Raw genomic sequence first — 57,671 nt, forward strand, 5'->3', positions numbered from 1 at the left:
TCCAAGCTCTCGCTCGCCCTTGCTGCCGCCACGCTGCTGCCCGCGCTGCAGGCCGCTGGCTTCACCCCCGGCACCACCAACACCGCCGATGCGCTCTTTGCCCTGTCGCTGCTCTACGCCGCGCTGCCCTGTGCGCTCAAACTCCTTGCCATGGCGCTGCTCGCCACCACCGAAACCGGGGAAACCCCGGCATAGGCCTTGACCCAGCGCCGGACGAAGACGACCTTGAGAGGAACAGACGCGATCCATCTGACCAAGAACGGAACCATCGTCACCCGCCTTCCGTTTCCCAATGGTGGCAGGTCGAGTGGCAGACGACAGAAAACGACCGGGTTAAGGAGACGACCGAAATGAGAGAGTGGACAGGAAAACGCTATTGGCTGGTGGGCGCATCCGAAGGTCTGGGCCTCGCCCTCGCACAGATGCTGTCGCGCGCCGGGGCCGAGGTCATCCTGTCCGCCCGGTCGGAGGATCGTCTGACCGCCGCTGTGTCTACGTTGGCGGGCAAGGGCAGTGCCGTGGCCTGCGATGTGTCGGACCGCGCCTCGGTTCAGGCCGCCGCCGATCAGATCGGCCCGGTCGATGGCGTGGTTTATCTGGCGGGTGTCTACTGGCCGACCAAGGCGCAGGCGTGGAAGGCCGATGAGGTCGAGGCGATGTGCGATGTCAACTTCACCGGCTGCGCCCGTGTGATCGGCGCGGTGCTGCCCGGCATGGTGGCGCGTGGCGCGGGCCATGTGGTGATCACCGGCTCGCTGTCGGGGTTTCGCGGATTGCCGGGTTCAATCGGCTACACCGCGTCAAAGGCCGGGGTGATGTCGCTGGCCGAATGCCTTTATGCCGATCTGCGCGACAGCGGCGTTGATGTGCAGGTCGCCAACCCCGGTTTCATCCGCACCCGCCTGACCGACAAGAACGACTTCTCAATGCCCTTTCTGATGGAGCCGGATCAAGCGGCGCGCGAGATGTTTGAACATATGAACAGCGATGCCTTCAAGAAAAGCTTTCCGCTGATGTTCTCCTGGCTGTTCCGCGTGTCGCAATTCCTGCCCGACTGGGCCTATTACCGCCTGTTTGCCCCGCGTAAATAGTGGCTGTTTCGGCGGTCAGGGCGCGGTCAGTGTTGCGATGAAAAACCCGTCCATGCCGCCCCAATAATCCGGGCGCAGCCGCACGCCGCCCTGCGGCGTCACCCACTCGGGCGGCAGCCATGTCAGCGCAGGTGGCACCACAGCCAAGCCCGGATGCCGCAACAGCGCCGCCGCCAGTTGCTCCTCACCTTCCGCTGGCAGCAGCGAGCAGGTGCAATAGACCAGCCGCCCGCCGGGTTTGAGCCAGCCCAGCGCCCGGTCCAGCAGCGCGGCCTGCAACTCCACCAGCCCCGCAACCTCTGATCCGTCCTTGATGAACGGCAGATCGGGGTGCCGCCGCAGGGTGCCCGTCGCCGAACAGGGCGCATCCAGCAGGATCGCGTCAAACCGCTCCTCGGGCGACCAGTGCAGCGCGTCGGCCACAACCAGTCGGGCCGACAGGCCCGTGCGCGCCAGATTCTCCTCCACCCGCGCCATGCGCGGGGCCGAGATATCCAGCGCCGTCACCACCGCCCCGGCATCTGCCAGTTGCAGCGTCTTGCCCCCCGGGGCCGCGCAGACATCCAGCACCGTCTCGCCCGGCTGCACCGTCATCAGCCGCACCGCCATGGCCGCCGCCGCATCCTGCACCCACCAGTCGCCCGCGTCATAGCCCGGCAGCTGCGTGATCTGTCCCGGTGTGGCCAGACGGATGCTGCCCGATGGCAGGCGCTCGCCCTCGGGCACTGCAACCGCCGCCGCCTTGGGCGTGATATCCACCGCCGGAACCAGCGCCTGCACCGCCTCAATCGCGCTCACCGCCTCACGGCCATAGGCATGCACCATCGGCTGACGCAGCCAGCGCGGCATCTGCGGCGGGGGCAGGGCCGCCAGATCGACGACTTCGGGCAGGGCGCGCAAGACCGCATTCACCAGCCCCGACAGATGCGTGGTGCGCTTGCCGCGCCGCGCCAGCGACACCGCTTCATTCACCACGCCATGCGCCGCCGCCCCGTCGGCGCGCTCATAAACCGCCAGCCGCAGGATGTTCAGCACCGCAAGCGGCGGCGCCTTGCGCAACAGCGGCTTCAACACCCGGTCAATCCGGTCCAGCTGGCGCAGCACCTGTGTCGCCAGCCGCTCGGCCCGCGCCCGGTCCGGCCCGGACAGGGCATCGGGCAACACCACCTGCGACAGCATCTCGCCTTCGCCCAGTACCGCGTTCAATACGCCTACGGCGGCACTGCGTGCGGTGACGCTTTCGGTTACGGCCTTCATCCTGCGATGCCCCTGTCTCTTGTGTCGTGTGTCTTGTCTCGCTGGCCAAAGGCCGTATATCAATCCACACGCACAGGAAAGCCGCCATGACCGACACCGTCGACACACCCGATCTTCCCCCCGCCGCGCAACGTGCTCTCGCCGAAGCCGCAGAGCGTCGGCGCAATGCCGAAGCGTTGACGCTGCCGCCAGAGCTGGGAGGCAGAGAAGGCCCGGAACCTGTCCGCTATGGCGACTGGGAGAAAAAGGGGCTGGCGATCGACTTCTGACCTTCGTCCCTCACCGCAGCCGGAACGACGCGGCCTGACCTTGCCCCTTGTCCGAGGTAAAGCGCAGCTGGGTTGCAGTCACCGCTTCGACCAGCTGGCAGTTGTAGGGAATGGCATAGCCGCTCCAGTCGATGTCCCGGCAGAAATGCCCGTCCTGCCAGGACCATGTGCCACTGATCCCCCAACCAAGGGCTGATCCTGTGATCCGGCATGACGTTCAGAGACAGATTATACAGCCCGATCCGCAATTCCTTGCCGTTGACCAGCGCCAGAAACGCATCCTTGTCGCGGATCACCCCTGCGGGTTCGGCAAGCGTCAGCGTCGGGAGAGCAGACAGCAGCAGGGCAAGGATCAAACGGCGCATGGCGACCTCGGCAATCAATACCGACGGTATACGAGGCCCACACGCTTTTGGTTCACTTTGGCGGCTTACAGCCCCAGCACATCCATCATGTCATAATGCCCGGGCTTTTGCCCCTGGCCCCACAACGCTGCCTTCAATGCGCCGCGCGCGAAAATCGTCCGGTCGGTGGCCAGATGGCGCAGCACGATCCGCTCGCCATCGGCGGCAAAGATCACATCATGCTCGCCCACCACATCGCCACCGCGAATCGCGGAAAACCCGATTGTGCCGCGCTCGCGCGCGCCAGTGATCCCGTCACGGCCCGACACCATCGCCTGCTCCAGCGTCACCCCGCGCCCCTCGGCGGCGGCCTGCCCCAGCATCAGCGCGGTACCCGAGGGCGCATCCACCTTCATCCGGTGATGCGCCTCCACCACTTCGATATCCCAGTCGGCATCCAAAGCCTGTGCCACCTTTTGCGTCAGCCGCACCAGCAGGTTGACCCCAAGGCTCATGTTGCCCGCGCGCACGATCACCGCATGCCGCGCCGCCGCCTCGATCGCAGCGATGTGCTCCGGCTCCAACCCGGTGGTGCCGATCACATGCACCGCCCGCGCCTGCGCCGCCAGCGCGGCAAATGCCACGGTGGCCGCCGGTGCGGTAAAGTCGATCACCCCCTGCGCCTGAGCAAAGGCCTCCAGCGGGTCATCGGTGACCAGCACGCCCAACGGCCCGCCGCCCATGCATTCGCCCACATCGCGACCGACCCACGCGTGGCCCGGACGCTCCAGACAGCCCGCCAGCCGTGCCTTGTCCGACGCGGCAATCGTGCGGATCAGCATCTGCCCCATCCGGCCCGAAGCCCCGGTGACGACGAGTCCCGGCAAAGTCTGCATTGGCATGTCCCCCTGTTGCGCCTGCGCGGTGTAGCGCGCCTTTGCGCGCCGCAAAAGCCCGCCGTTGCGGGGCGGACAAAAACAGCTTACATGCCCCCCATGTCGAACAAACGCAATTCCCAGGGCGATGGCCCCAATCAACGCCAGCTCCGTGTCGGCGAACTCATCCGCCGCACGCTGGCCGATGTGCTGAACCGTGCCGAAATCCACGACCCCGAGCTGAACCGCATGTCGATCACCGTGGGCGAGGTGTCGTGCTCGACCGATCTCAAGGTGGCGACGGTCTATGTCATGCCGCTGATGGGCTCGGTCCCGGTCGAAGATGCCATTGCGGCCCTTGCCCGCAACAAGGCCGAACTGCGCCACCGCGTCGCCTCGCAGCTGACGCTGAAATACGCGCCCGACCTGCGCTTCCGGCCCGATGAAACCTTTGACCGTCTGGACGAAACCCGTCGCCTGTTTGCCGACCCCAAAGTTATCAAGGATCTGGCCGCGCCGGATGAAGAGCCCGAAGGCGACGCATCAGACGGCCGCGACGGGACTGCCTGAGATGCTGCGCCTCGCTGCCCTGTTCGCCGTCCTGTTGCCGCAGGTGGCGGCTGCAAACACCTGCGATACGGTCCGGTTTGAAAACACCTCGTTCACCACCTGCGAGGTCAGTGCGGGCGAAGACCTGCGCCTGTTCCACAGCGGCCCCTCCGGCCCGCTGGGCAGTTTTTCGGCGGTCAATGACCTGTTGGCGGCTGAGGGCAAGACGCTGGGCTTTGCGATGAATGCGGGCATGTATCATCCCGACCGCGCGCCGGTGGGCCTGTTCATTGATCAGGGCCGCACCGAATCAGACATCGTTACCGCCGAAGGGCCGGGCAATTTCGGCCTGCTGCCCAATGGCGTGTTCTGCATCGGCAAGCGGTTTTCGGTGGTCGAAAGCCGCACCTTTGCGGCCCGGCCCCCGGCCTGCACCTTTGCCACCCAATCCGGCCCGATGCTGGTGATGGATGGCGCGCTGCATCCGCGCCTGATCCCCGACAGTGACAGCACCTATATCCGCAATGGCGTCGGCGTCAGCGCCGATGGCCGCCGCGCGGTGTTTGCCATCTCCAACGACCGGGTGAACTTTCACCGCTTTGCCCGGTTTTTCCGTGATGTGCTGGGCCTGCGCGATGCACTGTATTTCGACGGCAAGATCTCGCGGCTCTATGCCCCTGCGATCCGCCGCAACGACCTTGGCTTTGCCATGGGGCCGATGGTCGGCACCGTCGTCAAAAAGGACTGAACTTATGGGCCGCGTGAAAAAGGGCCGGGCCGTTTCCGGCTGGGTCATTATCGACAAACCGGCAGGCGTCGGCTCTACCACCGTGGTCAACAAGGTGAAATGGGCGTTTCAGGCGCAAAAGGCCGGGCACGCCGGCACGCTGGACCCGGATGCCACCGGCGTTCTGGCAATTGCCTTGGGCGAGGCGACCAAAACCGTGCCCTTCGTGACCGACGGGCTGAAATGCTATCACTTCCGCGTGGCCTTCGGGGCCGCGACCAGCAGCGATGACGCCTCTGGCACCGTGCTGGAAACCAGCGCCACGCGCCCTTCGGATGCCGGGATCGAGGCGGCGCTGGCGGCGTTTCGCGGCGACATAATGCAGGTGCCGCCACAGGTCTCGGCGGTCAAGGTCGAAGGCGAGCGCGCCTATGATCTGGCCCGTGAGGGAATCGAGATGGATCTGGTCGCCCGGCCATTGTGGGTGGAGCGGCTGGCGGTGCTGGCACGCCCCGATGCGGACCATGTCGATCTGGAAATGATCTGTGGCAAAGGCGGCTATGTGCGCGCCATCGCCCGCGATCTGGGGCAGGCCCTTGGCTGCCTTGGTCATGTCGCCTGGCTTCGCCGCACCTGGTCCGGCCCGTTTGAGGCCGAGGGCGCGGCCACGATGGCAGAGATCGAGCGTCTGGCCCGGACAGAGGAGATCGACGCCCTGCTGCTCCCGCTGGAACTGGGCCTGACCGACCTGCCCGAACTGCCCGCCACACCCGAAGGTGCCGCGCGCCTGCGCAACGGCAATCCGGGCATGGTGCTGACCTCGTCCGTCGAATGGGGCGATGAGGCCTGGGCCAGCTATCAGGGCCGCGCTGTGGCGGTGGGCGTCTACAAGGCCGGAGAGCTGCACCCGAGCCGGGTGTTCAACCTGTAACCGGGGTGCCGCCGCGCGGGGCATCGAGCCCCGCCCGGCGGCGTTGCCACGGCTTTGTCCTTTGGGCGGCGGTTCTGGTGGGGATGTGGGAGCGCTCCGCGCGGGAGTATTTGGGAAGCAGCAAATGCAAGACGGTTCAGAACTGGTTGTGCGGCAGCATCTGAAGGGCGATGCGGCGTCGGAGGCGGTCTATTCGCCCTGCGAACGCTATCGCTATCTGTTGACGCGGGTCTGGGACGCGGCGGGAGAGCGGGCGTTGTTTGTCATGCTCAACCCCTCGACCGCGACCGAGGCGCAGAATGACCCGACGGTGGAGCGGTGTGAACGCCGCGCGCGGGCCTTGGGGTTTGGTGCGTTCCGGGTGGTGAATATCTTTGGGTATCGCGCTACCGATCCACGGGTGATGCGGGCTGCAGATGACCCGGTGGGGCCGGGCAATGATGCGGCGATACTGTCCTCTGTGGTGGACTGGCAACCCGACCGGGTGGTCTGCGCCTGGGGCGGGCATGGGCTGTATCTGGGGCGTGGTAACGCGGTGGCGGCCTTGTTGCGCGGCACCGGGGCGCCGTTGTGGCACCTTGGGCTGACCGCTGCGGGGCAGCCGAAGCATCCGTTGTACATCGGCTATGCGCAGCAGCCGGAGCGCTGGACCTGAGACGGGGCGTCAGGCCGCGCGCAGGCTGATCAACGACAGGTCCAGCCCTGCCGCATCACGGATCAGCGCCACGGCCACGCCGTCGAGCAAGAGGGTCACATCATCGGAACCGTCAACAGGTTCTGCTGTCAAGGTGGGGGCGCTGTGGATAGTGGCATCGTAGAGTACCACAAGCTCATCTTCGTCCGCATTGTAATCCACGATATCCGAAACCGGCAGGCCAGGGCCAAAATCCTGCAGCTGGAACAGATCGGCGCCGTCGCCGCCCATGGCGATATCACCGGGACCGACCCCGATGAAATCATCACCGGCGCCACCGTTCAGCACATCGGCTGCGGTGTCGCTGCGACCCACAAATCCCCCCCAGAGCGTGTCGTTTCCGGTACCGCCGTCCAGCGTATCCTGCCCGCCGCCACCCACCAGCACGTCGTTGCCTGCGCCGCCTGCCAGCCAGTCGCGACCCATGCCGCCATCCAGCGTATCCTGCCCCTCGCCACCCAGCAGCGTATCAGCCCCGCCGCCGCCGCTCAGCCGGTCATCATCAGCGCCCCCGGCCAGCTGATCCGCACCTTTGCCACCAGACAGCACATCATTGCCTGCGCCGCCGTTCAGCGTATCGTTGCCGCCCTGACCGAACAGACTGTCATCGCCGTCGCCTCCTTCAAGCCAGTCAGACCCCGGACCACCCGCCAGCCGGTCATCGCCGCCGCGCCCGGTCAACTGGTCCGCGCCCGCGCCGCCCGACAGCTGGTCGCCACCGCCGCCACCGTTCAGGATATTGTCGCCCGCATCGCCGGTCAGCGAGACCGCTGCGTCCACCGGATCGGGGATGTCATCTGACACCGGCATCCCGTCATCCACATAGCCAGCGGGGGTGCCGGAGGCCACCGGTTCTGCCGCGTCCGGGCTGTCATCGGCAAAGATCCAGCCGATCCCGGCCACCGCGTCCTCGTCACCCTCCGCCTCTTCCGGCGAATCGTCGTCATCGCCCGCGTCTGCATCATTGGCGGGCCGGATCAGGCTGTCGGCCACAATGCCCGCCCCGAACACACCCAGAATGGCCATGAATGCCAGCATCGCCCAAACCCCCTGAAGACGCGCCGTGCGCGTTAATCACCTTCGCCACAACCCCCCGATTGCAAACGAAAACCTTGCCCTCAAGCTTATCACGAATCGCGCCCTGCGCCCAGCATCCGGCGGCAGAATCTGCGCGCATCGTTAACGCCCCGCGCCAGCCGCCAGACCCGCCCGCCGCACAGCAGGGCTTTCCTTTGCCCGGATTTTCCCCTATACGCGCGCATCCCCCGGGTCTGGGGGGCCCATGGTCTTGCTGGACGACATCCCGGCTCGCACCTTCACCCTTCTGCACAAGGAGACATCCGATGTCGATCACCGTCGAAGAAAAAGCCCGCCTGATCAAGGAATACGCCACCAAAGAGAACGACACCGGCTCGCCGGAAGTTCAGGTGGCCATCCTGTCGTCGCGCATCGCGACCCTGACCGAGCATTTCAAGAGCCACAAGAAAGACAACCACTCGCGTCGTGGTCTTTTGATGATGGTTGCCCAGCGCCGCAAGCTGCTGGACTATCTGAAAGGCAAGGAAGAGGCCCGCTACACCGCCCTGATCGCCCGCCTCGGCCTGCGCCGCTGAGCGGTTTCAGCTAAGGTTGAGCCAGCGCCCGCCCCGAAAGGGGTGGGCGTTTTGCGTTTGGGGGTGAAATGCGGTGCGATGACAGCGGCTGTACTCATGTTAAGCGGTGATCAACATCGAACGAGATATCTTTGGACACTCGCGCTCCTTTAAGGCTAGGCTTTAAGGCTAGGCTTGTAGATGAGAAAACAGTTCGAGTTATGTATGCCCATTCCTGATTTTGCAGAGCATGGGGCATTGCCGCCCTTCATTTCAGGGCATGCGACTGATCCGAACGCACGTTCACCTTATCAAGCAACCATGTTCGAAGTGGTTGATCGTTTTTGTAACTCTCCAGCACGCGCCCAACTTCTCAAGGGCCTCAACGCGTATCGTAAGCATCTTCATGCTGGGGGCTTCACGTCGGGAACCCAATGGATAGATGGGAGTTTTGTAGAGAATGTTGAGGTCCTACGAAGACGAGCACCAAACGACATCGATGTCGTTACTCTATTCACCCGCCCGCTAAGGTATCAACTCGACGCTAGTGGCTGGGCGAGGGACTTTGAGAAACACATCTTCCCAACCTACTTCGACACCAAAATTATGAAGCCTAGATACAAATGCGACACCTACCCGATAGATCTTGATGCAGTGCCGCGAGCAGTGGTCAGGAATACAATCTATTGGCATGGACTGTTTAGCGACATGCGTGAAGCAAATACAAAAAAGGGAATAGTTGAAATCCCTCTCGCTACTGATGTGATGGAATTTTCCGCCATTGAGCAAAAAATAGGGGGTAAGTTCGATGTCTGACCTCCAAAGAATAGCCGATCTTGAGCTTCAACGGCAAGAGCTAACGGTTCTCATAGAGGAGTCGCGGAATGATGGCGACATTGTTGGACAGGTTAGCTTTTCGACACGTCTGCAAGCCGTAGAAGAGGAAATAGGTGCATTAAGAAAGGGCGACGCGAAGATTGCGGAAATTGCGCTCCTATTTGACGGTTCGCCAGTCGATGGGTGTCGATCTATTGATGCAGATTTTGCAACGAAAGCCCTTCATCATTTTCAATCTATCGTTACTCGCCTCTTTTCTGCGAACCTTCGTGGTGAGCTGGCTGCACGTGGAAAAATACGAGGAGGAGACCTTGCTGCGCTGAACATTCGCGGCGTCGCAACAGGATCATTTGGGTTTATTCTGGAAGAAAAAGATGCTTTGCAGTCCAGTGTAATAAAGACTCCGATAAGAGAGGCGCTTGAAGAGGCTGCATCCCTCTTTGATGAGTTTACGCAAGAAAGTGATTACGACTTCTTGATCGATGTTGGTGACATCAATCCAAGAGTATTTAAAGCGCTGGCTCAGTTTTTTGGACATCTAGAAAAGAACGATGCTTCGCTTAAAGCTAATCTTCCTGATCGACAGCTTTCTTTTGATCGTGCAGGAATAGAGAGAGCATATAGAAGAATATCAGATACTAATGTGAAGATTGATCCAGTCACATGGGTTGGGACGCTTGTTGGGCTTTCCCCAATCAAGAGAACTTTTGACTTCATGCAGGATGGTACCCAAGAAATAATTTCTGGAAAGTTCAGCCATCAAGTAAGTCAGGATTATCTGGAGCGCATTAAAGGAGACGAAGGTATAACTCTCGGAGGCAAGTTCTCCGCTAAAATCGAGATTGGCACAATTAAGAAGCCAGATGGATCAACAAGCGTCAGCTACACTGTCACAGATCTCGTTCAGAAGAAAAGCGAGTGAGTTTTTCGAATGATGCCTGCTCAACCCTTAACAACACCTTAACCCCCGCACCCTAACCCCTTGATAACCCTCACTCCACCCCCTTGTAACACAGTGGGCACCACGCCTGCCCCTTGCATCCGCGCCCCCTTACCGCTAACCCAAATCCGCACACTCCAGGGGGACGCGACATGGACCTGACCAATCTGCGGGGCAAGTATATCGAGGCCGTGGCCGGGGCGGCGTCCGAGGCGGCGCTGGAGGAGGTGCGGCTGGCGGCTCTGGGTAAGAAGGGCGAGATTTCTGCCCTGATGGCGACCCTCGGCAAGATGGACCCCGATCAGCGCAAGGCTGCCGGGGCCGCGATGAACCTGTTGCGCGACGAGATCGACGCCGCCCTGCGCGCCCGTAAAGTCGGCCTCGCCGACGCTGCCCTCGATGCGCGGCTGCGGTCTGAATGGCTCGACGTGACCCTGCCGGGCCGTCCGCGCCCGCGTGGCACCATCCACCCGGTCAGTCAGGTGATGGAAGAGCTGACCGCCATCTTTGCCGACATGGGCTTTGCCGTGGCCGAGGGGCCGCAGGTGGAAAGCGACTGGTACAACTTCGACGCCCTGAACATCCCGCCGGAACACCCGGCGCGGCAGGAGCATGACACCTTTTTCATGCACAGGGCCGAGGGTGACAATCGTCCGCCCCACGTGCTGCGCACCCATACCAGCCCGGTGCAGATCCGGGCGATGACCGAGCAGGGCGCGCCGATCCGGGTGATCGCGCCGGGCCGGGTTTACCGCATGGACATGGACCAGACCCATACCCCGATGTTCCATCAGGTCGAAGGTCTGGCGATTGACCGTGATATCTCGATGGCCAATCTGAAATGGACGCTGGAAGAATTCTGCCGCGCGTTTTTCGAGGTGGACCGGGTGGAGCTGCGGTTCCGCGCCAGCCACTTCCCCTTTACCGAACCGTCGGCCGAGGTCGATATCCGCTATTCGGTGGTGGGTGGCCAGCTGCGCATCGGTGAGGGCGACAAGTGGATGGAGATCCTGGGCTCCGGCATGGTGCACCCAAAGGTGCTGGCCGCCGCCGGGGTGAACCCCGATGAATGGCAGGGCTTTGCCTTTGGTCTGGGCATCGACCGGATTGCCATGCTGAAGTACGGCATCCCCGACCTGCGCGCATTCTTTGAGTCCGATCTACGCTGGCTGCGGCACTATGGCTTTGCGGCGCTGGATATGCCTGATCTGGCAGGCGGGCTCAGCCGCTGACCGCTTTCACAGCGGATGCAGACCCTCGGTCGCCGTTTGTATGCCCTGTGACGACAAGACAAGGCAGAGTGCGGCGATCCCGATCATCAGGATGAGGGGCCAGGGGTTCCTGACCGTGTGGTTCTTGGGTTTGGTGAGCATCGGGTCCATCATCTGACCGGGTCTACAGGACAGGCTCAGCAAGAATGTGGCGAACTGCCCCCCTGTGGCGCGACAGCCCGTTTCCAAACCGGAAACCCCTGCCGCCCCGCTTCCCCTTTGCCCGGCTTTGCGCTAAGGCCAAAGGCAATAAATCCAAGGGACGACCGCGATGAAATTCACCCTCTCCTGGCTCAAGGATCACCTCGACACCGAGGCTTCGCTTGATGACATTCTTTACGCCCTGACCGATCTGGGGCTGGAAGTGGAAGAGGTGGTGAACCCCGCCGCCAAACTCGCGCCGTTTACGATTGCAAAGGTGCTGGAGGCCACGCAGCACCCCGATGCCGACCGGCTGCGGGTCTGCCGGGTGCTGACCGATGAGGGCGAAAAGCAGATCGTCTGCGGTGCGCCGAACGCGCGGGCGGGCATCACGGTGGTCTTGTGCAAACCGGGTGATTACGTGCCGGGCATCGACACCACATTGGGCGTGGGCAAGATCCGGGGCGTTGAATCGCATGGCATGATGGCGTCTGAGCGTGAGCTGGAGCTGTCGGACGAGCATAACGGTATCATCGAGCTGGCCTCGGGTGAGGTGGGGGACAAGTTCATCGACTGGCTGGCCGTGAACCGGCCCGGCACGGTGGACCCGATGATCCATGTCAAGGTTACCCCGAACCGCCCCGATGCCTTGGGCGTGCGGGGCATTGCGCGCGATCTGGCGGCGCGGGGCTTGGGCACGCTGAAGCCGCTGACCGTTCCGCAGATCGACGGGCAGTTCGACTGCCCGGTGGTGGTGCAGATTGACCCGGCGTTGAAGGCAAAGGGCTGCCCGCATTTCGCCGGGCGGCTGATCCGGGGTGTCACCAACGGGCCTTCGCCCGACTGGCTGCAACAGCGATTGAAGGCGATCGGGCTGCGCCCGATCTCGGCGCTGGTGGATATTACCAATTATTTCACCTTTGGCCTGAACCGGCCTTTGCATGTGTTTGATGCTGCCAAGGTGCAGGGCACCTTGTGCATTCATCCGGTGGCTGGGGGGGAAGAGTTGCTGGCGCTGGATGGCAAGACCTATACCCTGCGCGCCGGGATGATGGCGATTTCCGACGGCGTGGGTGTGGAATCGCTGGCCGGGATAATGGGCGGTGAGGTGTCTGGCTGCACGCCGGAAACCACGGATGTGTTCCTTGAGTCGGCGTGGTGGGATCCGATCACCATTGCGGCCACGGGCCGTGCGCTGCGGATCAATTCCGATGCGCGCTACCGGTTCGAGCGTGGGGTGGACCCCGAATTTACCCTGCCGGGGCTGGATCTGGCCACGCAGATGGTGCTGGACCTGTGCGGCGGCACGCCAAGCCACCTTGCGCAGGATGGTGCGCCGATTGACACCGCCCGCAGCTATCGCCTGAACCCGGCGCGCGTGATCTCGCTGGTGGGGATGGATATTCCCGAGGCCGAACAGCGTGCCACGCTGGAGGCTTTGGGCTTTACGCTCAACGGCGATATGGCCACGCCGCCAAGCTGGCGGCCTGATGTGCTGGGCGATGCCGATCTGATCGAAGAGGTCGCGCGTGTGGCGTCCTTGACCAAGCTGGTCGGCAAGCCGCTGCCTCGGGTTAATACTGGCGTGCCAAGGCCAATCCTGACGCCGCTGCAACAGCGCGAGCGGACGGCGCGGCGCACGATTGCGGCTTTGGGCTATAATGAATGCGTGACCTACAGCTTCATTGATGAGGCTGCGGCGAAGCTGTTCGGCGGCGGCGATGATGCGGTGCGGGTCGACAACCCGATCTCGTCGGAGATGAGCCATTTGCGCCCCGATCTGTTGCCGGGCCTGTTGCGCGCAGCGGCACGCAATCAGGCGCGCGGGTTCATGGATCTGGCGCTTGCCGAGATCGGCCCGGCGTTTTCCGGCGGCGAGCCGGGGGAGCAGCATCTGCAGGCCGCCGGATTGCTGATCGGGCAAACCGTGCCACGCGACCCCTTTGGCAGCCGCCGCCCGGTGGATGTGTTTGACGCCAAGGCCGATGCCGAGGCGGTACTGGCCGCACTTGGCGCGCCCGCCCGGGTGCAGATCACCCGCAAGGTTGCGGGCTGGTGGCACCCTGGGCGGTCTGGCGTGATTGGCCTTGGCCCCAATATCATGGCGAGTTTCGGCGAGGTTCACCCCAAGGTGCTGGCCGAGATGGGCATCAAGGGCACCGCTGTCGCCTTTACCGTGCTGGTTGCCAACATCCCGTATCCAAAGACCAAAACCCCGACCCGCCCGGCGCTGAGCATCAGCGACCTGCAAGCGGTGGACCGCGATTTCGCCTTTGTGGTCGATAAGGGGGTTGAGGGGCTGACTGCGGTGAACGCGGCGCTGGGGGTTGACAAGGTGCTGATCGAGTCGGTGCGGATCTTTGACCAGTTCACCGGCGACAAGGCCGAAGCGCAGATGGGGGCGGGCAAGAAATCCATCGCTCTGACCGTGCGGCTGCAGCCGACGGACAAGACCCTGACCGAGGCCGAGATCGAGGCGGTGTCGGCCAAGGTGATCGAAAAGGTGACCAAGGCCACCGGCGGCACTCTGCGCAGCTGATCCTGAACACAGCAAAAAGCGCCGCGCAGCCCTTGCTGCGCGGCGCTTTTGTATCAGTGGCCCCCTATTTGCGCGACTTCGCCCGCCAGGTCGCCAGCCATGCGCTGATCCGGCCAAAGAAGCCCTTGGCCCGGTCGCGCGCGGCATCGGCGCGGGCATCAACGGACTCCCAGACCTCACCTGCGTCGGTCAGGGCCGGATCAATCGTGCGCTCGCGGAACTGGGCCCACATGCGCCACAACAGCAGCGTGACAAGCCCAAGGAACACAAAGAAAAAGATGTTGAACCATGGGATGATGGTCACGTCCGGCCCCTCGACCGGGCGCACGGCGACCGCGTTCGGAAAGATCGAGAGCAGCTCGTTGCGCCAGCCGTAATGCGTGACCACGGCCCATTTCGGAGCCTCGGCATTTGATTTCAGGTCATCGGCTTCGGTCTGCAGGCTGGCCGTGTCGAACTTGAAATAGGGCGGCCAGCGCCAGCCGGTGTCTTCGTTGCGGTAAACCATCGGCCGGCCATTTGTGCGGATGGACTGGATGAACTGCACATCGCGGTTCACCAGCGTTCCCGCCTGATCATCCGGCTGTGACCAGAAGATGCTGGTCCAGTCGTTCAGATCCTGCCGCTCCTGATAGGTGCCGACGATCCGCACCACATCATGTTGCGGAAGCGTGTAATGCAGCCATGACCCAAGGATCACAAAGATGACGGCCCAGAAGGCCCATTTGACATATCGCATCACATCCTCACGCGTAATTCACCAGATATAGGAGCAGGCCGATGGCAATGAAAGGCAGCACAATCACGCCCCACAGCAGTTTCCGGCGCAGACTGCCCTCATAGGCGTGCATGCCCTGTTCGATAAACGCCTTGCGCGTCTCCGGGCTGGCATCTTCGGGCGGGGCGGCATCCCATTGCTTTTCCAGCGTTTCGCGGCGCAAGGATCGGGAGTAGATCAGCAAGGCCCAATAGGCGACGGCGGCAAACACCGCCCAGAACACCATCAACCGCAAGAACCCAATCATCCGCGCCCCCTTGCCGCGCCCCATGGCCCGGTCACCGGGCCAAGGTCACGTGCGGGCTTGGGATCGGGCCTGTTGCGGTCCTCCATCCCCGGTTCCGGTCCGAACAGAGCAGTGCGCGCGCCCTGTTTGTCGACCACATATTCGCGTTCCAGAAAATCGGCCACATACTGGCGTTTGCGGTCTGACCAGCGGGCATAGCTGGCATAGAACAGCTCTTTGTGCACGATGAACATCTGCCGCACGTCCATCGGGGCCAGCTCCGACAGCAGCATGTTGACCAGATCGCGGTCTTTATGCGCCCGCGCGCGCAGGGTGTAGAAATAGGCCGGATGCTCGCTGGTGATGCGTGGCCAGGTGCCCCCGGCTTCGATCCAGCGCAACAAGGCGGCAAGGCCCTGAAACTCCATCGGCAGGCTGGTGCCAAGGCGGTGCGCGATGCTGCGCAGCTCGGTGCGCCGCGCGTCGCCGATCTCAAGACCCAGCGTATCGGCGGCTTCGACCAGAATGAAATCCATCTTCTGCCGGATCACTGCTGCCGCATCCATGCCGCGCGCCTGAACGATCGGCTCTGCCAGCTGGTTGCGTTCCAGCCAGTCGGCGATCTGGTTGCGGTTGGTCAGATCGAACACCGGCGCAATCGGCACCGGCCCCAGGCTTTCGCGGGGCAGGGTGGAGATCACGGCGGGAAAGCTCACGTCGCGGAAGACGTAAAGCCCGCCGAAATGGCTGGTCCAGAAATTCGGCTGCTCAAAGCTCATCTGCGGCAGATGGATCGGCACCCGCGTCACATCGCCGGTTTTCCGGGCCAGCGTGATCATCTCGGCGATCAGCAGATCGTCACGCCAGCCATCGGACTCCTGCCGGAACCGCTCGATCAGCTTTGCCAGCTTGCCCGCATCGGCCACATGCCCGCCGATGGTATCCGCCTCGACCGTGATGCGGCGGATCTCCAGCAGCTTGGCGGGGGTAGAGATCTCAAAGACCGAATTCTGCAACTCTCCGGCCACCGCATCCCGTGCGGTCAGGGCAAACAGCTGCGCTTCGTTGGTCTCGATGAACTGCCGGATGATGCCGCGACTGGTGGAGAACCGCGCGTTCAGCAGAGGGGCGTGCTTTTGCGCCGTGGTCAGCAGGATGAATTGACGGTTGGCCCCGTTGGGGTTGAGGTAAAGGTCATCCCCCAGCTCGGCCCCGATTTCCGGCGAATAGCCGGAAATGTCGATGTGGAAATCGGTGAGGCTGGTTTCCCGCCCGCACAGATGCTTCATCGCCCGCTTGTAGCGGTCAACAAGGGCGGGGGAGGTTACTTCGATCAGATTGCCGAACATCAGGCCTTTGGCGATGAGGCGTTTCATGGTGTGTTCCCTTCGGGCGGGGAGAGCGTGGCGGGTGACGCGCCACTCGCCCTGTCAGCCCTGCGCAGTCCTGATCGCTGAGCGCCTCCCTCCCCCCTTGTGGGGGAGGGCTGGGGTGGGGGGGCGTCGGGCACAGACGGAATGTGATCAAGGACCATCTGCATCACACCCTCTGCATTCCCGTCCACCTCAGTGTTCCAGACCCTCAGAACGGTGAACCCCTGCGCATTGAGCCATTGATCGCGCGCGAAATCCTTTGGACCGCCGTGACCACCGCCATCAATTTCGATCACCAACCGTCGGCCCAGATCAGAAAAATCCGCGATGAAAGGTCCGATCGGCGCTTGTCTGCGGAAGTGCAGCCCCAGCATCCGGTTCAACTCGCGCAGCTTGGCCCATAGCTTGCGTTCCTGCGGTGTCATATCCGCGCGCAACCGGCGGGCGTGTGTTCTTGTCTGCGGGTGAATTCCGCTCATGCGAAGCGCCCCTTGTCAAAGGCCCCCCACCCCAGCCCTCCCCACAAGGGGGAGGGAGGGCCAGGGCGTCCGACGCTGGCGCATACACAAACGGGGTCAGCGCCTCCCCTCCCCTTTGTGGGGAGGGGCTGGGGGGGTGGCAGGTTCATCACCCCTTCCCCTCCAGATACCGCCGCTTCGCCTCTTCCGTGCGCTGATAGTCCCGCACCATCGCCTCAATCGCCACTTCATCCGACTTGTCGGCATAGCGGAATTCGGAATCGGCGTAGCGGTTGACCTCCTGGATCACCATATCCACGGTGATCGGGGTCATCAGGTCGCGGATCATGGCCAGCTTGTCGTCGTAGGGTTTGAACAGGAACAGGTCGGGCGTTTCCATCCACGCGTCGGGCAGTTCAAAGTCCATCGCCCGCACCTTCACCGCGTCGGTGATGTTCTTGATGGCGCGGCCGGTGAAGCGCGGGTCGGCCTGTTGGATCGCTTTCAGGTAGCGGCCGATTTTGGCGATGGTATCCAGCGGGCCGATGTCGGTGGCAACCTTTTCCCAAACCCGGAGCAGCCCGTCTTCATGCGGATGGGCGTGGCCCGCAAAGCTGGCCGAAACCGCCTTTTTGATTTCCTGCGCGGCAAACAGATCGTGGTCGCCCACGGGGATGGCGTGGTTCTTGCCCAAGAGCAGCGACAGGATGTCGATGTAATCGTCCTGCGTCTGGGGGCCGTCGACCAGGAACCGCGCGCCTGCGCGCTGGCGCAGGGCGTCGTCGACATTTTCGGGGTAGTTCGAGAACATGCCAAAGGTACAGTTGCCGCGCACCACCGTGCCCGCCCCGGCAAAGGCCTGCATGAACACCGCCGTCACCTCTTGCTGACCCGCCGAGGATTGCCGGTCGCCGCGTTTGCCTGCGACCTGATCAATATCGTCAATGGTGCCAAAGCCGATCACCGACGGATCGAGCACGGTGTCGATGAAGGCTTTGGCGTTCTGGCCGGATTTGCCCTGATAGCTGTCGATCTGGTCAATCGAGAAGTTCTGATAGCGGAACGGATAACCCGCGACCGTGCAATAGTCGTTCAGCAGCCCGGCCATCATCTGAATCAGCGTGGTCTTGCCAGTGCCGGGTTTGCCATCGCCCATGAAGGTAAAGATGAAGCCGCCCAATTCGGCAAAGGGATTCAGCTTGCGGTCGAAATCATAGGCCATCAGCATCTTGGCCAGCCGCAGCGACTGGTACTTGGCGATATGGTTGCCGACCACCTCATGCGGTTTCTTGAACTGCATGGTGATCGCGCTGCCCTTGGTCGCGCGGGCGGGTTTGAACCCGGCGATGGTCAGGCCATCCGCCTCGACCTTCCAGCTGGCGCCGGTAAAGGCCTCCAGCCGGGCAGCAGTTTGCGCGCGCAGGGCCACCTTTTCCATCAGGGCTTCGGCAAAGCCGGCGACGGTGGCGGCAAGGCGCGGCTCATCGGTGGCAAAGGTGGCGATGTCCTGATCCAGCTCCCACAACACCCCTTGCAGGGCGAGCGGGGCGTTGTCGGTCAGGATTTCATCGACGGTGCCCACCTCGACCGTGGTGCTGCCCAGATGCGGCGCCAGCAGAAAGGCGGTGGCGTTGGCAAAGGTGTAGAGCACCAGCAGCGCCTCGGCCGCCAGCAGTTCGGTGAATTCCGCGCGTTTGAGGTCGGGCAGGCGGCCCTCCAGATTGGCTTTTTTCAGCTCTCCCAAAGGGGATTGCGCGGCAAAGGTCTCCCCCATGGCAAGCGAGATCGCAACGGCGCGGCGCAGCGCGTGCAGGACTGAGGCCTGCGCGGGGGAGACAAGGCCATCTGACCCCGACTCCACCCGTTCCACAAGGCGCACACCACCGGGGCGGGTCGTGGGGCGGGTCACCAGACCCGGCGTGGTGGAGCGAAACCGCGGGCGGCTGCCCAGGCCGGGGGAGCGTTCTTCGACCCGGTCGGGGGTCATCGCTTTGCCCAAGCGGGGCGCGTGATCAAACCCGGTCAGCAGGGCAAGCGCCGCGTCATACTGGGCGCGGATCGCGTCTTCTTTCAGTTCCATCGTGTCGCGTGTCGACATGGGGCCCCCTTACCGTGTTGCAATGATGCGCCCGCCTGCGCCCACCACGAATTTACGCACATCCCGAAAGCCGGGCGGATTCAGTTCGGCCAGAGCTTGAAACGGTTGTTCGGGCAATAGCACCATCCGCTCCATCCGCGTTGTGCCGGTTTCGGCGCCCTTGCCGGCAAACGGGTCGAGAGCAAAGATCTGCCGCTCGACTGTGCTGAACCAGCCCTCCTTGACCTGCTCTACCCGGTCCGCACGCAGGTCTTCGACCGTCCAGACCAGCGCCCAATCCTGCCCTTCGGGCGCGCGGGCGGTGGAGAGCACGTCGGAAATCGGCCCCGATTGCAGGGTAAAGCTGTGCGAATACATCGGGCCAAGGTGAATGCGGCGCAGACGTTTGGGGTGCAACGTGGAGAAATCTGTATCGAACCCCTGCGCGATGGTCAGCAGTTTCAGCCCTGCGGTGGACTGCGCCATCAGGTGATGTTGCGCCTGTGGCCAACGGCTGTCATCACTGGGCAGCGGGCGCTTGCCGCTGTCCTCTAGGTCCATCAGATAGATGACGGGCAGGTTGACCTGTGTGTCATAGACCGCCCAATGCACCAGATAGCGGCGGCGGCCGTTGCGATCTTCGATCCATTGCGCGTCAGGGTCGTTGCGGGCGAGAAACAGCCCGCCCTGCGCCAGAGCCTCATAGTACAGCCGCTGCGACAGCGCGAATTGCAGATCGGTCGGCAGGGCCAGATCGCCCACGATCCGGCGGATCATCCGGTCTTTCAACTCGTCGACCGAGGCGCTGCCGGACAGGTGCTTGTCGACCTGCGCGGCATCGACCGCCATCATCATCAGCTCCTGCGCCACCGGAAAGCCGCTTTCGTGGCGGTCAAAGGTCAGGCGCAAGGCCGAGTCGCTGCGGCCGGTCATCAGATACTTGAACGACAGCGCCCGGAATGTGGCGGCAACGGCGGTCAGATACCGCCCCAGCACGCGCGCCTCGGTCCGGGTCAACATGCCTTCGGCTTCCAGCTCGCCCGCGACCCGGCCCAGATGGCCGGAGATGCGGTCAAACTTGGCGAAATAGCGCCGCGCTACAGCCGTGTCATAGAGTTCCGCATGGTCCTGCGTCAGCTGTTCCTTGACCTCGTTTGCCACTTATTCCCCATATGCATTCTTGTCGTGTTTTTCGACAATCGCGGCAAAGCGGCGGTTGAAACGCTCATCCGCCTTGGCCTTTTGCTCCAGGATCTTGCGGGCAAAGACCATATGGCCTTCGTGCGCCTCCAGCATCCCGGCCATGCGGTCATTGGTGGCCGAGCCGATCGCGGCCATGGCGGCCTGCGCCTCTTGATCCGTCTTGACGCCGATTTCGTTGATCCGGTGCGCAACATCCTGCTGCTGCGCGGTTTTCAGACTGCTGGACAGGGCGTCATACAGGACCACGCGCTGTTTGGTGTCGGTCTGCAGCTTGTTGATCAGCACCAGCTGGGTTGCGGCCTGATTTTGCAGGCTGTCCATCCAGGTCTTGCCCTTTTCGATATAGCGCTCCAGCGTCTGGCTTTTGGCCAACTGCACCTGTTCGTCCTGCACCAACGTGTTGAATTTGGTGTTGATCTCGGCAAGCTGGGTTTCCAGTCTGGTGCGCATGGCGGCGTCCTGCTCGACGCTGATCCGGTTTTCCAGATCAATGATCATCGGGTCCATCCCGCCGATTTCGGCGCGCACAGCTTCCAGCGCGCCCACTGTCTGCTCGCGTTCGACCAGCGTTGCCGACAGGTTTGATTCCACGCGCTCTTTCTGGCCATTCAGCAGGTCAAGCTGGCCTTGCAGCAGTTTGACGATCACATCCGATTTGGCGATCAGATCCTGTAGCTTGTCGTCAATGCTGGCGGTGCGCATCCGTTCTTGCCGCATCGATTCCGATTTGGCGTTGCTGAAGATGCCGATAAAGCTCTCCATCCCGGTTTTCGACCGCATCTCGTCGAAATCCTTGGAGAATGCCTCGGTTACATCGTCCAGTCCCATGATCAGTTCGGCGATATTGGCGTTCATCAGGTCGGTGTGCTTGTGCACATCCTCCAGTGTCGCGTTTTCGATGTCGATGGCGGGCTCGTCCTGATCCAGCTTTTGCCGGGCCACCTCGATCCGGCTGGTTACCGCGCTGATCTTGGCTTGTGCTTCGGCCACTTGTTTCTGGCTTTCAAGAATTTGCGCATTGAAATCGGCCATGATGCCCTCCGCTGGACTGTGCCACAGTGTTCATATGGGGAATGTAAATTGTAATTACATTCCCCGCTACGGGGAAATTCGATCAAAGAATGACAGGACTCGCGCCACCTACCCCAGATGTCAGACATTGCCATTCTTGCCGCAGTCGATGCCGGACGCCAAGAGCTTATCACCGTGAGACACCTGCATATGGTTGCCGGGCAGACTGCGGGCAGCAATGCAAAGGTCCGGGGGGCAGCCCCCGGACCTTTCAGTCTTCACATTATCGGAACACCCGAAGCCTACTCTGCCGCGTCTTTCCCGGCGAAATCGTAGCCAGAGATTGATTTGGCTTCGAGAAACTCCTCCAACCCCCATATTCCGCCTTCACGGGCGCGACCTGATTGCTTGACGCCGCCAAAGAACGAGCCTGCGCCCCGCGACTCGCCGTTCATCTCGACCATGCCAGCCTTCAGCGCATGGCCCAGACGGTTTGTGCGAACGCGATCGCTGGACTGCACATAGTTGGTCAGGCCATAGGGCGTGTCATTGGCAATCCGGACCGCTTCTTCCTCGGTCTCGAACGGTATGATCGCCAGCACCGGGCCAAAGATTTCCTCGCGTTCGATGGTCATGCCGGGTTTGACATCGGCAAAGACCGTCGGTTTGACATAAAAGCCCCGGTTGAAGCCTTCGGGCAGGCCAGGGCCGCCCGCAACCAGCCGCGCGCCCTCATCAATACCCTTCTGGATATAGCCCTGAATCTGCTCCCACTGGCGCTTGTTGACCACCGGGCCGACATGCGGGCCAGTCTCATGCGCCGGGCCGACCGGGATGCTGCTGGCCACTTCCGCAGCCTTTGCAACGGTCTGGTCATAGACGCTACGCTCTACCAGCAGGCGCGACGGTGCGTTGCAGGACTGGCCGGTGTTTTCCATCATGCGCCGCACGGACCATTCGACGGCATCTGCGCGGGCATCGGCGAACAGCAGATTCGCGCCCTTGCCACCCAGTTCCAGCGTCACCCGCTTCAGCGTCTCAGCCGCGGCTTTGGAGATCGCCTTGCCCGCCCGTGTTGATCCGGTAAAGGAAATCATCTCGACATCGGGGTGGGTGGAAAGCTGGCTGCCGACGCCGGCCCCGTCGCCGTTCACCAGATTGAACACGCCCGGCGGAATGCCGGCATCATGGCAGAACTCGGCAAACAGCATCGCGTTCAGAGGGCTTTCCTCCGACGGTTTCAGCACACAGGTGCAGCCGGCCAGCATGGCGGGGATCGCCTTCAGTGCGATCTGGTTCACCGGCCAGTTCCATGGCGTGATCAGGCCGACCACACCGATCGGCTCCATCACCACGGCAGAGCCGGGGGCTTGCGGGCCAAGCGGGCGGACCCATTCGAGGTGCTCAAACGCCTTGAGGAAATTCTGTGTGTGCCATGGCAGGCAGGGCGCCTGTTCCTCCAGAGCAAAGTCGATTGGCGCGCCCATTTCCATCGAAATGGCTTCGGCAAATTCCTGCAGACGCGCGTTGTACTGATCGAGGATCGCGGCCACCAGACGGGCGCGCTCTTTCGGCGGGGTGGCGGACCAGCCCGGCAAAGCCGCCTTGGCCGCAGCTACCGCCGCATCTGTATCGGCCTGATCGCCGAGCGAGATCACGGCGCAAGGCTCTTCGTTCGAGGGGTTGATCACCTGATAGTCGCGGGGGGTAGCCGGGGCGACCCAATGACCGTTGATGTAAAAATCGCGCTTCGTCAGCATGGTGGTGCTCCCGTTGGAAATTTGATCATATGGTGGACCGAGGGGGAGGGGTCTGCAAGTAACTTTGCGACAAGGTGGGTCGTGAGGATGCCGTGATCAGATCATTCCTGCCGACGGCATGGTCAGTGCCGTGTTTTGTACGCCACTGCGCGGACAGAACAATTTTATCGTCAGACGGGGCAGCCGCAGTCTGTTGTTCCCATTTTGCGCAACATCTTCGCAGGGGGATGAAATGTCGTTCCGAAACGACTAACTTTACCCGGACAAACGAAGGAGTCGTCCATGTCGATCCGTATCAATGACATTGCCCCTGATTTCACCGCCGACTCGACCGCCGGCACCATCAATTTTCATGACTGGCTCGGTGGCAGCTATGCCATCATTTTCAGCCACCCGCGCGATTTCACGCCGGTTTGCACCACCGAATTCGGCGCAGTGGCCCAGCTTGCCGGTGAATTTGCCAAGCGCAAGACCAAGGTGATCGGTGTTTCGGTCGATTCGGTTGCAGATCATGGCAAATGGGTGCGCGACATTGCCGCCGTTGCCGGTGCGCCCGCCGATTTCCCGATCATCGACGATACCAGTCTGACCGTGGCCAAGGCCTATGACATGCTGCCGGCCGAGTTCTATCTGCCGCAAGAGGGCCGCACCCCGGCCAATACCGCGACCGTGCGCACGGTCTATATCATCGGGCCGGATAAAAAGGTGCGGCTGACCATGACCTATCCGATGTCGGTGGGGCGGAACTTTGCCGAGATCCTGCGCGCGCTCGATGCGGTTCAGGCCACCGATGGCGTGCCGATTGCCACCCCCGCCAACTGGGTGCCGGGGCAGGATGTAATTGTGGCCCTGTCGCTGAACGACGAGCAGGCCAAGGAAAAGTTCGGCGAACTGGACATCAAGCTGCCCTATCTGCGCTTTGCCAAACAGCCGGTCTGATCGCAGAGCTATCATGACAAAAGGCCCCGGATCACCTCCGGGGCCTTTTGCAATTCAAGGACTTGTCTGCTGCGGATAGTCAATGCCCCAGACCTGCGCCGCTTCGCGCCGGAGCGTCGCGCGTTCGGCGGCAGACAGTCGAGCAAGGGCGGCCTGCGGGCAGCCGCTTTCGCGCAGGGCGCGGGTCCATAACCTGCGCAGCGACGTTGCGCTCCATGGCAAAGCGGCCTGCGCCGCCCATTCCCGCACCGGCGCGGGCAACCCGTCATGGGCGGCCATCGCATTGCCAGAGCGCCAGCGGGCGCGGGGAGAGGTCAGATTGCGCATCATGCCGCCTGTTGCCGCCGCCAGGTCGGGAACGGATCGGGCAGATCCGCCCAAAGCTGCGGGTTGTAACCTGCCGCATCGACCAGAGCCGCATCCAGTGCCGCTGTCAGCGCCGCCTGATCCAGACCTGCCCCGATGAACACGATCTCTTGCCGCCGGTCGCCCCATGGCTCCTGCCAATGCCGCGCCACCTCGGCCAGTGCGTCCGGATGGGTCGGCCACCGCTCCCGCGGGACCGAGGCCCACCAGCCACCCAGAGGTGTGACCGAAGACACCGCCCCGGCCAATGAAAACTCGGCCACCCAGTTCGGCCGGGAGGCCAGCCAGAAGTGCCCCTTGGCGCGGATCACGCCGGGCAGATCGCCATTGAGCACCGCATGCACCTTGGCCGGGTCAAACGGGCGGCGGGCGCGGTAGACAAAGGAGCTGATTCCGTATTCTTCGGTTTCCGGCGTGTGATGCTCAAAGCCGTAGAGTTCCTTGGCCCAGAGCGGGTGTTCCTGCGCGCGCTCGAAATCGAAAAGCCCGGTGCCAAAGATCGCATCGGCATCCACCCGGCTGTGATCCGCCTCGATCAGCCGCGCGTCGGGATTCAGCGCGCGGATGATCTTGCGCGCGGCGTCCACCCGTTCCGGACCGGCATCGCTGCATTTGTTCAGGATGATGACATTGGCAAATTCGATCTGGTCGGTCAGCAGGTTGACCAGCGTGCGTTCGTCGCCTTCGCCCATCACCTCGCCCCGGTCGGCCAGAAAGTCATGGCTGGAAAAGTCGTGCAGCAGGTTGATGGCATCAACCACTGTCACCATCGTATCGAGGTCCGCGACATCGGACAGGCTGTTGCCCGCCTCATCCCTGAAATCAAAGGTGGCGGCAACGGGCATGGGTTCGGCAATGCCGGTGGATTCGATCAGCAGATAGTCAAACCGACCCTCATCCGCCAGCCGACGGACCTCGATCAACAGGTCATCGCGCAGGGTGCAGCAGATGCAGCCATTGGTCATTTCCACCAGCTTTTCCTGCGTGCGGGACAGGTCGGCGCCCTCACGGATCAGGTCGGCGTCGATGTTCACTTCGCTCATGTCGTTGACAATGACGGCAACGCGGCGGCCCTGACGGTTGTTCAGCACATGGTTCAGCAACGTGGTCTTTCCGGCGCCCAGAAAGCCCGAGAGAACGGTTACGGGAAGGCGATCACGCATGGCTACTCCTATATGTAATAACATAACGTATCTATAGGAGGTGACGCGGCGTCTCAAGTCAAATTAGTTGAACGATGTTCAAGCATGCGGTACTCACTGTGAACAGCGTTCATGGAGTTTCAGATGCACACATTGGCCGACACCAGACAGCTCGCGCTGGACGGAATCATTACTGCAGAACAGGCGCGGATCATCGACTCCCGCGCACGAGAGGCGATGGTGGCAATGGGCATCAACACCTTGCTCTGCGCCGGAATCATTGCCGCGACGCTGGGCACCATCTTCTGGCTGTCCAGTGCGCCCGCCGTTGCCATCTTTGGCTCAGTGCTGCTGACGGCGGGCCTGCTGATTCTGGCTCGCGCGGGCGCTCTGTACCGCATGTTCGGCAATGCCGCCGCGTTGATCGGGGCAGGAATGCTGATCGGCGGGGCCGGGATCGAGCTGGTGGACAAGTATTACGACACGGCACCCTGGATCATGCTTCCGGGCGGCGCTGTTGTCGCGCTGATCGCAGCGCGGGCGCTGTTGATGGGCGGGTTGACGACGCGCTTTGTGCAGGGCGCGATCCTGCTGATGGGCATCGCGCTGCATCTGGCCGGTCTGGGTGTGCTGATGGAGCAATCGCAGGCCAACGGTTCGATGGTGGCGGTGGCCTATGGTTACACGGCGGGGGTGCTGGCGCTGGCGGGATGGACCACCGATGTCCGCCTTGTAACCGCACTCGGCATCGTGCCCTTTGCTCAGATGCTTTCCACCGGGACGAGTTATTTTCACGCGGCTTATGTCTTCATGTCACCCGAACCCACGCTTAGCATTCTGCAGATGGCGGTGCTTATGGTGGCAATGATCTGGCTGGGCAGCCGGGTGGAGGAACGGACCGGACGGCATACCCGCATCCTTGCCACCATGGGATTTATCGTGGCCAACCTCTGCGCTCTGGTCGGGTCGCTCTGGGGCGATGTGGTGGGGGAGACGTTCTGGGGGCCGGGCTATGACTGGACCAGCGACATGACTTATGAGCAATACGATGCGGCACGTCAGGCTTATGAGGCCAGTGCGCTGGTGATTTCGGCCAATGCCTACTCAGTCCTCTGGGCCATTGCGCTGGTTGCGATCATCGGCTGGGCGGCGCAGACTCACCGCCGCGCCCTGTTCAACGCAGGTGTTACTTTTGCGGCGATCCACGCCTATACGCAGATGTTCGAAAGCTTTGCGGATGAGCCGCTGGCCTATGTGATTGGTGGTTTCGCGGCGATCCCGCTTGCCTGGGGCATGTGGCGGCTGAACCATTGGCTCGGCACCCGCAGCGCCTGAACAGTGCGAAAGGCCGGCCCCGCAACGGGCCGGCCCTTTGCGTCAGGCCGCGGCGCGTTTGGAATAGAGCACGACATTGGCGCCGATCGGCACCATGTCATAGAGCTGTTGGATATGGGCATTGACCAGACGCACGCAGCCATTCGAAACAGCCGAGCCAATCGTCCACGGCTCGGGCGTGCCATGGATGCGCAGGAATGTATCGCCCCGCTGCTCGTCAAACAGATACAGCGCCCGCGCGCCCAGCGGGTTGCCGGGGCCGCCGGGCATGCCATCGGCATATTTCGCGTATGCGCCCGGGTTACGTTCAATCATGCTTTTGGTCGGTGTCCAACTCGGCCACTCTTTCTTGGCACCGATGGTAAAGCGGCCCGCCTCATACAGATCGCCTCGCCCGACGCCGACGATGAACCGCAGCGCAACCCGGGGTTCCAGCAGCCAGTACAGCGAAAAGGTATTCGGATCGACCAGCAGCGACCCCGGCTCGAAGGTGTCGCGCAGGCGCACGATCACCGGCTCATGTTCTGGTGGCACCAGATAGGTGTCGAGACTGGGTTTGGTCTGGGCGATCGCCGGGCTGGCCAGCAGCGCGGCCGAAGAGGTCAGAAACAGGCGGCGTGTCAGGTCGAACGGCATAAACATCATTCCCGGTAAGTGTTGCGCTACGTTCTCTGCAGATATGATTCGAGGGAAGCCACTGTGACCATAATCACGCGCATGTGTAGCCTTTTGACCCCAATCGGGCCTGAAAATCAAAAAGCCCCGGCACATGCCGGGGCTTTCTGCGGGTCATGACCGGGGCGATTAGGCCTCGGACGACTCTTCTTTCTTTTCAGCGACTTCTTCGCCGGTTTCCTGATCGACCATCTTCATGCCAAGGCGGACCTTGCCACGGTCGTCAAAGCCCAGAAGTTTGACTTTCACTTCCTGGCCTTCTTTCAGGATCTCATTCGGGTGGGTCAGACGCTTGTTGGCGATCTGGCTGACGTGAACCAGACCGTCACGCTTGCCGAAGAAGTTCACAAACGCGCCGAAATCGACCAGTTTGACAACTTTGCCGGTGTAGATGCGGCCCTCTTCCGGCTCTGCCACGATCGAATAGATCATGTCATAGGCGCGTTTGATGGCGGCTGCGTCGCTGGAGGCGATCTTGATGATGCCTTCGTCGTTGATATCGACCTTGGCGCCCGAAAGCTCAACGATCTCGCGGATGACCTTGCCGCCCGAACCGATCACTTCCCGGATCTTGTCGGTCGGGATCTGCATCGTCTCGATCTTCGGCGCATACTGGCTGAACGCCTGCGCCTGCGTCAGCGCCTTGGCCATTTCGTCCAGAATGTGCATCCGGCCATCTTTCGCCTGCGCAAGCGCCTGCTCCATGATCGCGGGCGTGATGCCGGCGACCTTGATGTCCATCTGCAGGCTGGTGATGCCGTTGGCGGTGCCCGCCACCTTGAAATCCATGTCGCCGAGGTGATCCTCGTCGCCAAGAATGTCGGTGAGAACGGCATATTTGCCGTCATCTTCCAGGATCAGACCCATCGCCACACCGGCGACCGGGGCTTTCAGCGGAACGCCTGCATCCATCATCGACAGCGAACCGCCGCAGACCGATGCCATCGAGGACGAGCCGTTGGACTCGGTGATCTCGGACACGACACGGATGGTGTATGGGAAGTCGGTTGCTGCAGGCAGAACCGCCTGAAGCGCGCGCCATGCCAGTTTGCCATGACCGATTTCGCGACGACCGGGCGGGCCGAACCGGCCCACTTCGCCGACCGAGTAGGGCGGGAAGTTATAGTGCAGCAGGAAGTTCGACCGCGAGTTGCCGTGCAGGGCGTCGATGATCTGCTCATCTTCGCCGGTGCCGAGCGTGGTCACGACCAGCCCTTGGGTTTCGCCACGGGTGAACAGCGCCGAGCCATGGGTCCGCGGCAGGATGCCGGTTTCCGACACGATCGGGCGCACAGTTTTGGTGTCACGTCCGTCAATCCGCGCGCCACCGTTGATGATGTCGCCGCGCAGGATCGAGCTTTCCAGCTTCTTGATTGCCGAACCGAGGTTCTCATTGGCAAGGTCTGCTTCGGCCAGAGCGCCTTTGATCGCCGAGACAGCAGCAGAGATTGCATTGGTGCGCTCTTGCTTGTCCTTGATGCCGAAAGCGGTGCGCATCTGCGCTTCGCCTGCGGTTTTGACCTTGGCATACAGCTCCGAATAGTCGGCGGGCTGGAAGTCGAACGGTTCTTTGGCGGCTTCTTCGGCGAAGTCGATGATCAGGTCGATCACCGGCTGCATCGCCTCGTGGCCGAATTTCACAGCACCCAGCATTTCGGCTTCCGACAGCTCGTAGGCTTCGGATTCCACCATCATGACGGCGTCTTTGGTGCCGGCGATGACCAGATCGAGGCGTTGATCCGGGTTGTTGCGCAGGTTCTGCATGTCTTCGACATCAGGGTTCAGCACATATTCGCCACCCGAGAAGCCGACGCGCGCGGCACCGATCGGGCCCATGAACGGCACGCCGGACACGGTCAGCGCGGCGGAGGCGGCGATCATGGCGAGGATATCGGGCTCATTGACCAGATCGTGGCTCAGCACGGTCACGATCACCAGAACTTCGTTCTTGAAACCATCGACGAACAGCGGGCGGATCGGACGGTCGATCAGACGCGAGGTCAGCGTTTCCTTTTCCGAAGGACGGGCTTCGCGTTTGAAAAAGCCGCCCGGAATTTTGCCGGCGGCGTAGTAGCGTTCCTGGTAGTGTACGGTCAGCGGGAAAAAGTCTTGTCCCGGCTTTGCCTGTTTGGCAAAGGTCACGTTGGCCATGACAGAGGTGTCGCCCATGGTTGCGATCACCGAGCCGTCGGCCTGACGGGCAACCTTGCCGGATTCCAGTGTGAGGGTTTCTTTGCCCCACTGGATGGATTTACGAGTCACGTTGAACATCTATCGTTCCCTATATGGAAGCACCCACGGCCCCTGCCGTGTCTTCCCTTTGCATGGCGGCCCCATTGCCGCCGCCCCCCAATCCTTTGCATGCGGCCGGGGGCGGGCCTCACGTCACAGATGGCGGGGCCATACAGGAAAATGGGGGCTTTGGGAAGCGGGCTGTTGCGCGGCGGGGTTTGCTGGTCAGGGGTGGTAACTGCCAATGCGGTGCGAAAGGCGCTTCCTCAAGCCGGTTGGATCAAGCGCTAGTCGCCGGGGCCGGAACCGGTGCCCGAGCGGGACCGATGTACGATGCGAAGGGCTGTGACGATGATTGCGATGCCTGCCAGCGTCGCAAGCGTTGGAGGGTCGTCAAAGAACAGCCAGCCCGCTGCCGTTGCCAGAACCAGCGCACCATAGGACAGCGGGGCCAGGACTGAGGCAGGGCTGAACCGATAGGCGCGCAGAAAGCAGAACTGACCGATTTGAGCGAGCAAACCGATTGCCAGAAGCCCCGGCAGATCCGCACCTTGGACCGGCACCCACATATGCCATGCAGGCCCCGCCGTCAGTACAAGCAGGCCTGCGACATAGAACAGCATCATGACCACCGCGCTTTCCTCGCGCAGCGCGCGGGTCTGGATGGCGGCCATCGACCCGAACAGCACAGCTCCGAACGCCGCCAGAAGACCAAGGCCGGGCAGCAAAGCAACCGGCCCGATCATCACCAGCACCCCGCAAAAGGCCAGTGCGGTGCCTGCCCAGACCCAAGGGGTCACCTTTTCACGCAGCAGGGTCACCGCAAGCAGCATGGTCACAGGTTGCCGGGTGAAAGAGATCGCGGTTACCAGCGCAAGCGGCAGGTTGGCCAGTGCCACAAAGTTGCAGGTCAGCGCCACGGCATTGCAGGCCACCCGACCTGCGTTGCGCCAGGGTTGGCGCATGGTGGTGAAATCGCGGCGGTGATGCCAGACCAGCGGCGCGATCAGGGCGCAACCGATCAGCGCGCGCAGAAACACAAGCTGCGCCGCAGGATAGGTGGCCCCCTGCAGTTTGACGATCACGGTCATGGCGGTGATCAGCACCATATCCGCAATCAGCCATGGGGCGCCTGCATAGTCGCTGGTGTCGGACGTGCCGCGCATCTGCGATCAGCCTGCGTGCTGGACCAGATTTGCGAGCAGGCGGAACGCGCCCGGCACCAGATGGTCGAGCTGATGGTGCAGCACTAGCGCGCAATGGCTGTGCCGCCCGGCCCCGATACGACCCGAGATCAGCGCGCCCTGCAAAGGGGCTTCGCCCGCATCATGCATCGCCAGCAGCGGCTGATACACAGTGTCCCACTCGCTGGCGAAGTAGATGCCGCGTTCCTTGTTCCAGTCCTCCCAATCGGCGGCGGTGATCCGGTTTGGCCCCGCCAGCAGCGGATGGTCGGGCAGCAGCATCGTGACCGGGGCATTTGGGTCTGTCACCCGCCAGCGCAGCGACGGGGTGCCCACCACAAGACGGCACGGCGGCGTCGTCTCGGGTTGCCAGCCCTGATCCGGGCGCTGGTACAGGGTGACCAGATGGCCGCCCCCGGTGACAAAGCGGTGCAGGGCCGGGATGGCAGCGACCAGATCGGGCCGGGTGCCAAAGGCGACGATCCCGATGACGACGGTGGTAAACCGGCTCAGGTCTTCGGCTGGGTCCAGCCGTGTCAGGTCGGTCACATCTGCCCCCATCCGGTTCAGCCAAAGGCCGACACTGTCGCCGCCGCCGCCGATATAGCCGATGCGGGCGTCGGGAAGCACCAGATCAAGCGCCAGAATGCGGAGAGTTTCCGGGGACAGGTAGCTGAAGGGCCCACTGTGGGGATAGCGCGCCTCGTACCGCCGCAGCGCCGGGCGGTTGCCGATGAAAGGGGTCAGGACATGCAGGCCCGGTGCGAGCGGCTGGGGCAGGGTGACGATGCCGTCCTGTACGGCAAATCCATCGGGCAGATCCCAGTCGGCACCCTCGGCACCACGCACCGCGATGACGTTTGGTGGATCGGCCAGCGGTATTACGAATGCCGCCGGATCAAGCGCCAGCACCCGCTCTGGCCCGATCTCCAGCGGGGATTCAAGGTCGTGCCGCGCGGTCATCGTGCGCCCATCGACGATGGCGGTGATCTGCAGGCTGGCAGAGCCGTTGCCCCCCAATGCAGACCAGCCCGGATGGAATTGCCGGGTAAAGGGGGCGTCGGGCGCGATGGTCAGGTCACATTGGTTCGGCGTGATGCCAGTTGCCGTAACGCCATGGGGCAAGGTGGGGGTAACTGTAACCGGATACGCAGGGGGCAGTGCCCATTGCCATGACAGCCTGCCGGTGGCCCCGGGAGACAGGCGGGCAGGGGTGGCAAAGGCGGCTGTTGGCATCAGGCGGGCCGCGAGCAGACAGGCCGTCTGTACCTCGGCCCGTTTTCGGCTGATCCGGTGGCCATGCGCCTGCGCAAAGCTGCCGCCGGTGTTTCCAGCCTGTTCGAGTGCCGCATCGGCCCGCACCAGCGCAGCCACGACCGCGTTGGCATCGGGAAAGGCCGCAATCGCCTCGGCAATGGCCTGTGCTGCCGGGCGCAGCGGGGCGGGGGCATCGGGCAGGGCGGCCAGATCGGACAGAGTGGCCGGCATACCGTCGGTGATCTGTGCCTCCGCCTCGCCAGACACCAGATGCAGGGTCCATGTCTCTTGCGGGACGGCGCGCCAATGGCCCATGCCTTGTGAGGCGTGGGAAAAGCGCGACTGTTCGCCAATATGATCCCAGGCCGCCCCGGTTGCGGGGTCGGCGCCATAGGCCTGTACTGTCAGCGTAGAGGGTGGCGGCGGCAGTTCGTCATCATAGGTGCCGCCCGCACCCGACCACGCCGGAAGGTAATATTTGGCAACGGTCCATGGCAGCAGCCCGTCGTCTGCGTGCTCGGGATGCGCCGATGGGTCTGCCGCCAGCCGCAGAGCGGTTTCGGCGGCCCGGCTCATGGCGCGGTGATGGCCGTGTTGACCTGGCACATCCAGAAAGGTCGGGATCACCACATCGGGCCGTTCCGCCCGGTAGGCGCGGACCAGCCGCTCGACAATCCGCGCCTCGCCCCAATGGCCAAAGGTGGCGTCGCCGTCCTTGGAGAAGCCGAAATCATGCACCGGATCGTCCGGGCCGTGGCCCAGCCAATGGATGTCGGCATCCAGCACCCGCACTGCTGCCTCCATTTCCGCCGAGCGCAGCACGCCAAGCGCGCCGCGCCGTTCGGGACCGAGTGCATTCTGCCCGCCTTCGCCACGGGTGGAGCAGGCCACCACCACCCGCATCCCAAGCCCAAGGCGCAGCCATGCCAGCAGCCCGCTTTGTTCGTCGTCGGGATGCGCGCCGGTGTTCATCACGGTGACCACCGAGGTCAGCCGAGACAGCGCGCGGTGCAGGCGCACAAGCGCGGGATCAGCCATCTGGCGTGCAATACGGTCACGGTCAGTCATGGGCGGCGATCCTTTGTGTCGGGGGCCCTGCCGTGGCCGTTGATCCGGGGCGCTGGGCGGCAGACGGGCCAGGGCTGGTGTCAAGTTTCGGGATGATGCTGTCGAAGAACGGCAAGGCGGCTGCCCCAAGTGCAGCGATCCAGTGCCCGGTTCGCCCCCGGATCACACGTGGCAACGGCCGGTTGCGCCGGTTTGCAACCGATGTGCCATAGGTCAGGCGTGTGATCAGGGCATCTATCACCGGATCGGGCAACTCACCGCCCAGAATGATGGTTTCGGGGTCGAGGATGTTTTCCAGCATCGTCACCACGGGCGACAGGTGCGCCGCCGCTTCCTCCAGCCAGTCCAGCAATGCCGGATGGCCCGCAGCCATCAGCGCCGTCAGATCGCCGGTGGCGTCCGCACCCAGACGCTCGCGCAGGGCATCCAGTGAGGCGTAGCGTTCCAGACAGCCCGCCTGACCACAGGCACAGGGGCGGCCACCGGGGGCGATGACGATATGGCCGATCTCACCCGCATTGCCAAAAGCGCCGCGCAGCGGTTGGGAATCGTGGATCATGCCAAGGCCGATACCACCGCTGAAATAGATCATGCAGAAATCTGAAAGCCCTTGCCCGGCTCCGAACAAGGATTCACCGACAGCGGCGGCGTTGGCGTCGTTTTCGATCACCACCGGCACACCGATCTGCGCCGCCAGAAGGCTGGTCGCGTCGATACCTGCCCAGCCGGGCAGTGTGGTTGGGCCCACACCTGACAGGCCCTCGATCTCGAACGGGCCGGGCATCACCACCCCCACCCCCAGCAGCGCTGCCGGAAACCGAAGGCGGATGGCGGCCACGTCGGAAACGATGCGGGGGATCAGCGCGCCGGGACCGGTGTCGCCAAGCGCGACCGAACTTTGTTCCCGGATCTGACCATGCAGATCCAGAACGATTGTCACCAGATGGCTGACCGAGATTTCAAAGCCGATGGTGATCGCGCCATCGGGGTTCAGGGCAAACTGTACCGGCGGCTGGCCCCGACCTGACCGCAGACGGCCCAGATCGACCAGCAGGTTTTCGGTCAGCAATTCGTCGATGATATTGGCCACTGCCTGCGTGGTCAGACGGGTCATGTCTGCTATCTGCTTGCGGCCCAGCTGACCGTGGCTGCGCAAAAGATCCAGCACAACCCGGCGGTTATGCGCCCGGCTGCGACCCGGATTTTTGCCTAGGGCGACTCTTTGACGGTCGGGTGTCACAGTGCTCATCGTGCGATTGCCTCTGCCATGGGAAAAAGCTGCACTGCCGAATAGATTAAGACAAGTAAATTATTTTATTGACTTGAGACAGATTCGTGACGACGCTGATCGAACTGCCGGATGCTTGCTTCCAGATGGCCAGTGACCGTCAGCCAGGGAAAATGCCGGCCTCACATGGCCAGGCCAACGGAGGTTCTGACATGCACAAAGGTATCCTGTTCGCTGGTCTGATGGCCGGTATAAGCCCCTTCACCGTCACCGCGGCTCAGGCGGTCGAGATTGAATACTGGCAGTACGTTTTTGAAACCCGCGTGAACGCTATGGATCAGCTGATTGCAGCGTTCGAGGCGGCCAACCCGGATATTACCGTCAAGCAGGTCACCTTCCCTTACGCCGACTACCAGACGCGTGTGGTTGCCGCCAACATGGCGCGGCAGGGGCCGGATGTGCTGCAGCTGTTCTACGGCTGGGCCGACCAGTTCATCGGTGGCAAGGTGATTCAGCCGCTGTCGCCCGATGCCTTTCCCCATGCCGAGATCGAGGCAGATTTCTTCCCGATTGTCAGTGCGATGAAGCGGGGCGATGACTATTATGGCCTGCCAACGGCGGTGCGCTCGCTGGCGCTGTTCTACAACAAGAACCTGATGACCGCCGCCGGGCTGGACCCGAACACGCCGCCGACCACGCTGGAAGAACTGGTGACACAAGCCAAGGCGATGACCGAAGTGGACGGTGCGGGCAATATGGCCACCGCAGGCATGACGCTGGACATGGCCGGGCAGGATCACCAGTGGTGGCGCGAAGTGCTGGTGCGCCAGTTCGGTGGTGCCCCTTATAGCGAGGATGGCGCGACGGTCACCTATAATGACGCGGCTGGTGCGGCGGCGTTGAAGTTCTACACCGATCTGCAGCTGGTCGAAAAGATCGGCCAGCGCGGCTTTATGGATGAAGGTCAGGCCGCGTTCCGTGCGGGCAAGGCCGGGTTTACCATCGACGGCACCTTCCGCCTTGGGTCGTTCCGAACCATCGAAGACTTCGAATGGGGTGTGACCGAGCTTCCTGCAAATGCCGAAGGCGTGCGCTCGAACTATGCCAGCTATTTCGCCAATGCCATCGGCGCCGGCGCGCAAGGCGAAGAGCTGGAGGCGGCACAGAAGTTTCTGGCCTACATCAGCTCGGAAGAGGCGATGCAGATCTGGTTGGATGTCGTTGGCGAGCTGCCGGCCCGTCGCTCTGCCGCGCTGACCGAAGCCAATCTGGCCAACCCGGTCTATGCGCCGTTCCTCAAGGGGCTTGAATACGCCCATACCACTTTGTTCGTGGATGAAGCCGCACAACGCCAGACCACCATCGACATGGCCAACCGCATTCTGATCGAGGGGCAGCCGGTGGAAGACTCTGTCGCGGCCGCAGCCGAGGCGGAACAGGCCATCCTTGACCGCGCCAAAAAGTAACGGTCAGCGGGGATGACAATGATGGAACCGGGGGTGCCGGACCGGCACCCCGACCGACCCCGCACATTCTGGACAATGCGCAGACGGCAATTGCTGTGGGTCTGGGGCTTTCTGGCCGTGCCGGTGCTGTTCTACGGCGTCATCCGGTTTTATCCGACGGGACAGGCGTTCTGGTTGTCATTGACCGACTGGGATCTGATGTCGGACCCGTCCTTTATCGGGGTTGAAAACTACACACGCCTGTTTGCTGATCCGCAGTTTGGCCGTGTGTTCCGCAACACTTTTGCCTATCTGATCATGGGCACGCCGATCAGCCTGATCCTGTCGTTCATCATCGCCTATGCGCTGGATCGGGTGCGCTTTGGCCATACTTTCCTGCGGGCGCTGTATTTCCTGCCGTTCATCACCACCGCCGCCGCAATGGCCTGGGTGTGGCGCTGGTTTTATCAGCCCGCGCCCATCGGGGTGATCAATGATTTCCTGTCAGGCTTTGGCATCCCGCAGATGGCGTTTCTGAACTCGACCACCTGGGCTCTGCCGTCAATCATGGTCACGGCGATCTGGGCGGGGTTGGGGTTTCAGATCATCATCTTCATGGCGGGGCTGCGCGCCATTCCCAACACCTATTACGAGGCAGCGCGCATCGACGGGCTGGGCGACTGGGCCATTCTGCGCCGCATCACACTGCCGCTGCTGAAACCGACAACGGTGTTTCTGGTGGTGTTCTCCTCGATCGGGTTTTTGCGGATCTTCGATCAGGTCTACAACATGACGACGAATGACCCCGGCGGGCCGCTCGGGTCGACCAAGCCACTGGTCTTGATGATCTATCAGACCGCGTTTTCATCCTATCAGATGGGCTATGCGGCGGCGCAGACCGTGGTGTTGTTCACCATCCTGCTGGTCGTGTCGCTGCTGCAGCTTTGGGTGTTGAGGGAACGGACATGACCACAGCCCCGACTGCCCCCGCTCTGGCCATGCCGCGCATCCGCCCCGGCCGTATCGTGATCTGGACGCTGCTGTTTCTGGGCGGGGTGATCATGGTGACGCCGTTGATCTTCATGTTCTCCACCTCGCTGAAAACCGCAGGGCAGGTCTATGACCTGCGGATGATCCCTGCTGCGCCGACACTGGACAATTATATCAAGGTGCTGTCCGACGGGCGCTTTCTGCGCTGGTTCTTCAACTCCACCATCATCGCGCTGACGGTGACGTTGTCGAACGTGTTTTTCGACAGCCTTGTCGGCTATACCCTGGCCAAGTTCCGGTTTCGCGGGCGGTATTTCGTGTTTCTGGCGATCCTGTCCACGCTGATGATCCCGACCGAGATGCTGGTGATCCCGTGGTATCTGATGTCGGCAGAGTTCGGCTGGCTGAACAGCTATTGGGGCATCATGTTTCCGGGCATGATGACGGCCTTTGGCACGTTTCTGATGAAGCAGTTCTTTGAGACGGTGCCCGATGACTTTCTGGAAGCGGCGCGGATCGACGGGCTGAACGAGTTCACCATCTGGTGGCGCATCGCGATGCCGCTGGTCACACCGGCGCTGTCGGCGCTGGCGATCTTTACCTTTCTGGGCAACTGGACCGCGTTTTTCTGGCCGCTGATCGTGACGACCAGTCAGGAGCTTTACACCCTGCCTATCGGCCTTTCGAGTTTTGCGGTGGAACAGGCGATCCAATGGGAAATGATCATGACCGGGGCCTCTCTGGCGACGCTGCCCACGCTCTTGGTGTTCCTGCTGCTGCAACGCTACATCGTGCGCGGTGTCATGCTGGCGGGTTTGAAAGGATGATGATGACTGATCCGAAGCTGTCCGACACCTCGCGCTTTCCTGATCCGGTGTACAAGGAAACGGTGCTGCGCCCGCTGTTTGACGGGGCAAAAACCCACCATGTCGATGGCTTTCGCCGCATCGACCGGGCGCATCTGGTGATGCTGGCCGAAACCGGCATCCTGCCGCGCGATGTGGCGGGGCGCATCGCGCGGGCGCTGGTTGCGATTGACGCGGAACTCGACCCGGCCACGCTGACCTATACCGGCGAGGTTGAGGATTTCTTTTTCCTGATCGAGCGTGAGCTGAAAGCCCGGCTTGGGCCCGATGATGCGGGGCGTCTGCACACGGCGCGGTCGCGCAATGACATTGACCACACGCTGTTCAAGCTGGCGCTGAAGGCGCGGCTGGATACGGCGCTTGCGCAGGCCCGTTCGCTGCTGGATGCGCTGATCACCACGGCCGAGCGGGAAAAGGCCACGCTGATCGTCGCCTATACCCATGGCCAACCGGCCCAGCCCACCACGCTGGGTCATTACCTGTCGGCGGCGATTGAGATCCTGATCCGGGATATCGAGCGGTTGCAGGCGGCGCGAGCGGTGGTCAACCTGTCGTCGATGGGGGCCGCGGCCATCACCACGTCGGGCTTTGCAGTGGACCGGGCGCGGGTCGCGCAACTGCTGGGGTTTGCCGCCCCACAGCGCAATTCCTACAGCTGCATTGCTGCGGTGGATTACATCACCGCCACCTATTCCGCGCTGGAGCTGACCTTTTTGCATCTTGGCCGGTTGATTCAGGATCTGCAATTCTGGACCGCGTTCGAGGTGGGACAGATCTATGTGCCCAATGCGCTGGTCCAGATATCGTCCATCATGCCGCAAAAGCGCAATCCGGTGCCGGTCGAACATATGCGCCATCTGTCCAGTCAGACGGTGGGCCGCGCCCGGGTGATGCTGGATATCATGCACAACACCCCGTTTACCGACATGAACGACAGCGAAGGCGAAAGTCAGGAAGCCGGCTATCAGGCGTTTGACAGCGCGGGCCGGGTGCTGCGCCTGCTGGCCGCCTTTGTGGCCCAGATGCAGGTCGATGGGGCGCGCGTCGCGCACAACATCCGCCGGTCCTGTATCACCATCACCGAACTGGCCGATACGCTGGTGCGGCGCGAGGGTCTGTCCTTTCGTCAGGCGCATGAGATTGCCGCCGATGTGGCGCGCGCTGTCGTCGCGGCGGGCAGCGACTTGCCGACGGGCGGCTATGCGCCGTTCTGCGCGGCATTCACGGCGGCCACCGGGCAGGCATCTGCGCTGTCCGAGGCCGATTTTCAGCACATGGTCTCGCCCGAATACTTCGTGTCGGTGCGTGACCGCTTTGGCGGTCCGGCCCCTGCGGCCCTGGCCGAGGCCCTGGCCGACTACCGCGCCCGATCTGACGGTTTTGCGGCCGAGGCTGCGGCCCATGCACAGGCCGAGGCACAGGCTGCCGATGCGCTTGCCCGATCCTTTCAATCCCTGGTGGAGGCTGCCTGATGGCGACCATTGCGCTGCGCAATCTGGTGAAATCCTACGGCAAGGCCGAGGTGATCCACGGCATCAATCTTGATATTGCTGATGGTGAATTTGTCGTGTTTGTTGGCCCGTCGGGTTGTGGAAAATCCACCACGCTGCGGATGATCGCGGGGCTGGAAGAGGTGTCGGGCGGGGACATCCTGATCGGCGATCAGGTGGTCAACGAGTTGGACCCAAAGCGGCGCAACATCGCGATGGTGTTTCAGAACTACGCGATCTATCCGCATATGAGTGTGCGTCAGAACATCGCCTTCGGGCTGTATACCTCGCCGCTGTCTCGTGACCAAAAGGATGCCCGCGTGACCGAGGCCGCCAAAATGCTTGGGCTGGAGGCGCTGCTCGACCGCAGGCCCGCCGCCCTGTCAGGGGGGCAGCGCCAGCGTGTCGCCATCGGTCGCGCCATGGTGCGCAATCCGGCGGCGTTTCTGTTTGACGAGCCGCTGTCCAACCTTGATGCGCAGTTGCGGGCGCAGATGCGGATCGAGATCAAGCGGCTGCACCAGCGGCTTGGCACAACCATCGCCTATGTCACCCATGACCAGATCGAGGCGATGACCATGGCCGACCGGATCGTGGTGATGCGCGACGGGCATATCCTGCAATCGGGCACGCCGACCGAAATCTACGACGCGCCGGTCGATGTGTTCACCGCGCAGTTCATCGGCAGCCCGTCGATGAACCTGTTGCCTGCGGTCGATGCAGGCGGGCGAATCGTGGCGCAGCCCGGCGGGCCGCTTCTGGTGGGTCTGCGCCCGCATGATCTGGTGGTGGGGGTGCCTGACGGCGCTTTCACGGTGTCGGGTGAGGTCACAGCGGTTGAACCGCTCGGCCACGAAACTCTGGTGCATTTTCTGGCCGAAGGCAGGCCGGTGACGGCAACCGCCCCGGCCCGGATGATCCCGGCTATTGGCGGCACGGTGCAGGCTTCGGCGGCGGCGGGGGCGCTCTATCTGTTCGATGCGGCCACCGAAAAGGCTATGGGGCGGCGGTGACCGCCGCCGGTGCTTCCCTGACCCGGCCGCACCTGTCTGCGGCGGCACGCAGCCAGCTTTTTGATCTGCTGACCGGCGACGAAGCCATCACAGTAGCGGGGGCTGGGGCGGCCGAGTTGGCACAGGCGGGATGGACCCAGTCCGGCCGGCTGCGCGCGGGCGCGGCCACTCTGCTGGGCTGCGATGTGGGTGGGACCAAGGTGCATTCAGTCCTCACCGATCTGGAGGGCCGTTGTCTGGCCGAGGTCTATGAGGCCACTGACCCGAAAGGTGGTGCCGCCCTGATGGCGCAGCTTCTGCGGCACCGGGAAAAGCTGCTGGCAAAAGCGGGCGCAGGGCCGTTGATGGCTGCGGGCATCGGCATTCCAGGCGTGGTGGACCCGAAAACCGGCCATGTCAGCCGGATGCCCAACATCACTGGCCTGAATGAGACCAATCTGGCGGCACGTTTGTCGGGCGTCCTGGGTGTGCCGGTTGCGGTCGAGAACGATGTGAACCTTGCCGTGCAGGGAGAGTATTGGTTGGGCCATCGCGCCGGTTGCATGGCCTTTCTGGCCCTTGGCACCGGAATTGGCCTGGGTCAGATCGTGAATGGGCAACTTTTGCGCGGCGCAAACGGCGCTGCGGGTGAGGCGGCGGTGTTGCCGATTGGAGCAAACCCGTTTGACGCTGCGACCTTTGCCACCGGGGCGCTTGAAAGCACAGTGGGCTCTGCGTCACTTGTTGCCGCGTACGAGGCTCTGGGCGGCACACCGGGACAGACAGTGCGCGACCTGTTTGCGTCGGATGATCCGCGGTTCTGCGGCCTGCTTGAGGGTGTTGCCGAACGGCTGGCCTTGGCGGTGCTTTCCGTCGCGGCTATCACCGACCCGGATATCGTGGTTTTTGGCGGCAGTGTCGGACAACGGCCAGAGCTTGTTGCCCGCGTGTCAGAACGATTGCGGCAGTTGCCCGTTTCCATGCCGGACTGCCGGGTGACCCGTCTGGGCAACAAAGCAGGGGTTCTGGGGGCTGTTTGGCTGGCCCGCCAGAAACTCGCCGCCAGTCTGCGTGTGGGGTGATAGTTCGGGTCCAAGTCTGCAAAACGGAGGCAGGCAGGTGCCTGCCCCGCTATCGTATTGTCAGCTATGAACCGGCGGTGTGACTTCGCCCGGTTGCGGAGGGATCGGATCCTGCGCCGGGATCGGCTCAGGATCGGGCATCGGATCGGGAAACGTATCCGGGTTCGGTTGGTCTTCGGGCTGAGGGATCGTGTCGGGCGGCAGATCCATCGGCGGACGGCTGGCACTTTGGTAAAGCATGATCCTGTTCCTTTGCATGTGTCGTGGCATCCGGTATCAACGCGAAACGCTGCAGGCTTGTTCCCATGTTATTCGGCGAAGCTCAGCCGGGGTTCATCGGCTCTGTGCCAATCGCGCACCTTGGCCCCGCCCTAGTCGTGGTGTTCGGGCAGATCCTTGATCTGATCCTTCGTCCAGGATGTTACTCCATGCACAATGCCCGACCCGTCGCGCATCAGGCGCAGCTGATCCAAACTGAGCAAGACCGGTTTGGCACCGATGCCAAGAAAGCCACCGACATCAATGACCACCTCTTTGGCCCTGCCGATCCCGTGCAGATGCGAGATGGTGCCGATCTTTTCATCTTCCGGGCCGTAGACCGGGGCATCGGCCAGAATGGCATTGGTATATTCGGTGCTGTTCAGCGGGGTGTGTGTGCTGTGATCCAAGTTCAGCCTCCTTTGGCATCAGGGTAAAGTCGTCCCGGAAAATACGACAGAAGCTCGGTTGCCGATGCGTTGACCACAGTGGGAAATCGGGAAAACCACCGCGTTCTTCATGCCAATACGCCCTATAGACCTGCCGGGGACTCTCCACCCTATGAACCCCGCATATGCCAAGGTGTTCCCGTGCGATGTGCTTTGAACCCGAAGGTGACCGGCAAAACTGTGGCTGCGATCACTCCGGTACACAGGCCTTGAGCTGCCGAAGCGTGGGCGGGGCCGGGTTTGAATCGGGGCTCTGGTCGGTATCAGGGGTGGCGGTAGCGTTGGCGACAACGGTTTGCTGCATGGCACGGATATCTCCGGCCTCCAGCCCATAGGCATCTTGCGCTGCAATCTCGATCTGCGCCTGCAACCAGGTGTCTGCGTCGCGCCCCTCGGGGCAACCCATGGCCTGCCAGATTTCATAGGCGCGAACCCGTATGCGGTCTTCTTCACTCTCGGTCATCTGACTGGCGCTCCCTTGGCCTAAGATTGCGGCTCATGCGGGATAAACCGCTTGCAGGCCATGAATGTTCCCGCACGGCCGGGACTTTCCGAAGATCATACACGCCGACGAGCGGAGAAGTCTGCCGTGTGTCGGGGTCGGTCGGCGGGTTAGGCCCTAGGATCGGGATGCCGCGTCCTGCCAGCGGGCAGGGTTGTCAATGGCGCGGATCAGTTCAGATCGGACCCGTGCAGGATGAGGGTCAGCACCAGTACGGCCAGCCCCACAACGGCCAGGGCAAACGCCCGCAATGATGCCTTGCGGTCCCGTCTCCCCAGCCCGGCGAGCCCGGCGCCGACGATCCAGCCCCCGCTGAGCAGAGTCAGCAGCCAGCCATAGACAAAGGGCCCCAGATCATATCCCCCGCCCCCGACCGAAGGAGTCTCTGGTCCGCCGTGCAGCAGCCACAGCAGCAGTGCGGCAACAGTGCCAAGCAAGGTCAGCCAGATCAGAAATGCGCGCTGTGACATGGGTTCCCCCTGAAAGACCGGCTCGCCCCCTGAAGGGAGAGGCGCAGGGCTGATGATGGCAAGTGCTCATGGCCTACCTTGCTGTTTGATTGTGCAGTGAAATTCGTCTGGCAGCAAGGAGCAGCATTTACCCCCGCGGCTCCGATCCGTTTGCAGAGGTTGGTGCAGGTATCGCCCCCCACCTGCCGCATTCCCGGCAACATCTTGCCGCCATGAGGTGCCAAGACAGCGCCACCGATCCATGTTATCGCCTGATCCCGGAGAGTGACAGCCGCACGCCTATGCCTGATGCAAACACGCTTGCCTATCTGATGCTGGCCATATGGCCGGTGGTTTCGTGGATGTTTTTCACGAAGATGGCGCCGGCACGTGCGCTGATCTGGACGGTTCTTGGGGCCTATATGCTGCTGCCCCCGGTGGTGGCGCTGGATCTGCCACTGGTGCCCGATATCGACAAGGATGCGGCGGCTGGTCTGGCGGCGCTGGCGGCGGTGCTGTTCTTGCTGCGCGAGCGGTTCGGGCTGTGGCCGGAGTCATGGCTCGGGCGCGGGTTGATCGTGCTGTATATCCTGAGCCCCTTTGCCACGGTGCTGACCAACCGTGATGCGATCTGGTTTCCGGGCGCGACCCTGCCGGCGCTGCGGATCTATGACAGTCTTGCAGTCGTCGGCAATCAGTTCATTGCGCTGATCCCGTTCTTTCTGGCACGCCGGTTTCTGTCCGGGCAACAGGCGATGCGGGCGATGCTGGTGGCGCTGATGGCGGCGGGTCTGATCTATTCGCTGCCGATGCTGATCGAGGCGCGGCTGTCGCCGCAGCTGAACTTGATGGTTTACGGGTTTTTCCAGCATGATTTCAGTCAGGCGATCCGCTTTGGCGGGTTCCGGCCCTTTGTGTTCATGCCGCACGGGCTGTGGGTCGCGTTCTTTGCGATGATGTGTTTCATCGCGTCGGTGACGCTGTTCCGGATCGGGCCTGCGGCGGCGCGGCCACGGTATCTGATCATTGCGCTTTATCTGCTGGTGGTGCTGCTGTTTTGCCGCAGTGCCGGGCCGGTGGTTTATGCGATGGGGCTGGTGCCGGTGGTGATGGTGCTGCCGCGCCGGGTTCAGCTGCTGGTGGCCGGGGCGATTGTGGCGGTGGTGATCAGCTATCCGCTGCTGCGCGGCCTGCATCTGGTGCCTGTGGACGAGATCATGCGCTTTGCCATGGGGCTGAACCCCGAGCGTGGGGCCTCGTTGCAGTTCCGTATCCTGAATGAAGAGCTGCTGCTGAATCGCGCGGCAGAGAGGCCTTGGTTTGGCTGGGGGCTGTACGGGCGCGGGTTGCTGCATGACCCGATGACGGGCGAGATCAATGTGATTGCCGATGGCGGCTGGATCATCACGCTGGGTACTTTCGGCTGGGCGGGGTATATTGCCGCCTTCGGTTTGCTTGCCCTGCCTGTGGTGCTGATGGCGCGTGAGGCAGTGCGCCAACCCTCTGCCGCGTTGTCGCCGTTTGCCTGTGCGGTGACCCTGATCCTGGCGGTGAACCTGTTCGATCTGCTGCCGAATGATACGCTGATCCCGTTCACCTGGCTGATGGCGGGGGCGGTTCTGGGCCATGCCGAGGCGTTGCGGGGGGCATGGAAGACAGCAAAGCGCGAAGAAAGCGTCGTTGCGCTGAGACCGGGAAGGACCGTGATATGAGCAACGTGTTCCGCCCGCGTGTGCTGCTGCTGGCAGAGGCGGCAAACCCGGAATGGGTCTCGGTGCCGCTGGTCGGCTGGTCGCTGGTGCGGGCGCTCGCAGGGGTGGCCGATGTGCATGTCGTGACCCAGGTGCGCAACCGTGATGCTTTCCTGCGCGCGGGGCTGGTCGAGGGCGTCGATTTCACCGCCATCGATTCCGAGGCGCTGGCGCGGCCCTTGTGGAAGTTGGGCAGCTTTCTGTCAGGCGGGCGCGGTGGCTGGACCATACAGCAGGCGGTGGCGACGATCAGCTACCCCTATTTCGAGCATCTGGTCTGGAAGCACTTTGGCGCGGACATCCGCGCCGGGCGCTATGATCTGGTGCACCGCGTCACCCCGCTGTCGCCGGTGCAGCAAAGCCCGATTGCGGCGAAATGCCGGGCGGCCGGGGTGCCTTTCGTGCTGGGGCCGATCAACGGCGGCGTGCCTTGGCCCAAGGGCTTCGAGGCCGAGATGAAGCGTGAGCGCGAATGGCTGTCAAAGGTGCGTGGCCTCTACCGTGCTTTGCCGGGGCGGCGGGCCACCCTTCGGGCCGATGCGATCCTTGCCGGCTCGCGCCAGACCTTGCGCGACATCCCGGCGCAGCACCACGCCCGTGTGATCTATCTGCCTGAAAACGCCATCGACCCCGCCCGGTTCAACGCCGTTGCGGTGCATGGCGGGCCGGGACCGATGCGGGCGTGCTTTATCGGGCGGCTGGTGCCGCTGAAGGGCGTCGACATGCTGGTCACAGCGGCAGCACCGCTGCTGCGTCAGGGCAGGCTGGTGCTGGAGATCATCGGCGATGGCGACATGATGGAGGCGTTGCGCGCGCAGGCGACCGAATTTGGCGATGCGGTCCGGTTCCACGGCTGGAAACCGCATACCGAAGTGCAGGATATCGCCGCACGCTGCCAGCTTCTGGCCTTTCCGTCGATCCGCGAATTTGGCGGCGGTGTGGTGCTGGAGGCGATGGCACTGGGCCTTGCGCCCATCGTTGTGGATTACGCGGGCCCGGCCGAGCTGGTGACTGACGCGACCGGCTGGAAGGTGCCGATCACCGGGCGCGATGGTGTGATTGCGGGGCTGTCTGACCGGCTGGCCTGGTGCGTGGACCACCCTGAACAGGTGGCCGCCAAGGGCCATGCGGCACGGGCGCGGGTGCAGGAGCTGTTTACCTGGGAACGCAAGGCGGCGCAGATTTTACAAATTTACAATTGGGTGCTGACACCGGGCCTGCCAAAACCAGACCCGTTCGGGCAGGATTAAGGCGGCCCCGGTTCCTTATTTTGGTCAAGTTTGATACATAGATAAAGGGCCACCTTTGCCTGCCGAGTATTTCCCACATGCCCGATTCCCTGTTGCCAGTTGAGCTTTCCGATACCGACATTGCGATTGTCGGCATGGCCGCGCATTTGCCAGGAGCCGGGGATATTGAGGCCTATTGGCGCAATCTGCGCGACGGGGTTGAATCGATCCGGGTGCTGGATGAGGCGGCGTTGCTGGCGGCGGGGGAATCTGCGGCCCGGATGGCAAAGCCCAATTATGTGCCTGCAGCCGCAGTGCTCGACGGGTTTGAGACTTTTGACGCCGAGTTCTTCGGCTTTTCGCCGAAAGAGGCCGCGATCCTTGACCCGCAGCACCGGCAGTTCCTTGAGGTGGCTTGGGAGGCGCTGGAAAACGCCGGCCATCCGCCAGAGCGCTTTCCCGGCCCGGTCGGCGTCTGGGCTGGCTGCGGCATGGGATCGTACTTCTACTTCAACCTGTGCTCGCACCGCGATCTGGTGGACCAGACCGGCATGTTCCTTTTGCGCCACACCGGCAATGACAAGGATTTTCTGGCCACCCGCGTCAGCCATATCCTTGACCTGAAGGGGCCGAGCATCAACGTGCAGACGGCCTGCTCCACGTCGTTGGTGGCGGTGCATTACGCGGCGCAGGCGCTGCTGAACGGCGAATGCGACATGGCGCTGGCGGGCGGTGTCACCATCGAGTTGCCGCATGCGCGCGGCTATCTGTATACCGAGGGTGAAATCCTGTCGCCCGACGGTCATTGCCATGCCTTTGATCACCGGGCGCAAGGCACGGTGTTCGGCTCCGGCGCGGGCTGCGTGGTGCTACGCCGGGCGAAAGATGCGGTGCGCGATGGCGACCATATCTGGGCGATCCTCAAGGGATCAGCGGTCAACAATGACGGCGCGGCCAAGGCGGGCTATCTGGCCCCCTCGGTCGATGGTCAGGCCCGCTGCATCGCCGAGGCGCAGGCGGTAGCGGGGGTTTCTGCCGATACGGTGACCTATGTCGAATGCCATGGAACCGGCACCTATCTGGGCGACCCGATTGAGGTTGCGGCGCTGACGGCGGCGTTTCGTGAGACCACCGATGCGGTGGGGTCGTGCCGGATCGGTTCGGTCAAGACCAACATCGGCCATCTGGACACGGCGGCAGGTGTCGCCAGCCTGATCAAAGTGGCACTGGCGTTGCATCACCGGGAATTGCCGCCTTCACTGGGCTATGAGTCCCCGAACCCGGCGATCGACTTTGACTCCTCGCCGTTCCGGGTCAATGACCGGCTGACTCCGTGGCAGGCTCCGGTGCTGCGGGCGGGGGTGAATTCGCTGGGCGTGGGCGGCACCAATGCCCATGCGGTGCTGGAGGTGGCGCCTGAGCGCGTGCCCTCGGCGGAAAGTGACTGGCCATTCCAGCCGCTGGTGCTCTCGGCGCGGACCAAGGGCGCGCTGGAGGCAGGTGCGGCCCGCCTGGCGACGCATCTGCGCACCCATCCCGACCAACCGCTGGCCGATGTGGCCTGGACGCTTAAAGAAGGCCGCCGCGCCTTTGACAAGCGTCGGGTGCTGGTGGCCGACAGCCACGCGGCGGCGGCAGAGCTGCTGGATAGCAACGATCCGCGCCGGGTGTTCACCCATGACTGGCTGGGCGACGACCCGCAGGTGGTGTTCATGTTCCCCGGCGGCGGCGCGCAATATGCGGGCATGGCGCGCGATCTCTATGAAACCGAGCCGGTGTTTGCCGACTGGATGGATCGCGGCCTCGCGGTGCTGCAGCCAAAGCTGGATTACAATATCCGCGCGCTCTGGCTGCCCGCACCGGGGGCAGAACCCGCCGCATCCGAGGCACTGAAAAAGCCGTCTGCCCAGCTGCCGCTGATCATGATCACCGAATACGCGCTGGCCAAGCTGTTCGAGAGCTGGGGGGTGACCCCCACCGCGCTGGTCGGTCATTCGATGGGCGAAAACACCGCCGCTGCGCTGGCCGGAGTGATCAGCTTCGAAGACTGTATCGGCCTCGTCCACCTGCGCGGCACGCTGTTCGATACGATCGCGCCCGGCGGGATGTTGTCGGTCCCGCTGTCGGAAGCAGACCTGCGCAGCACACTCACGCGGCTTGGTTTTCATCTTGGTGAAAATACTCAAAAGGCCACCGCCCCGCTGGACATCGCGTCCATCAATGCGCCCGACCTTTGCGTTGTCTCCGGCCCCGATGCCATGCTTGCGGCACTTGCGGAAGAGCTGACGGCCGAAGGCGTCGAGACCCAGCGCATCGCCATCGACATCGCCGCGCATTCCGCGATGTTAGAGCCGATTCTGGCGCAATTTGGGGCTTACCTGCGCTCCATCCCGCTGCACCCGCCGACCCTTCCGATCATCTCCAACCGCACGGGTCTGGAACTGACCCCACAGCAGGCGACCAATCCCGACTACTGGGTGCAGCACCTGCGCGGCACGGTGAATTTCCGCGCCTGCATGGCGCATCTGATGGCGGAACCGGGGCGCGTTTACATGGAAATGGGGCCGGGGCGGGCGCTGTCGTCGCTGGCGCAGGCCAATGGCGTGGCCTCCGGTCAGGTCATCCCGGCCCTGCGCCACCCCGAGCAGAAAATGGCGGATGACGCCTGGCACATGGTCACGCTGGCGCGGCTTTGGGCTTGCGGCGTGGCGGTGGATTGGCAGCCAGTCTGGGGCGAGGGCCCGCGTAAGCGGGTGCCGTTGCCGGGCTATGCCTTTCAGCGCAAACCCTATTTCATCGCCCCCGCCGAAGGGCAGACCGTGCAGGCTGACCCGCTGCCGATGCGGATCGACGATCTGGCCGGTTGGGGCTGGCGGCCGCACTGGCGCTCCGTCGCGGCGGGGTTTGATCTGGATGACCTGGCTGAGATTGCGCCAGAGACTTGGCTGATCTTCCTTGATGACACCGGGCTCTGTGCGGCGGTTGCCGATCAGCTGGCCGGGGCGGGGCATCGTGTGGTGCGCGTCCGGGCGGGCGATGCCTTTGCCCGCGATGCGCAAGGCGATTACCGGCTGTCGCCAGAGCGCGGGCGTGAAGGCTACGACAGCCTGATCCGCGATCTGGTAGCACGCGGTCTGGCTCCCAGCCGGATCATCCACGGCTGGCTGGTGACCGGCAAGGAAAGCTTCCGCCCCGGCTCCAGCTTCCTGCACCGCAACATCGAGCAGGGCTTCTATGCGCTGCTGTTTCTGGGTCAGGCTTTGGCCGAGGAAAACCTGCCGCGCCCGATCCGCATCACGGTAATGACGACAGGGGCGGCGCAGGTAAAAGGCGAGCCTCTGGCCTATCCCGAAAAAGCCATGGTGCTTGGCCCGGTGCGGGTGATCCCGCGTGAGGTGCCGGGGGTGCTGGTGGGCACTCTGGATATTGGCCCGGGCGACGCGGCAGACGTGGTGCTGGAAGAGGTGCTGTCGGACCAGCTGACTATAGCCGCCTGGCGCAAGGGGCGGCGTTATGAATCTGGCGTCCGGGCGGTTCCCTTGCCCGAGGGCGGGTTCGATTTGCCAAAGGGCGCGCATGTCCTGATCACCGGCGGCTTTGGCGGCATCGGACTGACCGTGGCCGAAGATCTGATCCGGCGCTTTGGCGTGAAAATCACCCTGATCGCCCGGCGACCCTTGCCCGAGCGGGGTTTGTGGCCTGCGTTGCTCGCCAAGGCCAGTCCCGATGACCCGCTGGCGCGGCGCATTCTGGCGCTGCAACGGCTGGAAGGTCTGGGCGGCGAGGTGCTGGTGGCCCGCGCCGATGTGGCCAATGTTGATGAAATGCAGGTGGCAAAGACCGCGGGTGAGGTGCGCTTTGGTCCGGTGCATACCGTGATCCACGCGGCGGGCGTGGTCGATGACGGCCCGCTGATGGTCAAGACCCCGGCCGAGGTCGAAGAGGTCTTCGCGCCAAAGCTGCACGGCACGCAGGTTTTGGAGCGGCTGTTCCCCGACGGCACGATTGTGTTTCTGGTGTTGTTTTCGTCCACCTCGACGGTGACCGGACCTGCGGGGCAGATCGACTATGTGGCGGCGAATGAATACCTCAACGCCTATGCCAAGCACCGGGCGGGCGGAAAGACCAAAGTTGTCGCGCTGAACTGGGGCATCTGGCAGGGCGTCGGCATGGCCGCCGAGGCCGTCGCCGACCGCGCCGGGCGGGTCGAATCCCCACGCCTTCCCATTCACGCGCCAATGCTGGATGAGTCCGGGTTTGACCGCGATGGCAACCGGGTGTTTCACGCGACATACGGGCTGGACCGCTGGGTTCTGGACGGCCACCGCACCAAAGACGGCACTGCGCTGATCCCCGGCACCGGCTATCTGGAGGTGATGGCGGAAGCCTGGGCTGCGCAGGGCGAAAGTGCCGGATTTGAAATCCGCGATCTGACATTCTTCCGCGCCTTGGACGTGGGGACGGAACCGCGCCCGGTGCGGGCGCGGATGCAGCGCAGCGAGGAGGGCTACGGGTTCGACCTGCACTCTGCCCTCACAGCAAAGGGCCGCACCGGCTGGCTGCTGCACGCCTCTGCCCGGATGCTGCCCTTGACCGGAACGCCGCCGCGCATGGATGTGGCCGCGATTGCGGCGCGGTTGCCGGAGCCAGAGGTCGGCGAGGGGTTGGCCAGCCCGCAAGAGGCGCATCTGAATTTCGGCCCGCGTTGGCGGGTGCTGTCACAGCGCAGCATCGGTGCGGGCGAAGGGCTGGCGCATCTGGCCTTGCCAGAGCCGTTCAAGCGCGAGCCCGATCAGGGCTGGCGCATCCATCCGGCGCTGATGGATCTGGCGACGGGCTGGGCGATGGGGCTGATCGACGGCTATCAGGCCGATCACCTGTGGGTGCCGGTGTCCTACGCAAGCGTCAGGGTCTACCGGCCACTGCCCGCGCACATTGTCAGCCACATGCGCAACGCCGGGGCCAATAGCGCCGCGCGCGGGACGGCGGTGTTTGACGTGACGCTGGCCACGCCAGAGGGCGAGGTCTGTATCGAGGTAAAGGGCTTTACGATTCACCGGCTGGAGGGCGGGCTGAAACTGACTCCGCCCGACCCGCGCAGCCTTGAATTTGAAGACACGCAGACCAGGGCCGCGTCCCCCGCCGAGGAACGCTTGCTGCATGCCTTTTCGCAAGGCATCCGCCCCGCCGAGGGGGCGATGGCCTTTGGCCGCGCGGTGGCACTGGGGCAAAGTCAGATCATCGTCTCATCGCTGGACCTGCCCGCGCTCATCCGTGCCGCGGCGGTGGTCGAGGCGGCGCGCAGTGAGGGCACCAGCTTTGAACGCCCCGATCTGGACAGCGATTATGTCGAACCGCGCAATGATATCGAACGCACGCTGGTGGGCTTCTGGCAGGAATTGCTGGGGGTGGCAAAGATCGGGGTCGAGGACAGTTTCTTTGACCTTGGCGGCCATAGCCTGATCGCGGTGCGGCTGTTTGCGATGGTGAAAAAGGCTTATCGCGTCGATTTCCCGATCTCGGTGCTGTTCGAGGCCCCGACGATTGCGGCCTGCGCCGCGCTGATCGAAGACCAGATCGGCCCGCAGGAAAGTGGCGCGGCCAAGCCGGAGGTGGCTCGGGTTGCGCAGCGCCGGTTCACCCATATCGTGCCAATGCACCGGGGCGAAGGTGGGGCGAAGACGCCGTTTTTCCTGGTGGCGGGCATGTTCGGAAATGTGCTGAACCTGCGCCATCTGGCGCAGCTTCTGGGCGGCGACCGGCCGTTCTATGGCTTGCAGGCGCGGGGGCTTTATGGCGATGCAGCGCCGCACTCCGATTTTGTGACGGCAGCGCAGGATTACATCGCCGAAATGCGGCAGGTGCAGCCGCATGGCCCCTATCTCTTGGGCGGGTTTTCAGGCGGCGGGTTGATCGCCTTGGAAATCGCACGGCAGCTGGAAGCGGCAGGGGAGTCGGTGCCGCTGGTCGTGCTGCTGGATACGCCGGTGCCCTTGCGGCCCACGCTGTCAAAGCGCGACAAACTGATGATCCGGGCGGCGGAGCTGCGGGCCGAGGGACCGGCGTTCCTTACCCGCTGGTGGCGCGAAAAACAGGCGTGGAAGCAGGCGCAGGGCGCGGTGTCTGAGGATGACGGCGCATTCCACAATCAGGCAATCGAGGCAGCGTTCCGCGCGGCCTTGCCTGTGTACGACATGGCCCCGCGTCAGGGGACGGTGGTGCTGTTCCGCCCGCCGCTGGACAGGCGCTGGCAGGTGACGGGCGGGCGCTGGGTGAGTGCGGCGCGCGAGTTTGTGGTGCCTGACAATGACCTGACCCGGTTTGCCCCGGCGCTGGAGGTGATCGAGGTGCCGGGGGATCACGACTCCATGGTTCTGGAGCCGAATGTGCGGGTGCTGTCGGCCCGGATGCGCGCGGTGATCGCGGCGGCCGAGGGGCCTGCGCCGGTGACGCGGCTGGCTCAGGCGGCGGAATAGCCATGGCCACAGTGCTGACGGTGATCCTGAACTGGCGGACGGCCGAGATGACCCTGCGCGCCGCCGAGGCAGCGCTGGTCGCGATGCAGGGCATCGATGGCGCGGTGGTGATTGTCGACAACGACTCGGGCGACGGCAGTTTCGAGCAGATGTCGGCAGCAGTGGTCCAGCGGGGCTGGGACCATGGCCCTCACCGGGTGCGGGTGCTGCAATCGGGGCATAATGGCGGCTTTGGCGCGGGCAACAACTTTGGCATCCGCGCCGGTCTGCCGGGCGGCGTGCGGCCCGATTATGTGTATCTGCTGAACTCCGATGCCTTTCCCGCGCCGGATGCAATTGCCGCGCTGCTGTCGCATCTGGAGACGCATCCCGAAACCGGCTTTGCGGGCAGCTATATCCATGGCGAGGATGGCGCGCCGCATCACACCGCGTTCCGCTTTCCCACCATCGCGGGCGAGTTTGAACAGGCGGCGCGCTTTGGCCCGATCTCACGTCTGCTGCGCGGGGCGATTGTGGCGCCGCCCCTGCCCGTGGTGACGGGGCGGGTGGACTGGCTGGCCGGGGCCAGCCTGATGATGCGGCAATCGGTGCTGGAGCGGATTGGCCTCTTTGACGAGGTGTTCTTCCTCTATTTCGAGGAAACCGAACTCTGCCTGCGGGCGGCGCGGGCCGGGTTCCCCACCGATTACGTGGTGGAAAGCCGCGTCGCGCATATCGGCTCAGTGTCAACCGGCATGAAGGGCTGGCAGCGGGTGCCGCGGTTCTGGCTGGAATCGCGGATGTATTATTACACCAAATCGCATGGCCGGGCCTATGCGCTGCTGGCAACGGCGGCGCATGTGACCGGCGGGCTGATCTGGCGCGCGCGGGCCTTGATCCAGCGCAAGGATGTGATCGACCCCAAGCATTACCTTTTTGACATGTCGGCCCATGCCGTGGCTTGGGCCTTTTCCGGGTTCCGGCCTGTGGCGGGAAAGTAGGGCCGCTGCGGCGGTAAGGAGAGTAAGATGGTTCTGAGTGCGCTTTTGATCGGCAACGAAAGCCTGACGCAGGCTTGCGGCGCGGCATGGCTGGCGCGCGGGCATCGGCTGGCGGCGGTGGTGACCCGCCAGCCCGAGGTGCGGGCCTGGGCCATCGCACAGGGGCTGCGGATCGAAGCGCCGGGACCGGGGCTGACAGAGCGGCTGGCGGGGGTGTCGTGCGACTGGCTCTTGTCGGTGGCCAACCTGTCGCTGGTGCCTGCGGGCGTGCGCGCGATGGCGGCGCTCGGCGCGGTGAACTTTCACGACGGGCCGCTGCCGCGCTATGCGGGTCTGAATGCGCCGGTCTGGGCGCTGCTGGCGGGGGAATCCCGGCATGGCATCACCTGGCACCTGATGACCGATGGCGTGGATGAGGGCGATATGCTGGAGCAGCGTCTGTTTGACGTGGCACCGACCGATACCGCGCTGACGCTGAACACGCGCTGCTTTGAGGCCGGTGTAGAGAGTTTCCCGGCGGTGATGGCGCAGATGGAAACCGCGCTGCGCCCGGTGGCGCAGGACTTCACCACGCGTCAGGTCTTCGCACGCGCCGACCGGCCAGCGGCGTTCGGGCGGCTGGATTTTTCCGGATCGGCGCAGGCGGTGGCGCAAATGGTGCGGGCGCTGGACCATGGCCGCTACTGGAACCCGCTGACCACGGCCAAGATTGCCGGATCGTTTGGCGTGCTGAATGTCGGCGCTGCCGATGTGGTGGAGGGTTCGGGCGCGCCGGGAACGGTGCTGTCGTCGTCGTCTGAAGGGGTCATTGTCGCGTGTGGGCAGGGCGCGGTGCGCCTGCACCGGCTGACCTGTCAGACGCGCGGGCTGGCGGTGTGCCCGTCAACGGTGCGCGATGTGGCACCTTTGGAACATTCTGACGTGCTGACCGGGGCTTTGGCGGCGCTGGTGCCCTTTGAGGCGGGACTAAGGAAGCGGCTCTCGGCGATGTCTCCGGCAACGGTGACCGGGACTGGCGACGGTCAGGGTTGGCTGCGGCTGGACGTGGCAGGCGATGCCGCCACGCTGGCGGTGGCCATGGCGCGGGTGTCAGGACAGGACGCACCCGACATGGCGCTGTCGGTGATCCCCGGACTGGCGGGATATAGCAGCGGCTGGGTGCCGGTGCGGGTGGCAACGCAGGGCACGGTCGGCGCGGCAAAGGCGGCGCTGCTGGCAGAACGCGCGCCCGGCTTTGCGCTGGACCTGATGACGCGCGACGGCGCGCTGGCCGATCTGGCCATGCCGCAGGTGGGCCTGTCGCTGCACGGCGCGCCGGTACCGGGAACGGTGATCACGCTGAGCGACGGGGCACTGCATGCCGATCTGTCCCGCATCTCCGAACCCGAGGCGCGGGCGCTCGCAGAGCGCCTGACCTATGTCGCCGGGGCCGCCACCGACACGGCGCAGGTCTCCACCCTGCCGATGCTGTCACCGCGCGAACGTCATGCTGTGCTGCATGACGTGAACCAGACGCTGGCCACACGCGCTTCATACTGTGTGCATCAGGCGTTCGAGGCGCAGGTTCAGCGCACACCAGACGCCCCGGCGATCAGTTTTGAGTCGGTGGAGCTGACCTATGCCGCTCTGAACGCGCGGGCGAACCGTGTGGCGCATGTGCTGCGCGGCATGGGCGTGGGGCCGGGTGTGCTGGTCGGTCTGCACATCCGCCGCTCGCTCGATATGCTGGTGGGGGCTTTGGCGATTCAAAAGGCGGGCGGGGCTTATGTGCCGATGGACCCGGCCTATCCCGTTGAACGCAAAGCGCTTTTTATCGAAGATTCCGCCTGTCCGGTGATCGTGACCACCTCTGATCTGGCCAGCAGCTTGCCCGGAAAGGCGGCAGCGTTTTGCCTTGATACCGATGGCCGCATCCCGTCAGCCCCCGATACAAACCCCACATCTGGTGTCACACCAGCCGATCTGGCCTATATGATCTATACTTCCGGCTCGACCGGGCGACCCAAGGGCGTGATGGTCGAACATCGCAACGTGGCCAACTTCTTCACCGGCATGGATCAGCGTATCGGCCCCGATCCGGGGGTCTGGCTGGCCGTCACCTCGCTGTCGTTTGATATTTCGGTGCTGGAGCTGTTCTGGACACTGGCGCGCGGGTTCAAGGTGGTGATCTCGTCCGATGAGAACCGCGCGCTGGTGTCTTCGGGGCGGATCAGATCTGAAAAAAGTATAGATTTTTCATTGTATTACTGGGGCAACGACGATGGTGTCGGCCCAAAGAAATATGAGCTGCTGCTCGAAGGCGCAAAGTTCGCCGACACCCATGGCTTCGTTGCGGTCTGGACGCCCGAGCGGCATTTCCATGCCTTTGGCGGGCCGTATCCGAACCCGTCGGTCACGGGCGCTGCGGTCGCGGCGGTTACAAAGAACATCGGCGTGCGGGCCGGGTCTTGTGTGGTGCCGCTGCACCATCCGGCGCGGATTGCCGAGGAATGGGCGGTGATCGACAACCTGACAAACGGGCGGGCGGGCATGGCGATTGCCTCCGGCTGGCAACCGGACGACTTTGTGCTGCGCCCCGAAAATACGCCGCCAAACAACAAGTCAGCCATGTACGCCGCCGCTGATCAGGTTCGGCGCCTGTGGCGCGGCGAAGCGGTGGATTTCCCCAAAGCCGACGGTTCCATGTTTTCGGTGGTGACACAACCGCGCCCGGTGTCGGCGGAGCTGCCGCTCTGGGTGACCACCGCAGGCAATCCCGAAACCTGGCGCGAGGCGGGGGAGATGGGTGCCAATGTGCTGACCCACCTGCTGGGCCAGTCGGTGGACGAGGTGGCGGGCAAGATCCGCCTGTACCGCGAGGCGCGGGCACGCGCCGGGCATGACCCGGAGGCGGGCGTGGTGACCTTGATGCTGCATTCCTATGTCGGGCGCGACCGCGCGCAGGTGCGGCGCGTGGCAGAGGGGCCGATGAAGGCCTACCTCGCGGCGGCGGTGGGGCTGGTGAAGCAATATGCCTGGGCCTTCCCGGCGTTCAAGAAACCGCAGGGTGTGACCAATCCGATGGAGATTGATCTGCGCAGCCTGAGTGCCGAGGAAAATGAGGCGATACTCGATTTCGCCTTCCAGCGCTACTTTGAGGATTCTGGCCTGTTCGGCACGGTGGACGACGCCTTGGCGCGGGTCGAACAGCTCAAGCGGATCGGCGTGGGCGAGGTTGCCTGCCTGATCGACTATGGCATCGCGCCCGAGCAGGTGATGGAGGGCCTGTATCCGCTGGCCGAGGTGGTTCGGCGCGCGAATGCGGGCGGCGGGGTCGAGGCGGATGACTATTCGATTGCAGCGCAGCTGATCCGGCACCGTGTCACCCATCTGCAATGCACGCCATCCATGGCGCGGATGATCGCGATGAATGACGACTCGCGCGGTGCGTTGGCTGGGGTGAAAACCGTGATGGTCGGCGGGGAGGCGCTGCCGGGCGCGCTGGTGCAGGATCTGCGGGCGGCATCATCGGCGCGGATTCTGAACATGTACGGCCCTACGGAAACCACGATCTGGTCGTCGGTCGAAGATGTTGCCACTCCCGAAGGTGTGTCGAACATCGGCACGCCGCTGGCCAATCAGCAGATGTATGTGCTGGATGACGCGCGGCAGCCGGTGCCGGTGGGCACGCCGGGAGAGCTGTGGATCGGCGGCGATGGGGTCACGCGCGGCTATTGGCAGCGGGAGGATCTGACGGCAGAGCGGTTTGTGCCTGACCCGTTCGTGACGGCAGACCGGGCCTGCCCGTGGGGCGCGCGGATGTACCGGACCGGCGATCTGGTGCGCTGGCGCGCCGATGGCAAGATTGATTTCCTTGGCCGCACCGACCATCAGGTCAAGCTGCGCGGCTACCGGATCGAGCTGGGTGAGATCGAGGCGGTGCTGGAGGCGCAACCGGGGGTGCGGCAAGCCGTGGTGATGGCGCGTGAAGACACGCCCGGTGATGTGCGGTTGGTGTGCTATGTGACCGGTACGGCGCATGAGGCGGGGTTGCGGGCGGACCTGGCGACGGTGCTGCCGGAGCATATGGTGCCCGCGCATATCGTGACGGTGGAGGCGTTTCCGCTGACGCCCAACCGCAAGGTGGATCGCAAGGCGCTGCCCGCGCCGGGGGTGCGGGCAACCGAGGTGACGGCCTTTGTCGCGCCGGCATCTGATGTCGAGTCGCAGATCGCGGCTGTCTGGGCGCGGGTGCTGGGCGTGCCCAAGATCGGGGCCAAGGACAACTTCTTTGCGCTGGGCGGGCACAGCTTGCTGGCCGTGCAGGCGCATCGCGAGATCAGGGAGGCGCTGGGGGCCACGAA

The 57,671-nt window shown here is 63.5% G+C and carries 48 protein-coding genes (2 of these 48 cut by a window edge); 25 read left to right on the forward strand and 23 right to left on the reverse strand.

All coding sequences use genetic code 11. The annotated features are described in order from the left end of the window. A protein-coding gene (locus tag D1012_RS15530; RefSeq protein WP_199489533.1) for an MFS transporter crosses the window boundary here: on the forward strand, positions 1–195 show its 3' portion. Its footprint begins 1,053 nt before the window's first position; only the last 195 of its 1,248 coding nucleotides appear in the window; its start codon lies beyond the left edge, outside the window; the stop codon is at positions 193–195. 155 nt (positions 196–350) lie between these two features. Next, complete coding sequence (locus D1012_RS15535) at positions 351–1,091, forward strand: SDR family NAD(P)-dependent oxidoreductase (protein WP_118154256.1); 741 nt, start codon at positions 351–353, stop codon at positions 1,089–1,091. Between the two features lie 15 nt (positions 1,092–1,106). Here D1012_RS15535 and D1012_RS15540 read toward each other — a convergent pair whose 3' ends face one another. Next, entirely contained in the window at positions 1,107–2,348 is a 1,242-nt protein-coding gene (locus D1012_RS15540; protein ID WP_118154259.1) for an RsmB/NOP family class I SAM-dependent RNA methyltransferase, read from the reverse strand. Between the two features lie 86 nt (positions 2,349–2,434). Between D1012_RS15540 and D1012_RS15545 the strand changes: the two genes are divergently transcribed. After that, entirely contained in the window at positions 2,435–2,617 is a 183-nt protein-coding gene (locus tag D1012_RS15545) for a DUF1674 domain-containing protein (protein ID WP_118154262.1), read from the forward strand. Here D1012_RS15545 and D1012_RS22495 read toward each other — a convergent pair. Continuing rightward, positions 2,575–2,982 carry a hypothetical protein gene (locus tag D1012_RS22495; RefSeq protein WP_147335714.1) on the reverse strand — a complete coding sequence of 136 codons (408 nt, stop codon included), beginning with the start codon at positions 2,980–2,982 and terminating at the stop codon, positions 2,575–2,577. The genes D1012_RS15545 and D1012_RS22495 overlap by 43 nt on opposite strands. Before the next feature lie 65 nt (positions 2,983–3,047). Then, the gene (gene dapB, locus D1012_RS15550; RefSeq protein ID WP_118154613.1) at positions 3,048–3,857 is read right to left on the reverse strand and encodes a 4-hydroxy-tetrahydrodipicolinate reductase; all 810 of its coding nucleotides are present in this window, start codon (positions 3,855–3,857) and stop codon (positions 3,048–3,050) included. Between the two features lie 90 nt (positions 3,858–3,947). Here dapB and rbfA point away from each other — a divergent pair, with 90 nt between their 5' ends. The 4 genes from rbfA (at position 3,948) to D1012_RS15570 (ending at position 6,698) form a co-directional block, all read left to right on the forward strand. Then, positions 3,948–4,406, forward strand: a complete 459-nt coding sequence (gene rbfA, locus D1012_RS15555) for a 30S ribosome-binding factor RbfA (protein WP_118154265.1) — start codon at positions 3,948–3,950, stop codon at positions 4,404–4,406. A 1-nt stretch (position 4,407) separates the two neighbouring features. Beyond that, positions 4,408–5,133 carry a phosphodiester glycosidase family protein gene (locus D1012_RS15560; RefSeq protein ID WP_118154268.1) on the forward strand — a complete coding sequence of 242 codons (726 nt, stop codon included), beginning with the start codon at positions 4,408–4,410 and terminating at the stop codon, positions 5,131–5,133. A 4-nt stretch (positions 5,134–5,137) separates the two neighbouring features. Beyond that, positions 5,138–6,043: a tRNA pseudouridine(55) synthase TruB gene (gene truB / locus D1012_RS15565; protein WP_118154271.1), complete on the forward strand. Its 906-nt coding sequence runs from the start codon at positions 5,138–5,140 to the stop codon at positions 6,041–6,043. Positions 6,044–6,167: 124 nt separating this feature from the next. Then, positions 6,168–6,698: a DUF1643 domain-containing protein gene (locus D1012_RS15570; protein ID WP_435530927.1), complete on the forward strand. Its 531-nt coding sequence runs from the start codon at positions 6,168–6,170 to the stop codon at positions 6,696–6,698. A 9-nt stretch (positions 6,699–6,707) separates the two neighbouring features. Here the strand turns inward: D1012_RS15570 and D1012_RS15575 are convergent, their stop codons facing one another. Next, positions 6,708–7,775, reverse strand: a complete 1,068-nt coding sequence (locus D1012_RS15575; protein WP_118154275.1) for a calcium-binding protein — start codon at positions 7,773–7,775, stop codon at positions 6,708–6,710. A 305-nt stretch (positions 7,776–8,080) separates the two neighbouring features. Here D1012_RS15575 and rpsO point away from each other — a divergent pair, with 305 nt between their 5' ends. From rpsO to pheT, 5 genes are all read left to right on the forward strand, one after another. After that, complete coding sequence (gene rpsO, locus D1012_RS15580) at positions 8,081–8,350, forward strand: 30S ribosomal protein S15 (protein WP_118154278.1); 270 nt, start codon at positions 8,081–8,083, stop codon at positions 8,348–8,350. Between the two features lie 180 nt (positions 8,351–8,530). After that, positions 8,531–9,145, forward strand: coding sequence for a DUF6932 family protein (locus D1012_RS15585; RefSeq protein WP_147335715.1), 615 nt, complete (start codon positions 8,531–8,533; stop codon positions 9,143–9,145). After that, positions 9,138–10,088 (forward strand): hypothetical protein, encoded by a 951-nt coding sequence (locus D1012_RS22500; RefSeq protein WP_147335716.1) that lies wholly within the window; start codon positions 9,138–9,140, stop codon positions 10,086–10,088. The genes D1012_RS15585 and D1012_RS22500 overlap by 8 nt, the downstream gene beginning before the upstream one ends. Positions 10,089–10,258: 170 nt before the next feature. Next, positions 10,259–11,338, forward strand: a complete 1,080-nt coding sequence (gene pheS, locus D1012_RS15600; RefSeq protein ID WP_118154290.1) for a phenylalanine--tRNA ligase subunit alpha — start codon at positions 10,259–10,261, stop codon at positions 11,336–11,338. A 310-nt stretch (positions 11,339–11,648) separates the two neighbouring features. Further along, positions 11,649–14,057 carry a phenylalanine--tRNA ligase subunit beta gene (gene pheT, locus D1012_RS15605; protein ID WP_118154293.1) on the forward strand — a complete coding sequence of 803 codons (2,409 nt, stop codon included), beginning with the start codon at positions 11,649–11,651 and terminating at the stop codon, positions 14,055–14,057. A gap of 64 nt (positions 14,058–14,121) precedes the next feature. Here the strand turns inward: pheT and D1012_RS15610 are convergent, their stop codons facing one another. The 8 genes from D1012_RS15610 to D1012_RS15645 all read right to left on the reverse strand — a co-directional run bounded on the left by D1012_RS15610 (position 14,122) and on the right by D1012_RS15645 (position 22,943). Next, positions 14,122–14,796 (reverse strand): DUF1523 family protein, encoded by a 675-nt coding sequence (locus D1012_RS15610; RefSeq protein ID WP_118154296.1) that lies wholly within the window; start codon positions 14,794–14,796, stop codon positions 14,122–14,124. A gap of 7 nt (positions 14,797–14,803) precedes the next feature. Then, on the reverse strand, positions 14,804–15,082 hold the full coding sequence (locus D1012_RS15615) for a hypothetical protein (protein WP_147335717.1): 279 nt from the start codon (positions 15,080–15,082) through the stop codon (positions 14,804–14,806). Beyond that, on the reverse strand, positions 15,079–16,437 hold the full coding sequence (locus D1012_RS15620) for a DUF6638 family protein (RefSeq protein ID WP_118154303.1): 1,359 nt from the start codon (positions 16,435–16,437) through the stop codon (positions 15,079–15,081). The genes D1012_RS15615 and D1012_RS15620 overlap by 4 nt, the downstream gene beginning before the upstream one ends. Then, positions 16,434–16,913, reverse strand: coding sequence for an endonuclease domain-containing protein (locus tag D1012_RS23255; RefSeq protein WP_118154306.1), 480 nt, complete (start codon positions 16,911–16,913; stop codon positions 16,434–16,436). Before D1012_RS23255 ends, D1012_RS15620 begins: the two co-directional genes overlap by 4 nt. Before the next feature lie 148 nt (positions 16,914–17,061). Next, positions 17,062–18,990, reverse strand: coding sequence for an ATP-binding protein (locus D1012_RS15630; protein WP_118154309.1), 1,929 nt, complete (start codon positions 18,988–18,990; stop codon positions 17,062–17,064). A gap of 9 nt (positions 18,991–18,999) precedes the next feature. Continuing rightward, positions 19,000–20,130: a hypothetical protein gene (locus D1012_RS15635; RefSeq protein ID WP_233517148.1), complete on the reverse strand. Its 1,131-nt coding sequence runs from the start codon at positions 20,128–20,130 to the stop codon at positions 19,000–19,002. Next, positions 20,131–21,204 (reverse strand): coiled-coil domain-containing protein, encoded by a 1,074-nt coding sequence (locus tag D1012_RS15640; protein WP_118154312.1) that lies wholly within the window; start codon positions 21,202–21,204, stop codon positions 20,131–20,133. Positions 21,205–21,485: 281 nt separating this feature from the next. Then, positions 21,486–22,943 (reverse strand): aldehyde dehydrogenase family protein, encoded by a 1,458-nt coding sequence (locus D1012_RS15645; protein WP_118154315.1) that lies wholly within the window; start codon positions 22,941–22,943, stop codon positions 21,486–21,488. Positions 22,944–23,225: 282 nt separating this feature from the next. Between D1012_RS15645 and D1012_RS15650 the strand changes: the two genes are divergently transcribed. Then, on the forward strand, positions 23,226–23,882 hold the full coding sequence (locus D1012_RS15650) for a peroxiredoxin (protein WP_118154318.1): 657 nt from the start codon (positions 23,226–23,228) through the stop codon (positions 23,880–23,882). 54 nt (positions 23,883–23,936) lie between these two features. Here the strand turns inward: D1012_RS15650 and D1012_RS15655 are convergent, their stop codons facing one another. Together D1012_RS15655 and D1012_RS15660 are read right to left on the reverse strand one after the other, a co-directional pair. Further along, positions 23,937–24,209, reverse strand: coding sequence for a DUF6525 family protein (locus D1012_RS15655; RefSeq protein WP_354002046.1), 273 nt, complete (start codon positions 24,207–24,209; stop codon positions 23,937–23,939). Beyond that, complete coding sequence (locus tag D1012_RS15660) at positions 24,209–25,411, reverse strand: GTP-binding protein (RefSeq protein ID WP_118154324.1); 1,203 nt, start codon at positions 25,409–25,411, stop codon at positions 24,209–24,211. Before D1012_RS15660 ends, D1012_RS15655 begins: the two co-directional genes overlap by 1 nt. 123 nt (positions 25,412–25,534) lie before the next feature. Between D1012_RS15660 and D1012_RS15665 the strand changes: the two genes are divergently transcribed. Beyond that, the gene (locus D1012_RS15665; protein WP_118154624.1) at positions 25,535–26,725 is read left to right on the forward strand and encodes a hypothetical protein; all 1,191 of its coding nucleotides are present in this window, start codon (positions 25,535–25,537) and stop codon (positions 26,723–26,725) included. Between the two features lie 42 nt (positions 26,726–26,767). Here D1012_RS15665 and D1012_RS15670 read toward each other — a convergent pair whose 3' ends face one another. From D1012_RS15670 to D1012_RS15690, 5 genes are all read right to left on the reverse strand, one after another. Further along, entirely contained in the window at positions 26,768–27,361 is a 594-nt protein-coding gene (locus D1012_RS15670; protein ID WP_118154627.1) for a L,D-transpeptidase, read from the reverse strand. Between the two features lie 168 nt (positions 27,362–27,529). Beyond that, a complete protein-coding gene (gene pnp / locus D1012_RS15675; protein WP_118154327.1) occupies positions 27,530–29,671 on the reverse strand; it encodes a polyribonucleotide nucleotidyltransferase in 2,142 nt (713 codons plus the stop codon). 248 nt (positions 29,672–29,919) lie between these two features. Beyond that, positions 29,920–30,798: a DMT family transporter gene (locus D1012_RS15680; protein WP_118154330.1), complete on the reverse strand. Its 879-nt coding sequence runs from the start codon at positions 30,796–30,798 to the stop codon at positions 29,920–29,922. A gap of 6 nt (positions 30,799–30,804) precedes the next feature. Next, a complete protein-coding gene (locus D1012_RS15685) occupies positions 30,805–33,141 on the reverse strand; it encodes a PIG-L family deacetylase (RefSeq protein ID WP_118154333.1) in 2,337 nt (778 codons plus the stop codon). Next, positions 33,134–34,390, reverse strand: coding sequence for an ROK family transcriptional regulator (locus tag D1012_RS15690; protein WP_118154337.1), 1,257 nt, complete (start codon positions 34,388–34,390; stop codon positions 33,134–33,136). The genes D1012_RS15685 and D1012_RS15690 overlap by 8 nt, the downstream gene beginning before the upstream one ends. A 191-nt stretch (positions 34,391–34,581) precedes the next feature. On the opposite strand from D1012_RS15690, the gene D1012_RS15695 reads away from it, so the two are divergent. Genes D1012_RS15695 through D1012_RS15720 form a run of 6 tightly spaced genes read left to right on the forward strand, consistent with a single transcriptional unit; the run spans position 34,582 to position 41,234 of the window. Beyond that, entirely contained in the window at positions 34,582–35,835 is a 1,254-nt protein-coding gene (locus D1012_RS15695; RefSeq protein ID WP_118154630.1) for an extracellular solute-binding protein, read from the forward strand. Positions 35,836–35,847: 12 nt separating this feature from the next. Then, positions 35,848–36,783, forward strand: a complete 936-nt coding sequence (locus D1012_RS15700) for a carbohydrate ABC transporter permease (RefSeq protein ID WP_118154340.1) — start codon at positions 35,848–35,850, stop codon at positions 36,781–36,783. Further along, positions 36,780–37,631, forward strand: a complete 852-nt coding sequence (locus tag D1012_RS15705; RefSeq protein ID WP_199489527.1) for a carbohydrate ABC transporter permease — start codon at positions 36,780–36,782, stop codon at positions 37,629–37,631. The genes D1012_RS15700 and D1012_RS15705 overlap by 4 nt, the downstream gene beginning before the upstream one ends. Positions 37,632–37,633: 2 nt before the next feature. Then, on the forward strand, positions 37,634–39,142 hold the full coding sequence (argH, locus tag D1012_RS15710) for an argininosuccinate lyase (protein WP_233517149.1): 1,509 nt from the start codon (positions 37,634–37,636) through the stop codon (positions 39,140–39,142). Next, on the forward strand, positions 39,142–40,173 hold the full coding sequence (locus D1012_RS15715) for an ABC transporter ATP-binding protein (RefSeq protein ID WP_118154346.1): 1,032 nt from the start codon (positions 39,142–39,144) through the stop codon (positions 40,171–40,173). Before argH ends, D1012_RS15715 begins: the two co-directional genes overlap by 1 nt. Beyond that, positions 40,170–41,234: an ROK family protein gene (locus tag D1012_RS15720; RefSeq protein WP_118154349.1), complete on the forward strand. Its 1,065-nt coding sequence runs from the start codon at positions 40,170–40,172 to the stop codon at positions 41,232–41,234. Before D1012_RS15715 ends, D1012_RS15720 begins: the two co-directional genes overlap by 4 nt. A 60-nt stretch (positions 41,235–41,294) precedes the next feature. On the opposite strand, the gene D1012_RS22505 is transcribed toward D1012_RS15720, so the two are convergent. The 4 genes from D1012_RS22505 to D1012_RS15735 form a co-directional block, all read right to left on the reverse strand. Then, the gene (locus D1012_RS22505; RefSeq protein ID WP_147335718.1) at positions 41,295–41,474 is read right to left on the reverse strand and encodes a hypothetical protein; all 180 of its coding nucleotides are present in this window, start codon (positions 41,472–41,474) and stop codon (positions 41,295–41,297) included. A gap of 131 nt (positions 41,475–41,605) precedes the next feature. Beyond that, complete coding sequence (locus D1012_RS15725) at positions 41,606–41,902, reverse strand: PRC-barrel domain-containing protein (RefSeq protein WP_118154352.1); 297 nt, start codon at positions 41,900–41,902, stop codon at positions 41,606–41,608. Between the two features lie 229 nt (positions 41,903–42,131). Then, positions 42,132–42,404: a DUF2934 domain-containing protein gene (locus D1012_RS15730; RefSeq protein ID WP_118154355.1), complete on the reverse strand. Its 273-nt coding sequence runs from the start codon at positions 42,402–42,404 to the stop codon at positions 42,132–42,134. Between the two features lie 209 nt (positions 42,405–42,613). Then, the gene (locus D1012_RS15735) at positions 42,614–42,913 is read right to left on the reverse strand and encodes a hypothetical protein (RefSeq protein ID WP_118154358.1); all 300 of its coding nucleotides are present in this window, start codon (positions 42,911–42,913) and stop codon (positions 42,614–42,616) included. Positions 42,914–43,194: 281 nt separating this feature from the next. Here D1012_RS15735 and D1012_RS15740 point away from each other — a divergent pair, with 281 nt between their 5' ends. From D1012_RS15740 to D1012_RS15760, 5 genes are all read left to right on the forward strand, one after another. Next, entirely contained in the window at positions 43,195–44,604 is a 1,410-nt protein-coding gene (locus tag D1012_RS15740) for a hypothetical protein (RefSeq protein WP_118154361.1), read from the forward strand. After that, positions 44,601–45,893 (forward strand): glycosyltransferase family 4 protein, encoded by a 1,293-nt coding sequence (locus D1012_RS15745; protein ID WP_199489528.1) that lies wholly within the window; start codon positions 44,601–44,603, stop codon positions 45,891–45,893. The genes D1012_RS15740 and D1012_RS15745 overlap by 4 nt, the downstream gene beginning before the upstream one ends. 77 nt (positions 45,894–45,970) lie before the next feature. Further along, positions 45,971–52,348, forward strand: coding sequence for a type I polyketide synthase (locus tag D1012_RS15750; protein WP_118154363.1), 6,378 nt, complete (start codon positions 45,971–45,973; stop codon positions 52,346–52,348). A gap of 2 nt (positions 52,349–52,350) precedes the next feature. After that, positions 52,351–53,328 carry a glycosyltransferase gene (locus tag D1012_RS15755; protein ID WP_118154366.1) on the forward strand — a complete coding sequence of 326 codons (978 nt, stop codon included), beginning with the start codon at positions 52,351–52,353 and terminating at the stop codon, positions 53,326–53,328. A gap of 27 nt (positions 53,329–53,355) precedes the next feature. After that, positions 53,356–57,671, forward strand: the 5' portion of a protein-coding gene (locus D1012_RS15760; protein WP_118154368.1) for a MupA/Atu3671 family FMN-dependent luciferase-like monooxygenase. The gene runs 187 nt beyond the window's last position; the window shows 4,316 of its 4,503 coding nt (coding positions 1–4,316); its start codon is at positions 53,356–53,358; the stop codon falls past the right edge of the window.

It is taken from the genome of Pseudotabrizicola alkalilacus, assembly GCF_003443995.1.
Taxonomy (GTDB): domain Bacteria; phylum Pseudomonadota; class Alphaproteobacteria; order Rhodobacterales; family Rhodobacteraceae; genus Pseudotabrizicola; species Pseudotabrizicola alkalilacus.

Bases quoted from the DNA above. Each gene is read 5' to 3' on its own strand.
- D1012_RS15535 (WP_118154256.1), top strand. From the start codon at position 351: ATGAGAGAGTGGACAGGAAAACGCTATTGGCTGGTGGGCGCATCCGAA.
- D1012_RS15540 (WP_118154259.1), bottom strand. From the start codon at position 2,348: ATGAAGGCCGTAACCGAAAGCGTCACCGCACGCAGTGCCGCCGTAGGC.
- D1012_RS15545 (WP_118154262.1), top strand. From the start codon at position 2,435: ATGACCGACACCGTCGACACACCCGATCTTCCCCCCGCCGCGCAACGT.
- D1012_RS22495 (WP_147335714.1), bottom strand. From the start codon at position 2,982: ATGCGCCGTTTGATCCTTGCCCTGCTGCTGTCTGCTCTCCCGACGCTG.
- dapB (WP_118154613.1), bottom strand. From the start codon at position 3,857: ATGCAGACTTTGCCGGGACTCGTCGTCACCGGGGCTTCGGGCCGGATG.
- rbfA (WP_118154265.1), top strand. From the start codon at position 3,948: ATGCCCCCCATGTCGAACAAACGCAATTCCCAGGGCGATGGCCCCAAT.
- D1012_RS15560 (WP_118154268.1), top strand. From the start codon at position 4,408: ATGCTGCGCCTCGCTGCCCTGTTCGCCGTCCTGTTGCCGCAGGTGGCG.
- truB (WP_118154271.1), top strand. From the start codon at position 5,138: ATGGGCCGCGTGAAAAAGGGCCGGGCCGTTTCCGGCTGGGTCATTATC.
- D1012_RS15570 (WP_435530927.1), top strand. From the start codon at position 6,168: ATGCAAGACGGTTCAGAACTGGTTGTGCGGCAGCATCTGAAGGGCGAT.
- D1012_RS15575 (WP_118154275.1), bottom strand. From the start codon at position 7,775: ATGCTGGCATTCATGGCCATTCTGGGTGTGTTCGGGGCGGGCATTGTG.
- rpsO (WP_118154278.1), top strand. From the start codon at position 8,081: ATGTCGATCACCGTCGAAGAAAAAGCCCGCCTGATCAAGGAATACGCC.
- D1012_RS15585 (WP_147335715.1), top strand. From the start codon at position 8,531: ATGAGAAAACAGTTCGAGTTATGTATGCCCATTCCTGATTTTGCAGAG.
- D1012_RS22500 (WP_147335716.1), top strand. From the start codon at position 9,138: ATGTCTGACCTCCAAAGAATAGCCGATCTTGAGCTTCAACGGCAAGAG.
- pheS (WP_118154290.1), top strand. From the start codon at position 10,259: ATGGACCTGACCAATCTGCGGGGCAAGTATATCGAGGCCGTGGCCGGG.
- pheT (WP_118154293.1), top strand. From the start codon at position 11,649: ATGAAATTCACCCTCTCCTGGCTCAAGGATCACCTCGACACCGAGGCT.
- D1012_RS15610 (WP_118154296.1), bottom strand. From the start codon at position 14,796: ATGCGATATGTCAAATGGGCCTTCTGGGCCGTCATCTTTGTGATCCTT.
- D1012_RS15615 (WP_147335717.1), bottom strand. From the start codon at position 15,082: ATGATTGGGTTCTTGCGGTTGATGGTGTTCTGGGCGGTGTTTGCCGCC.
- D1012_RS15620 (WP_118154303.1), bottom strand. From the start codon at position 16,437: ATGAAACGCCTCATCGCCAAAGGCCTGATGTTCGGCAATCTGATCGAA.
- D1012_RS23255 (WP_118154306.1), bottom strand. From the start codon at position 16,913: ATGAGCGGAATTCACCCGCAGACAAGAACACACGCCCGCCGGTTGCGC.
- D1012_RS15630 (WP_118154309.1), bottom strand. From the start codon at position 18,990: ATGTCGACACGCGACACGATGGAACTGAAAGAAGACGCGATCCGCGCC.
- D1012_RS15640 (WP_118154312.1), bottom strand. From the start codon at position 21,204: ATGGCCGATTTCAATGCGCAAATTCTTGAAAGCCAGAAACAAGTGGCC.
- D1012_RS15645 (WP_118154315.1), bottom strand. From the start codon at position 22,943: ATGCTGACGAAGCGCGATTTTTACATCAACGGTCATTGGGTCGCCCCG.
- D1012_RS15650 (WP_118154318.1), top strand. From the start codon at position 23,226: ATGTCGATCCGTATCAATGACATTGCCCCTGATTTCACCGCCGACTCG.
- D1012_RS15655 (WP_354002046.1), bottom strand. From the start codon at position 24,209: ATGCGCAATCTGACCTCTCCCCGCGCCCGCTGGCGCTCTGGCAATGCG.
- D1012_RS15660 (WP_118154324.1), bottom strand. From the start codon at position 25,411: ATGCGTGATCGCCTTCCCGTAACCGTTCTCTCGGGCTTTCTGGGCGCC.
- D1012_RS15665 (WP_118154624.1), top strand. From the start codon at position 25,535: ATGCACACATTGGCCGACACCAGACAGCTCGCGCTGGACGGAATCATT.
- D1012_RS15670 (WP_118154627.1), bottom strand. From the start codon at position 27,361: ATGCCGTTCGACCTGACACGCCGCCTGTTTCTGACCTCTTCGGCCGCG.
- pnp (WP_118154327.1), bottom strand. From the start codon at position 29,671: ATGTTCAACGTGACTCGTAAATCCATCCAGTGGGGCAAAGAAACCCTC.
- D1012_RS15680 (WP_118154330.1), bottom strand. From the start codon at position 30,798: ATGCGCGGCACGTCCGACACCAGCGACTATGCAGGCGCCCCATGGCTG.
- D1012_RS15685 (WP_118154333.1), bottom strand. From the start codon at position 33,141: ATGACTGACCGTGACCGTATTGCACGCCAGATGGCTGATCCCGCGCTT.
- D1012_RS15690 (WP_118154337.1), bottom strand. From the start codon at position 34,390: ATGAGCACTGTGACACCCGACCGTCAAAGAGTCGCCCTAGGCAAAAAT.
- D1012_RS15695 (WP_118154630.1), top strand. From the start codon at position 34,582: ATGCACAAAGGTATCCTGTTCGCTGGTCTGATGGCCGGTATAAGCCCC.
- D1012_RS15700 (WP_118154340.1), top strand. From the start codon at position 35,848: ATGACAATGATGGAACCGGGGGTGCCGGACCGGCACCCCGACCGACCC.
- D1012_RS15705 (WP_199489527.1), top strand. From the start codon at position 36,780: ATGACCACAGCCCCGACTGCCCCCGCTCTGGCCATGCCGCGCATCCGC.
- argH (WP_233517149.1), top strand. From the start codon at position 37,634: ATGACTGATCCGAAGCTGTCCGACACCTCGCGCTTTCCTGATCCGGTG.
- D1012_RS15715 (WP_118154346.1), top strand. From the start codon at position 39,142: ATGGCGACCATTGCGCTGCGCAATCTGGTGAAATCCTACGGCAAGGCC.
- D1012_RS22505 (WP_147335718.1), bottom strand. From the start codon at position 41,474: ATGCTTTACCAAAGTGCCAGCCGTCCGCCGATGGATCTGCCGCCCGAC.
- D1012_RS15730 (WP_118154355.1), bottom strand. From the start codon at position 42,404: ATGACCGAGAGTGAAGAAGACCGCATACGGGTTCGCGCCTATGAAATC.
- D1012_RS15735 (WP_118154358.1), bottom strand. From the start codon at position 42,913: ATGTCACAGCGCGCATTTCTGATCTGGCTGACCTTGCTTGGCACTGTT.
- D1012_RS15740 (WP_118154361.1), top strand. From the start codon at position 43,195: ATGCCTGATGCAAACACGCTTGCCTATCTGATGCTGGCCATATGGCCG.
- D1012_RS15745 (WP_199489528.1), top strand. From the start codon at position 44,601: ATGAGCAACGTGTTCCGCCCGCGTGTGCTGCTGCTGGCAGAGGCGGCA.
- D1012_RS15750 (WP_118154363.1), top strand. From the start codon at position 45,971: ATGCCCGATTCCCTGTTGCCAGTTGAGCTTTCCGATACCGACATTGCG.
- D1012_RS15755 (WP_118154366.1), top strand. From the start codon at position 52,351: ATGGCCACAGTGCTGACGGTGATCCTGAACTGGCGGACGGCCGAGATG.